The organism is Flavobacterium sp. PL11 (assembly GCF_035985025.1).
In the GTDB taxonomy this organism is placed as follows: domain Bacteria; phylum Bacteroidota; class Bacteroidia; order Flavobacteriales; family Flavobacteriaceae; genus Flavobacterium.
Genome location: NZ_JAXCIA010000027.1, coordinates 1 through 49,134, shown reverse-complemented (window position 1 = coordinate 49,134; position 49,134 = coordinate 1). Strand labels below are relative to the sequence as shown.

General features: G+C 32.7%; 36 protein-coding genes and 1 pseudogene. 25 read left to right on the top strand and 12 right to left on the bottom strand.

The features are described from left to right. Positions 1–53: 53 nt before the first annotated feature. From RCH18_RS13090 to RCH18_RS13080, 3 genes are read right to left on the bottom strand one after another with little or no spacing between them, the layout of a single operon-like run. Entirely contained in the window at positions 54–572 is a 519-nt protein-coding gene (locus RCH18_RS13090) for a hypothetical protein (protein ID WP_326937212.1), read from the bottom strand. After that, on the bottom strand, positions 559–1,620 hold the full coding sequence (locus RCH18_RS13085) for a caspase family protein (protein WP_326937211.1): 1,062 nt from the start codon (positions 1,618–1,620) through the stop codon (positions 559–561). The genes RCH18_RS13090 and RCH18_RS13085 overlap by 14 nt, the downstream gene beginning before the upstream one ends. Positions 1,621–1,623: 3 nt before the next feature. Next, entirely contained in the window at positions 1,624–3,054 is a 1,431-nt protein-coding gene (locus RCH18_RS13080; RefSeq protein ID WP_326937210.1) for a hypothetical protein, read from the bottom strand. Between the two features lie 860 nt (positions 3,055–3,914). Here RCH18_RS13080 and lon point away from each other — a divergent pair. From lon to RCH18_RS12965, 23 genes and pseudogenes are all read left to right on the top strand, one after another. Continuing rightward, the gene (lon, locus tag RCH18_RS13075; protein WP_326937209.1) at positions 3,915–6,365 is read left to right on the top strand and encodes an endopeptidase La; all 2,451 of its coding nucleotides are present in this window, start codon (positions 3,915–3,917) and stop codon (positions 6,363–6,365) included. A gap of 141 nt (positions 6,366–6,506) precedes the next feature. Next, positions 6,507–7,526 carry a type IX secretion system protein PorQ gene (gene porQ / locus RCH18_RS13070; RefSeq protein ID WP_326937208.1) on the top strand — a complete coding sequence of 340 codons (1,020 nt, stop codon included), beginning with the start codon at positions 6,507–6,509 and terminating at the stop codon, positions 7,524–7,526. A 27-nt stretch (positions 7,527–7,553) separates the two neighbouring features. After that, positions 7,554–8,246, top strand: a complete 693-nt coding sequence (gene cmk / locus RCH18_RS13065) for a (d)CMP kinase (protein ID WP_326937207.1) — start codon at positions 7,554–7,556, stop codon at positions 8,244–8,246. 71 nt (positions 8,247–8,317) lie between these two features. After that, positions 8,318–9,694 carry a nucleoside permease gene (locus RCH18_RS13060; protein ID WP_326937206.1) on the top strand — a complete coding sequence of 459 codons (1,377 nt, stop codon included), beginning with the start codon at positions 8,318–8,320 and terminating at the stop codon, positions 9,692–9,694. A 638-nt stretch (positions 9,695–10,332) separates the two neighbouring features. Next, entirely contained in the window at positions 10,333–12,111 is a 1,779-nt protein-coding gene (gene rpsA, locus RCH18_RS13055; protein WP_326937205.1) for a 30S ribosomal protein S1, read from the top strand. Between the two features lie 663 nt (positions 12,112–12,774). Beyond that, a complete protein-coding gene (locus RCH18_RS13050) occupies positions 12,775–15,846 on the top strand; it encodes a type I restriction endonuclease subunit R (protein WP_326937204.1) in 3,072 nt (1,023 codons plus the stop codon). 2 nt (positions 15,847–15,848) lie between these two features. Next, a pseudogene (locus RCH18_RS13045) lies at positions 15,849–16,214 on the top strand (virulence RhuM family protein); the annotation flags it as partial. Positions 16,215–16,608: 394 nt separating this feature from the next. After that, positions 16,609–16,932, top strand: coding sequence for a GIY-YIG nuclease family protein (locus RCH18_RS13040; protein ID WP_326937202.1), 324 nt, complete (start codon positions 16,609–16,611; stop codon positions 16,930–16,932). Positions 16,933–17,503: 571 nt separating this feature from the next. Next, positions 17,504–19,129: an HsdM family class I SAM-dependent methyltransferase gene (locus tag RCH18_RS13035; RefSeq protein WP_326937201.1), complete on the top strand. Its 1,626-nt coding sequence runs from the start codon at positions 17,504–17,506 to the stop codon at positions 19,127–19,129. Beyond that, positions 19,119–20,159 (top strand): virulence RhuM family protein, encoded by a 1,041-nt coding sequence (locus RCH18_RS13030; RefSeq protein ID WP_326937200.1) that lies wholly within the window; start codon positions 19,119–19,121, stop codon positions 20,157–20,159. Before RCH18_RS13035 ends, RCH18_RS13030 begins: the two co-directional genes overlap by 11 nt. A 41-nt stretch (positions 20,160–20,200) precedes the next feature. Further along, positions 20,201–21,505, top strand: coding sequence for a restriction endonuclease subunit S (locus RCH18_RS13025; RefSeq protein WP_326937199.1), 1,305 nt, complete (start codon positions 20,201–20,203; stop codon positions 21,503–21,505). Positions 21,506–21,543: 38 nt separating this feature from the next. After that, positions 21,544–23,091, top strand: coding sequence for a DUF1186 domain-containing protein (locus RCH18_RS13020; RefSeq protein WP_326937198.1), 1,548 nt, complete (start codon positions 21,544–21,546; stop codon positions 23,089–23,091). A 947-nt stretch (positions 23,092–24,038) separates the two neighbouring features. Next, the gene (locus RCH18_RS13015) at positions 24,039–25,145 is read left to right on the top strand and encodes a Fic family protein (protein ID WP_326937197.1); all 1,107 of its coding nucleotides are present in this window, start codon (positions 24,039–24,041) and stop codon (positions 25,143–25,145) included. Positions 25,146–25,479: 334 nt separating this feature from the next. Then, complete coding sequence (hsdR, locus tag RCH18_RS13010) at positions 25,480–27,921, top strand: EcoAI/FtnUII family type I restriction enzme subunit R (protein WP_326937196.1); 2,442 nt, start codon at positions 25,480–25,482, stop codon at positions 27,919–27,921. Positions 27,922–28,037: 116 nt separating this feature from the next. Continuing rightward, complete coding sequence (locus RCH18_RS13005; RefSeq protein ID WP_326937195.1) at positions 28,038–28,340, top strand: hypothetical protein; 303 nt, start codon at positions 28,038–28,040, stop codon at positions 28,338–28,340. Between the two features lie 7 nt (positions 28,341–28,347). Continuing rightward, positions 28,348–30,036, top strand: coding sequence for an ATP-binding protein (locus tag RCH18_RS13000; RefSeq protein ID WP_326937194.1), 1,689 nt, complete (start codon positions 28,348–28,350; stop codon positions 30,034–30,036). Between the two features lie 102 nt (positions 30,037–30,138). Further along, entirely contained in the window at positions 30,139–31,575 is a 1,437-nt protein-coding gene (locus RCH18_RS12995) for a class I SAM-dependent DNA methyltransferase (protein ID WP_326937193.1), read from the top strand. Further along, entirely contained in the window at positions 31,575–33,263 is a 1,689-nt protein-coding gene (locus tag RCH18_RS12990) for a restriction endonuclease subunit S (RefSeq protein WP_326937192.1), read from the top strand. Before RCH18_RS12995 ends, RCH18_RS12990 begins: the two co-directional genes overlap by 1 nt. Before the next feature lie 6 nt (positions 33,264–33,269). Beyond that, positions 33,270–33,986 carry a hypothetical protein gene (locus RCH18_RS12985; RefSeq protein WP_326937191.1) on the top strand — a complete coding sequence of 239 codons (717 nt, stop codon included), beginning with the start codon at positions 33,270–33,272 and terminating at the stop codon, positions 33,984–33,986. 68 nt (positions 33,987–34,054) lie between these two features. Further along, positions 34,055–34,732 (top strand): hypothetical protein, encoded by a 678-nt coding sequence (locus tag RCH18_RS12980; protein WP_326937190.1) that lies wholly within the window; start codon positions 34,055–34,057, stop codon positions 34,730–34,732. Between the two features lies 1 nt (position 34,733). Then, entirely contained in the window at positions 34,734–35,720 is a 987-nt protein-coding gene (locus tag RCH18_RS12975) for a hypothetical protein (protein WP_326937189.1), read from the top strand. A gap of 63 nt (positions 35,721–35,783) precedes the next feature. Continuing rightward, positions 35,784–38,291, top strand: coding sequence for a DUF4268 domain-containing protein (locus tag RCH18_RS12970; protein WP_326937188.1), 2,508 nt, complete (start codon positions 35,784–35,786; stop codon positions 38,289–38,291). Between the two features lie 48 nt (positions 38,292–38,339). Beyond that, positions 38,340–38,681, top strand: a complete 342-nt coding sequence (locus RCH18_RS12965; protein WP_326937187.1) for a cyclic-phosphate processing receiver domain-containing protein — start codon at positions 38,340–38,342, stop codon at positions 38,679–38,681. A 472-nt stretch (positions 38,682–39,153) separates the two neighbouring features. On the opposite strand, the gene RCH18_RS12960 is transcribed toward RCH18_RS12965, so the two are convergent. The 9 genes from RCH18_RS12960 to mnmE all read right to left on the bottom strand — a co-directional run bounded on the left by RCH18_RS12960 (position 39,154) and on the right by mnmE (position 46,611). Continuing rightward, positions 39,154–39,510, bottom strand: a complete 357-nt coding sequence (locus RCH18_RS12960) for a helix-turn-helix domain-containing protein (protein WP_326937186.1) — start codon at positions 39,508–39,510, stop codon at positions 39,154–39,156. 17 nt (positions 39,511–39,527) lie between these two features. After that, positions 39,528–39,839 carry a type II toxin-antitoxin system HigB family toxin gene (locus RCH18_RS12955; protein WP_072993544.1) on the bottom strand — a complete coding sequence of 104 codons (312 nt, stop codon included), beginning with the start codon at positions 39,837–39,839 and terminating at the stop codon, positions 39,528–39,530. A 156-nt stretch (positions 39,840–39,995) separates the two neighbouring features. Next, positions 39,996–40,877 (bottom strand): DUF6371 domain-containing protein, encoded by an 882-nt coding sequence (locus RCH18_RS12950; protein ID WP_326937185.1) that lies wholly within the window; start codon positions 40,875–40,877, stop codon positions 39,996–39,998. A 251-nt stretch (positions 40,878–41,128) separates the two neighbouring features. Further along, the gene (locus RCH18_RS12945; RefSeq protein ID WP_326937184.1) at positions 41,129–42,559 is read right to left on the bottom strand and encodes a DUF3987 domain-containing protein; all 1,431 of its coding nucleotides are present in this window, start codon (positions 42,557–42,559) and stop codon (positions 41,129–41,131) included. 13 nt (positions 42,560–42,572) lie between these two features. Next, positions 42,573–42,857, bottom strand: a complete 285-nt coding sequence (locus RCH18_RS12940; RefSeq protein ID WP_326937183.1) for a helix-turn-helix transcriptional regulator — start codon at positions 42,855–42,857, stop codon at positions 42,573–42,575. A gap of 83 nt (positions 42,858–42,940) precedes the next feature. Continuing rightward, positions 42,941–43,771, bottom strand: a complete 831-nt coding sequence (locus RCH18_RS12935) for a hypothetical protein (RefSeq protein ID WP_326937182.1) — start codon at positions 43,769–43,771, stop codon at positions 42,941–42,943. Positions 43,772–43,930: 159 nt separating this feature from the next. Further along, entirely contained in the window at positions 43,931–44,866 is a 936-nt protein-coding gene (locus RCH18_RS12930; protein ID WP_326937181.1) for a site-specific integrase, read from the bottom strand. 27 nt (positions 44,867–44,893) lie between these two features. Further along, positions 44,894–45,058 (bottom strand): hypothetical protein, encoded by a 165-nt coding sequence (locus tag RCH18_RS12925; protein WP_326937180.1) that lies wholly within the window; start codon positions 45,056–45,058, stop codon positions 44,894–44,896. 149 nt (positions 45,059–45,207) lie between these two features. After that, positions 45,208–46,611 carry a tRNA uridine-5-carboxymethylaminomethyl(34) synthesis GTPase MnmE gene (mnmE, locus tag RCH18_RS12920; RefSeq protein WP_326937179.1) on the bottom strand — a complete coding sequence of 468 codons (1,404 nt, stop codon included), beginning with the start codon at positions 46,609–46,611 and terminating at the stop codon, positions 45,208–45,210. Between the two features lie 173 nt (positions 46,612–46,784). On the opposite strand from mnmE, the gene RCH18_RS12915 reads away from it, so the two are divergent. Then, entirely contained in the window at positions 46,785–47,624 is an 840-nt protein-coding gene (locus RCH18_RS12915) for a universal stress protein (RefSeq protein WP_326937178.1), read from the top strand. A gap of 65 nt (positions 47,625–47,689) precedes the next feature. Further along, positions 47,690–48,523: a universal stress protein gene (locus tag RCH18_RS12910; protein ID WP_326937177.1), complete on the top strand. Its 834-nt coding sequence runs from the start codon at positions 47,690–47,692 to the stop codon at positions 48,521–48,523. The last annotated feature ends 611 nt before the right edge of the window (positions 48,524–49,134 follow it).

Sequence of the window (49,134 nt, the reverse complement as noted above, 5' to 3'; positions counted from 1 at the left end):
AACATAAATTCATTTTTGTCCATGTCCAAATTGTTTAGAACAAAACTACTCCCTTAGGTTGATCTAAAAAATATGGGGTTCGTCGGGCGGATACGAGTATTTTCTAAATCAAATTGATATAAAACTTCATTGTCTCCATTAATTATTGAGTAGTTGATAAGCAAGTCCACCATTATTATATTGGGACACTCATCTTTATAATATTTGGCTGCAAAGAACAGAAAATTTGGATGATAATTTCTTTGAGCTTCAGTGGTATTTTTACTATAATACTCTGCATTGCCATGATAATATTCATGTGTGGTATCAAAGTCAAGTATTGGAGCAACAGCTGGATAATAATACTCTAAAGTAATATGTTCATTTTGATTAACTATTAAAAGGTATACTTGCAGATAGTCAAGATAGCGCGCTGTTAGTTTGTAGATACCTTGTGCTAGTTTTAAGTTTATCTCGGTAGCAATACCTGAGTAAATGATTTCGAAATTTGCACCAATAACAGTCAGTAGTATTCCTTCAATGCGTTGTTTAAATGAAATATTGATATGATATGTATTTTCAGAATTCAACATAGGTCATCGTATTTATGGAATAATTTTCAATTAATTTTACTTCATTCGATACGTTATCAATTATACAGCTAAAACCACGCTGCAAATTAACATCCCATTTTTCACCACTTTTTACATTATCTATGCGAAGTGGTGTAGCATCTATTGCTAATAATGTTACATTTGAATCTCTTGTAAAAGTGATTTCGCAATTGTGTAAAGCATTAAACTTTTCAAGTTCACAAATTATAATATCATCGCCATTAGTTCCTTGCGTATAAGCGTCGCCTATTTGAATCTTTCCTTCTTTATTTGCATAGGATTCAAAATTTTTATTAATATGTTTTTTTAATGCATCAGAAGTTATTCGGCCCTCATTATTAAGGTCAGCATCACCATTCATAGAATCCATCAAAAAGGAGGTAAATGCACCTCTTTTTTTATCTACACCTACTTCATAACTAAGTTTTCCATACATTGTAGCATTGCAAATAAGGATACTGGGAGATTTTTTATCACCTATAGGCGTTTCCCAATCTGGCATAGGCGATTTAGCATCAATATTTTGATCGTACTCCCTGCAGCAATCAAGAAATATTAAAATCTCATCAAAAACGCCTTTATTTATAAACCATGATTTATAGTCAGCACTAGATATACAGTGGTTTACCCATTCAGGCCATAAGCGTAAGCACAAAGCTGTTTTTTCATAAGAAACACCTATTCCATGACCAGCAAAATAAAAATACAATCTGTTTTTTTCAGCTCTGTGTTTTTTAGCATCTTGAATTATATTATTAATGACCTTATCTATATCTCTGTTGTCAGCAATTTCGTTAGTACTTTCAGATATTAAAAGCTGTAAATTATCATCAGCTGTATTGTTTATAAGGGCATTGTCAATATTTATTTCAGTATGTTCTCCTCTAAATTTTTCTATGGTGGCAGCGCTAGCTGAAACAAGTTTTTTACTAAACAAATATCTAGCAAAACCTTTGGCATCACTTACCGCAGCGGACAGGGGTTTTTTTTCATAATGATCTATTCCTATAATAATTGCATAATTCATAATTTAAATAGATTTAAGGATAGATCGTAAGGTATCAATATCGTTATCAAAGTCACCATGTTTTAGGGATTTGGAACGCATGCTTTCATCAAAGTTTGTTGTATCAACAGATAATACTAGCTTGTTGCTATTTATAAACGAATTGAGTTGAACTAACTCTGTAAAGCCCGCATAACGTCCTTCGATTTTAAATTGTTCATGGAGACCCATAATTTTAGCATCTACTTCCTCTTCAAAGAGACCTGAAACTAAATATAATAGCGAGTGTGTGTAAATGTAGGGTAAACAATGATCTTTTTTTTCGCTGTTTTCCTCCATTGTAAACATTTTAAAATTTTTAAAAACTCCATTATCCATAGCTAATTTTCCTTTTTCCAGAAATAAATCAGTTCTACAAGCAGGCGCTAGAAAGAAGACAGTGTTGTATTTAATTGATGGAAAGTTTTTAGTAGTAGCTTCTAGTAAATTACAAATTGCGATAGATCCAGCACTATGTCCTATTAATTCTATCTCGATTTTTTTGCCAGAGGCTAAACGGTTTTCTACGTAGTTGTTGAGTTGATTTAAAAAATAGGTTCCAGCATGCTGATTGTCTCCAGTTAATCCAGAATTACTTGAAAATATTTCAGCTGATTTATCTTTCATTTGTTTCCATCCCCAATGTCCCACTTTATCCAAATAAATTTTACGGAAGGCTTCCTCCATAATTGTAGGATAAAAATCGTGATGTGTTTTATTATAATAGCGTTTAAGAACAGCAAAGGCAATTTTAGCTACTACGGTAGCAATAGTTAAAAAACCACCTCTTGTAATTACATCATTTTCTGTAGGCAAATTTGTAATTTCATCGGATCCTTCTTCGGCTATTAATTTCTTAGATTCTAATTCAAGCTTTTTATAATATTCGCTGTAAAGTTCCTCTTCATCATCAATGTCAAGTCCAGCACCGCCTCTTGCACCCATAGATTGATCTAAGTTTTCAAATGGTGCTGCTTTATGTTTTTCATCAAAAATGGTGTCGTCTTCTAAATATTCTCCGCCACCTCTTGCATCTTCAATTCCTAATCTTTTACCCACAATCTTAATAACAAACTTGGTTACTTCTTCAAATAAATCAGTACCGGCAAGTTCTTTTACCTTTTTTAAGTTTTGAGATAATGTTTCCATTGGTCCAGTTTCCCAAATAAAAGATACCACATGTCTCTTTGACTTGACATCAGCAAAATAATTTTTCATAAGTTCAGCTGCCGCTAAGCCATTTTTCTCCGTTACTAAACCACCATGAAAATAAATCACTAATTTTTCTAAATCATTTTCCTCTAGAAAACTGAATATAGCATCTACATCCATTGGGGTAGAGTGCACTTTTCCCGAATCAGCAAATGTTCCGTTTGCACCAATATTTATAAAGTATTTTTTATCAAGGTTTTCCATTTGCGTTTGTGTTTAATGGTTAGATTATATTTTTAAAGAGCTTTTTTTTAAAAATAATTTGATAAGATTAAAATCTTCAAAAATTAAAATTTTATGGTACCATTAAACATAAAGATTGCTACATGATGATTAGTCATGATAAATTGCTAGCTTAGATTTAAAAACTTAATGAAAACTAGCATTTCTTTGTTTGTAGACAATTTATTTATTTTTAACAGAATTTATAATGATAATCGGCAGTAAAAATTAATTGTAAGGTAGAGCTTTTAATTTCTTATTATCTGATTAGTAACAATCTAAGATAATAATAATCTAACTATAATTTAAAATTCCGTTCTAAAATTTTAAATTTTAATTAGCAATCTTTAAATCAGTTTTAATTTAGAACAATACATTTTTTTCAAATCTAATTTTGATGATCTTTTATAATTAGTTTGTGTCGAAAATTTTAGGTTTCATATCTAGTTCTAAAAAGCATTTTCTGGCTGTAATTATTGTTTTTATTGAAATTTCAGTACTCTTTAAAATATAGTACTTAATGATTTGGTTTGCTGGCTGATCATCGTACATGATTACTTATTAGTATGTGCCCGTGAGAGTATTATCTATTTTAGTTACCTAATATTTAAGTATAGGTTAAGCTGCATTTTTTCAATTGTAAATAGAATTAGGTTTTATTAAATGGTATTTATGTAGCATCAATTTGAAATCAAATTTTGGTTTGGCATAGTGATTGAAACTTTAAAAGATTAATAATTATGCAATTTTAAACCCACAATTTATAACAAGAAATGAGTTTGAAGCTTTAAATTTGCTTAATTAATGAAAATTTTTACTGACAAAAAGACTTAAAACACATTATGTCCAATCATAAAATACTTACCATTGACAATCTGTCACTTCAAGAATTTGATTCAGAAGCAGATTTAATTCCGCTTTTGACTCCTGAAGATGAGGAAGAAATGAATAATGAAGAATTACCTGAATTATTAGCGATATTACCGTTGCGAAATATGGTGTTATTTCCAGGAGTTGTTATTCCTATCACAGCTGGACGCGATAAATCTATAAAGCTAATTAATGATGCAAATGCTGCTGGAAAAAACATAGGTGTTGTAGCTCAAATAAATGAGGAGGAAGAAGATCCTACTAAGAAAGACATTCATACTATAGGAACTGTAGCTCGTATTTTACGTGTTTTGAAAATGCCTGACGGTAATGTTACCGTAATTCTTCAAGGTAAAAAGCGTTTTGAAATTGATTCGGTTATTGAAGATACGCCTTATATTACAGCAAAAATTAAAGAAGTTCCTGAGACGCGACCTAAGAAAAACGATACTGAATTTGTAGCAATTCTTGAATCAGTCAAAGATTTAGCCATCCAGATTATAAAGGAGAGTCCAAATATACCCAGTGAAGCCACTTTTGCTATAAAAAATATTGAAAGTCAATCGTTCCTGATCAATTTCGTCACTTCAAATATGAACTTGCCCGTTAAGGACAAACAAGATTTATTAGCGATTAGTGAATTAAAAGATAGAGCTTTAGAAACATTGCGCTATATGAATATTGAGTTGCAAAAACTTGAATTGAAAAATGACATTCAATCTAAAGTGCGTTTTGACTTAGATCAGCAGCAGCGGGAATATTTTTTGCATCAGCAAATGAAAACTATTCAAGAGGAGTTAGGTGGTGTTTCTCAAGAAGAGGAGATGGACGAAATGTTGCAGAAGTCTCTAAAAAAGAAATGGGATGAAAAAACGAAGAAGCATTTTGAAAAAGAATTATCAAAAATGCGTCGTATGAATCCACAAGCTCCTGATTTTGGAATTCAAAGAAATTATTTAGAACTGTTTTTAGAATTACCTTGGAATGAATATTCTAAAGATAATTTTGATTTAAAACGAGCTCAAAAAATTCTTGACAAAGATCATTTTGGTTTAGAAGAAGTGAAGAAGAGAATGATAGAACATTTGGCAGTTTTAAAATTGCGAAATGATATGAAATCACCAATTATTTGCCTCACAGGGCCTCCAGGAGTAGGAAAAACTTCTATAGGTCGTTCTGTAGCTGAAGCTTTGGGTAGGGAATATGTACGTATTTCTCTTGGTGGATTGCGTGATGAATCAGAAATACGTGGACATAGAAAAACGTATATAGGAGCAATGCCGGGCCGTATTATTCAAAGTTTAAAAAAAGCGGGGACGTCTAATCCTGTCTTTGTATTAGATGAAATCGATAAATTGTCTAATAGTCATAATGGAGATCCATCATCAGCTTTACTAGAAGTTTTAGACCCAGAACAAAACAATTCTTTTTATGATAATTTCTTAGAGATGGGTTATGACTTATCTAAAGTGATGTTTATAGCCACTTCTAATACTATGGCTTCTATTCAACCTGCTTTGCAAGACCGAATGGAGATCATAAGAATGTCAGGTTATACCATCGAAGAAAAAATTGAAATTGCGCGTCAACATCTGTTTCCACGCCAATTAAAGGAGCACGGAATGACTTCTAAAAACTTGACTATTGGAAAAAAACAATTAGAAAAAATTGTAGAAGGATATACTCGTGAATCAGGTGTTCGAGGTCTTGAAGCTAAAATTGCTCAAGTTATTCGTCATGCAGCTAAATCAGTTGCAATGGACGAAGAATACAATAAGAAAGTTACTGATGAAGATATTATAAAAGTACTTGGCGCACCACGATTAGGTAGAGATAAATATGAAAGTAATGATGTTGCTGGAGTAGTAACTGGACTTGCTTGGACCTCAGTAGGTGGAGATATACTTTTTATAGAATCGTTACTTTCTCCAGGAAAAGGCATCATGACTATTACTGGAAATCTAGGAATTGTGATGAAAGAATCTGCGACAATTGCTTTAGAATATATTAAAGCTAATACAAAACTGTTAGGTCTTAATGCTGAAACTCTTTCTAAATATAACATCCATTTACACGTTCCTGAAGGCGCTACTCCAAAAGATGGTCCAAGTGCAGGTATCGCGATGTTGACCTCATTAGTATCTTTATTTACTCAAAAAAGAGTAAAAAATAATTTAGCAATGACAGGAGAAATTACTTTAAGAGGAAAAGTATTGCCTGTAGGTGGAATAAAAGAGAAGATCTTAGCAGCAAAAAGAGCTAATATTAAAGAGATTATTCTGTGTCAGCAAAACCAAAGCGATATTGAAGAAATAAAACCTGAATATTTAGAAGGTTTGACTTTTCATTATGTAAAAGAAATGAGCGAAGTATTAAAATTTGCATTGACAGATCAGGATGTTAAAAACGCAAAAGAACTTTAGGTAACAGAGGTTTAAATTTTCGAATTCCAAATACCAAGACTTATTTGATAAGAATTGTAATTTGGAATTTTTTTTTGATTTATTTTAAAATTATAATTTTATCTTCGCAACTGCGTTTTCCTTACAAACTGCTCTTAAAATATGTTTAAAAAACTTATATTTTTCTCTTTTTTTTTGATTTGTACTGGTTCTCACAGTCAAATAGGAGGAAAGTACATCTATCAGTTTTTAAACTTAGTAACTTCACCAAGGCAAGCTGCTTTAGGAGGAAAAGTGATTACTATTTATGATAATGACGTTAATCAGGCACATTATAATCCAGCTACAATAAATGCAGAAATGGATAATCATTTGAGTCTTAATTACGGAAGTTATTATGGTGAAGTCACTTATGGAACCGCATCGTATGCCTATACTTATGATCGTCATATTCAAACTTTTCAGGCTGGAGTAAATTATGTTCATTACGGCAATTTTGACGGTTATGATGAAAATGGACAGGCAACCTCCTCTTTTACAGGAAGCGAAATAGCTGTAAATTTAGGTTATTCCTATAATGTTCCCTTTACTGATTTACACATTGGAGCATCTGGCAAATTGATTTCTTCAACCTTAGAATCATATCAATCTTTTGGAGGTGCTGTAGACATTGGTGCTCTTTATATCGATGAACGAAATGATGTAAATTGGGCTATATCAATTCGCAATATTGGAACTCAGTTTTCTACCTATAATGGAATAACTGAAAAATTACCATTAGAAATTATAGCTGGGGTTTCGCAAGAGCTTGAAAATGTTCCTATCAGATGGCATCTAACTTTGGAAAATTTACAACAATGGAATATAGGTTTTCCTAATCCAAATAGATTAGAATCTTCATTTGATGGAGAGCAAACGCAAGAAAAAGTTTCATTTGTTAATAATGCTTTACGCCATGTTATTATGGGTGTAGAACTTTTCCCAAAAAAAGTAATAAATTTACGCGTTGGTTATAATTTTAGAAGAGCTGAAGAATTACGAATTGTAGATCAACGTAATTTTTCTGGAATTTCATTGGGCTTCGGACTAAAAATGAATAAACTCAAATTTAATTATTCCTATTCAAGATATACATTAGCAGCAAATTCAAGCCTTTTCGGATTAACTGTAAACTTTCAATAAATTGTCCTTTAAAAATAAATTATAATCGTGAAAAAAATTACTATCGCAATTGATGGGTTTTCATCAACTGGAAAAAGCACTTTAGCAAAGCAACTTGCCAATCATTTAGGATATGTTTTTGTAGATACTGGCGCTATGTACCGCGCTGTAACATTATTTGCAATGCAACATGGATATATGTCAGCTGATTTTTTTGATAAAAAATCTTTAGTAAATAGTTTACCATTTATCAAATTAGTATTTAAATTTAATGCTGATTTGGGTTATGGCGAAATGTATTTGAACGATGTAAATGTTGAAACCGAAATTAGAAAAATAGAAGTTTCTCATTTCGTTAGTAAAGTTGCTGAAGTTTCTGAAGTTAGAAGCAAGCTGGTCGAACAGCAGCAAGAAATGGGAAAGGACAAAGGAATTGTAATGGATGGGAGAGATATAGGAACAGTTGTTTTCCCTGATGCAGAGCTTAAAATTTTTATGACCTCCAGCCCTGTAACTAGAGCACAAAGACGTTATGATGAACTAATTGCAAAAGGAGATGTTATCACCTTTGAAGAAGTAATTGAAAATGTGGTTGAACGGGATTATATTGATTCTCATCGTAAAGATTCTCCTTTAGTTATGGCTGATGATGCCATTGAAATAGATAATTCTCATTTAGATAGGGAAGAGCAATTCCAACTGGTTTTAGATTTGGTAAATGAATGTACTAAATCGTTATAATTAATTGCAAATCTCATTTTAAATAGTAGATTTACTGCCTATTATTTTTTAAAATAAAAACAAATCAACACATGGGAATTAAGAATAGATTGATCATAATGAGTTTTCTTCAGTTTTTTGTTTGGGGAGCTTGGTTGATTACAATTGCAAATTACTGGTTTGGCACCAAGAATTGGGATGGAACACAATTTGGATTAGTGTTTGGAACCATGGGAATCGCCTCTTTATTTATGCCAACGCTAACGGGAATTATGGCCGATAGATGGATAAATGCCGAAAAATTATACGGAATTCTTCACGTTCTTTATGCGGGAGTTTTATTTTATATTCCGCAAGTTAGCACGCCTGAAAACTTTATATATATTATGCTTTTGGCCATGTGTTTTTATATGCCAACAATTGCGTTAAGTAATTCTATTTCCTATACTGCACTTAAATTAAATAACAAAGATGTCATCAAAAGTTTTCCTCCTATTCGGGTTTGGGGAACAATAGGTTTTATAGTGGCGATGTGGATCACAAATCTTTCAGGAAATAAAGCTACAGAATATCAATTTTACATCGCAGGTATAGCTGCTTTGCTATTGGGAATTTATGCCTTTACCTTACCGGAATGTAAGCCACAACGATTGTCAAAAGAGAATGCTTCGCTAATGGAGACATTAGGATTGGAATCGTTTAAACTGTTTGCTGATTATAAAATGGCGTTGTTCTTTATCTTTTCCATGTTTTTAGGAGGCGCATTACAATTAACTAATGCTTATGGAGATGTTTTTTTAGATGAATTTAAGCATTTCCCTAAATATGCCGATTCATTTGTGGTGGAATACTCGACAATCATTATGTCAATATCACAAATTTCAGAGACATTATTTATACTTGCTATTCCATTTTTTTTAAAACGTTTTGGAATTAAGCAAGTGATGTTAATCAGTATGTTAGCGTGGGTGTTGCGTTTTGGATTATTTGCTTATGGCAACCCAACGACAGGATTATGGATGATTATTATGTCGTGCGTGGTATATGGAATGGCATTTGATTTCTTTAATATTTCAGGTTCATTATTTGTAGAGACTAACACAGACCCGAAAAATAGATCTTCAGCACAAGGATTATTTATGATGATGACCAATGGTTTTGGAGCCGTTTTAGGTAGTTTTACTTCAGGATGGGCCATTGATAAATACTTTACAAAGTCATTTAGCAACACCTCAGAATTAGCTGTTTTCTTAGAAACGGAAACTACAAATTCAAAAATGATTGAATTTATAACAAGTCAAGGTAATGCGATTAGTAATAATGGTATTTTTGATAAAGTAGTTTTAATGAAGGATTGGCATACGATTTGGCTTGCTTTTGCCATTTACGCCCTAATTATTGCAATTGCTTTTGCTATCTTGTTTAAGCATAAACACGATCCTAAAGCTTTAGAGAATATAAGTCATTAAACTTTTTATATAAATAAGAAGCCCGATAAATTTTTATAATTCATCGGGCTTTTTTGCTTTATGAAATAATGTTTGCAATTCCTACTCATAATCAACGATTTCACAGCTTGCAGCCTTGAAAAGTTATAAGCTTTAAAAATAAATGATACAAATAAAAACAATATTTTTTTAAACTACTTAAAGTTGTTTAGGCTCCAGTGAATCAATTATATAGAATTTCCTCAGAGCGTTACAGAATTTAAGTCGTTACTGATTTGGATAGAATCTAAAACGTATAAAAATTTATAGTAATAATTGCGCTTTACGATTCTCAAAAAAACGAATTAATGTAACTTAGCCCCGATTGAAGCGGCATCCTTTTTTATATCTCCCGGCCTTTTGAAGGCTGGAAGATGTAAAAAAGATATAGCGGAAAGCGGGACTAAAATTGTTAAAAACTACTAAAAGTTGTGCTCCTAATAATCAATCGATTATCCTGTTCATAAAGTTTTGTTGTTTGACATAAATGTGTTACTTTTGCAAACCTTTTGGTGAATAGGAGTTTCCTCTAGGGTTCAATTAATTATACAAACAACTTCTGCTGTTTTCTAACACTACAAGAAACTCAAGAGAATACAGAATACAAATTTTTAATCAGCATGTCTGAACAAGTAAAATCACAAGAAGAGTTTTTAGCAAATTTTAACTGGCACAATTTCGAAGAAGGTATTGATGCTGTTGATGAAAAAAACTTATTAGAATTTGAAGAATTAGTTTCTAAGACTTTTATCGCTACTGATCAAGAAGAAGTGGTAGATGGAACCGTTGTTAGAATCACAGATAGAGACGTAATTGTTGATATCAACGCTAAATCGGAAGGTGTTATTTCATTAAATGAATTCCGTTACAACCCAAACTTAAAAGTAGGTGATACTGTTGAAGTATTAATCGACATTCGTGAAGACAAAACGGGTCAACTAGTTTTATCTCATAGAAAAGCTCGTACTATCAAATCTTGGGATAGAGTTATTTCGGCTAACGAAACAGGAGAAATCGTTAATGGTTTTGTAAAATGCAGAACTAAAGGGGGTATGATCGTTGACGTTTTCGGAATTGAAGCGTTTTTACCAGGATCTCAAATTGATGTTAAACCAATTAGAGATTATGATGTTTACGTTAATAAAATGATGGAATTTAAAGTGGTGAAAATCAATCACGAATTCAAAAACGTTGTTGTTTCGCATAAAGCGCTTATTGAAGCGGATATCGAAATCCAGAAAAAAGAAATCATCGGTCAATTACAAAAAGGTCAAGTATTAGAAGGTGTTGTTAAAAACATTACTTCTTACGGTGTCTTTATTGACTTAGGTGGAGTTGATGGATTGATTCACATTACTGACCTTTCTTGGTCTAGAATCAACCACCCATCTGAAGTGCTGGAATTAGATCAAAAATTAAACGTTGTAATCCTTGATTTCGATGATGAGAAAACAAGAATTCAATTAGGATTGAAACAATTAAACGCTCACCCTTGGGATGCTCTTGATGCTAAATTAGCAATAGGAGACAAAGTAAAAGGTAAAGTAGTTGTAATCGCTGATTACGGTGCATTTATCGAAGTTGCTGAAGGTGTTGAAGGTTTAATTCACGTTTCTGAAATGTCTTGGTCTACACATTTACGTTCGGCTCAAGATTTCGTAAAAGTAGGAGATGTTGTTGAAGCTGTTATCTTAACTTTAGATAGAGATGACCGTAAAATGTCATTAGGTATCAAACAATTATCTCAAGATCCTTGGACTGATATCACTGCTAAATACCCAGTAGGTTCTAAACATACAGGTATCGTTAGAAACTTTACAAACTTTGGTATCTTCGTAGAACTTGAAGAAGGAATTGATGGATTAATTTATATCTCTGACCTTTCTTGGACTAAGAAAATCAAGCACCCATCTGAATTTGTGAATGTTGGTGAGAAACTTGACGTAGTTGTATTAGAATTAGATGTTGATGGACGTAAATTATCCTTAGGTCACAAACAAACTACTGCTAATCCTTGGGATCAATATGAAGAATCTTTCGCTGTAGGAACAATCCACAACGGTGAAATTTCTGAAATTGTTGATAAAGGAGCTACTGTAGAATTCGGAGAGGACATCGTTGCTTTCATTCCTACTCGTCACCTTGAAAAAGAAGACGGAAAGAAATTGAAAAAAGGAGATACTGCTGATTTCAAAGTAATTGAATTCAATAAAGAATTCAAAAGAGTTGTTGCCTCACATACTGCTATTTTCCGTGAGGAAGAAGAGAAAAATGTGAAAGCAGCTACTGAAAATACTTCATCTAACGCTTCTACAAATGCACCAGCTGCAACTTTAGGCGATAACAATGATTTATTAGCAGCATTGAAAGCTAAAATGGAAAAATCAGAGAAAAAATAATTTCTTTAATTTTCTAAACATAAAAAGCCTCACAGTAATGTGGGGCTTTTTTATTATTTATAATTCCTTTTTGTTTTTAAGTTCAATATCATTTGTTGAAAATTCACTATTTCTAACGCTAAAGCTTCCAGCCTTTAAAAGGCTGGAAGCTTTATATCACAATTCTGTTATAAGCGATGAACCGATTAAAAGCATTAACTAACTTAAATATCTGTAAATAATAAGCCCATTAGCATTTTATTCGGTTACTATTTTTAGTTGTGTAAATATGTAAGTAATTAGCAGAAAATAATGTCGCTATTTTTTATCTTCTAAGCCATATAAGTTTTCAATAAATTTTTTCTAAGTTTTGAATTTTATAAGGTTAAAAGATGGTTGATTAATATTAAATTGAGAACACATAAATAACTAAACTGCAATAGCTAACCACGACAATAATTTGTTCTCATAACTTAGTAAACATTTTTTAAGTAAAATGATTAATAATAAAGAGAAATTTGTAGCTATTGAGGAAAACCGTAATAAAGCTTTATTGATATATATTACATTTGTCCAAATGGAATCAATTTAAGTTTTTACTTACTTTAGTATTTGTATATAAATGCCTAAGTTTGGTAATCCGACTTTACTAAGTTTATATTTATCCTTTAAGAACATTCTTTAATGGCTTTCAACGAAGATTCAAGAGTTAAAATTCCCGCTGTATTGCATTTAATGTGCTTGGGTTATACCTACCTACCATTGGCTACAGCCACAAGGGATGAAAGCACTAATATTTTTACCACTATTTTTAGGGAAAGTATTTTAGCGCTTAATAATAGCTTAAATGAAACAGATATTTCTAGAATATACCTTGAACTAGCACTATCTCTAGAAAATGAAGATCTAGGAAAATCTTTTTATGAAAAAATAATAGATCAATCAGGTATTCGTTTCATCGATTTTGAAAATTTCGAAAACAACTCTTTTCATGTAGTTACTGAGCTTACCTATAAAAAAGATGATGAAGAATTTCGTCCAGACATTACGATATTGATCAATGGATTACCCCTAGTATTTATCGAAGTTAAAAAGCCAAATAACCTTGACGGAATACAAGCTGAGCACAACCGCATAGAAAGCCGTTTCAAAAATAAAAAATTCCGTCATTTCGTCAACATGACGCAGTTGATGCTTTTTTCCAATAATATGGAATATGATAAGGAATCGACTCTAATGTTGCAAGGTGCATTTTATGCCACAGCATCTTATTCTAAGCCAAGCTTTAATTTTTTTAGGGAGGAAGCAGAATTCGATCTAACTAAAATTCTTGCTGATCTGGACGATGAAACGGAGACTTTGGTTTTAAAAGACAATAATTTGGTGGGTATCAAAAATGCTCCTGAATTTATCACCAATAAAAATCCTGACACACCCACTAATCGCATCTGTACTTCTTTACTTCAAAAGCAACGTCTGCGATTTATGCTTCAATATGGTATTGCTTATGTAAAAGGATCCAAAGGTTTACAAAAGCACATTATGCGTTACCCACAGCTTTTTGCAACGAAAGCTATCGAAGCAAAATTAGAGGAAGGGGTAAAAAAAGGAATCATTTGGCATACACAAGGAAGTGGTAAAACAGCTCTGGCGTTTTATAATGTGAAATACTTAACGGATTATTATCGTAAAAAGAATGTAATTCCCAAATTCTATTTTATTGTAGATCGTATCGATTTGTTGATTCAGTCGGCAAAAGAGTTTAAAAGTCGTGGACTAACCGTTCATGAAATAAGTAGTAGAGATGCTTTCGCAAAAGATATCAAGGCAATCAGCGTCATTCATAATCATTCTGGTAAAGCGGAAATAACGGTGGTGAACATCCAGAAATTTCAGGATGATCCTGATGTTGTTCGGAATACAGACTATAATCTAAACATTCAAAGAATATATTTCTTAGACGAAGTCCATCGTAGTTATAATCCTAAGGGGAGTTTTTTGGCTAATCTTAACGAGTCTGATGCAAATGCGATCAAAATCGGGTTAACAGGAACACCACTTTTAGGCACCGATTATAACTCTAAATCACTCTTTGGTGGTTATATTCACAAGTATTATTACAATTCCTCGATTGCTGATGGTTATACGTTGCGCTTAATTCGAGAAGAAATAGAGACTAATTACCGACTGACGCTAAAAGAAGCCTTAGAAGAAATTGATATTCTAAAAGGGAATGGTGATAAAAAATTGGTTTATGCACACCCAAAGTTTGTAGAACCTATGCTAGATTACATTGTGCAGGATTTTGAGAAGGCTCGAATCACGATGAACGACAACTCGATTGGCGGAATGGTAGTTTGCGATTCATCTGAACAAGCCAAAATGCTCTATGAAATTTTTCAAGAGAAATACGCTGTAAATGCTTTTGCGACAGATCTATTAATGGCTGCCGAACCTTCAAGTGGATATGGAGCCAAAAAGAAATTAGAGAGCAAGGTCAACACTGCGGCAGTTATTTTGCACGACATAGGAACAAAAAGTGATCGTAAAGATCAGGTAGAACAGTTCAAAGATGGAAACATTGATTTACTTTTTGTTTACAACATGCTTTTGACTGGTTTTGATGCGCCACGATTGAAAAAACTATATATCGGTCGTGTGATTAAGTCACACAATTTATTACAAACCTTAACCCGTGTCAATCGTACTTACAAAGATTTTAAATATGGATATGTAGTTGATTTTGCTGATATTCAAAAGGAATTTGATAAAACCAATCAAGATTATTTCAACGAATTGCAGTCTGAGCTTGGGGATGAAATGGAGCATTATTCTAATTTATTTAAATCCAAAGAAGAAATTGAGTCTGAAATTCAAGTAATCAAAGAGGTTTTGTTTCCATTTGACATTAAGAACTCAGAACTCTTTTCACAACAAATCACTCAAATTCAAGATCGCGGGCTGATGTTACAAATTACCAAAGCCTTAAATAATGCAAAGAATCTATATAATTTGATTCGACTGTCTGGCAATTATGAGATGTTGGCCGAACTGGATTTTCATAAACTGACCGTTCTTTCTAGAGAAGCTAATAATCATTTGGCACTGATTAATACCAAAGAAGCATTAGAAAATAATGTAGACACATCTAATTTATTGAACATCGCATTAGAAGATGTCTTGTTTGCTTTTGTAAAAATAAAAGAAGGAGAAATGGTCCTAGCAGATCAACTCAAAACTACTTTACAAAAAACGAGAGAAATGCTTGGAGGCAATTTTGATCAAAAAGACCCCACGTTTATTTCGTTAAAAGAAGAGCTAGAACGCTTATTCAAAAAGAAAAATTTGAGTGAAGTATCCAAAGAAGAAATGGAAGCCAACATTAAAGCTTTGGAACAAATTTATACGCAAGCCAAAGAATTAGAGCGCAAAAATTTATTATTGCGTGCTAAGTATGATAATGATGAAAAGTATGCTCGAATGCACAAACGCTTGATGGAAAAAGATCCTTTGACGGATAGCGAAACTAAACTTTTTGAAGCATTACAAGGATTAAAAAAAGAAGTAGATCTTCAAATTTTACAGAATTCGAAAATGCTCGAAAACGAAAGTTTTGTAGATAAAATGATGATGCGATTGGTTATTGATCAATTTAAAAACAAACAAAACATACCATTGGATACTGTTGCAGCAAGGCGAATTAACGGCATTATAGTTAAGGAATACATGAATGAATTTTATGGAAGAACAGTCTAAATATGGACACAGGAGAAATACTCATTTATCAGAATCAAGAGGGAAGCATCAAGATTGATGTTCGATTGGAAGAAGAAACCGTTTGGCTTTCGCAGGCTCAAATGGCGTTGCTATTTAGCAAAGCAAAGTCAACCATCAATGAGCATATTTTAAATATTTATGTTGAAAATGAATTAGCTGAAGAAGCCAGTGTTAGAAAAATCGGAATTTCCGATTTTTCTACAAAACCAACAAATCATTACAATCTTGATGTTGTTATATCAGTCGGATACAGAGTAAAATCGCAACAAGGAACTCAATTTCGCATTTGGGCAACCCAACGTTTGAGAGAATATATTGTAAAAGGTTTTTTACTAGCAAGAGATAGGTCTAGATGTAGGGTGTTCGCCTGAGCGAAGTCGAAGGCTCTTTAATTTGGTAAACAAACGCTTCTACACAGCCTGTCTTGAGCTCGACGAAAGGCTCAGCGAGACATTGGTTCTAGGACGGTTAGTGTGGACTGTTGTCCGCCTGAGCGAAGTCGAAGGCCACGTGAGGTGATAAGGAAAACTTGGTAATAGCACGAACGCTTCGACACAACCTGTCTTGAGCTCGACGAAAGGCTCAGCGAGACAAGAAATCAGATGTAGATTTGTCCGCCTGAGCGAAGTCGAAGGCTCTTTAATTTGGTAAACAAACGCTTCAGCTTCGCTCAGCGAGACAAATGCGATTAAGTACTATTCGCTTGAGTTAAAGCAAAGCCTTGTAATTAATAAAAAAGTTATGAAACAGTATCATGTTTACATTTTAAAATGCTCAGATAGCAGCTATTACACCGGCATGACAAATAACATAAACAGAAGATTGTTAGAACATCAAAGCGGAATTAACAAAGAATGTTACACATACAAACGAAGACCAATTGAGCTAGTTTTTTGTACAGAATTTAATGAAGTGCTTCAAGCTATAGCTTTTGAAAAACAGGTAAAAGGATGGAGTAGAAAAAAGAAAGAAGCAATTATCAACGATAAATGGGAAGATTTGAAGAAATTAGCGGAATGTAAAAATGAAAGTAATTCGATTAATTATAAAAAAGAAGATGAATAGCGCTTCGACACAGCCTGTCTTGAGCGCTTCGACACAGCCTGTCTTGAGCTCGACGAAAGGCTCAGCGGGACATTAGGTTCTAGGACGGATAGTGTGGACTGTTGTCCGCCTGAGCGAAGTCGAAGGCTCTTTAATTTGATACAGAAACGCTTCGACACAGCCTGTCTTGAGCTCGACGAAAGGCTCAGCAGGACATCAGGTTCTAGGACGGATAGTGTGGACTGTTGTCCGCCTGAGCGAAGTCGAAGGTTAAGTAATATAATATAAATAAGTTTCCACTTTGCTCAGCGAGACATTGGTTCTAGGACGGTTAGTGTGGACTGTTGTCCGCCTGAGCGAAGTCGAAGGCCACGTGAGGTGATGAGGAAAACTTGTTAATAGCACAACGCTTCGACACAGCCTGTCTTGAGCGATAGCCGAAGGGCTCAGCGAGACAAGAAATCACATGTAGGTTTGTCCGCCTGAGCGAAGTCGAAGGCTCTTTAATTTGGTAAACAAACGCTTCTACACAGCCTGTCTTGAGCTCGACGAAAGGCTCAGCAAGACAATGAAATAAATAAATAAAAAAACAATGACCCAAAACGCACAATTTGAAATCCAAACCAAAAACCTAATTGACGAACTGAAAAGCGTTTGTGCCAATTACGGTTTGGGAAATGACGGAAACGAATTTAAGATTATCACCCAGGTATTTTTATATAAATTCCTGAATGATAAGTTTGTTCACGAAGTGAAACAAATAGATGCCAGTATTGCGGCGGCAGAAGACTGGGAAAAAGCTTTTAGAGCATTGAGTACTGATGAGCGTGAAATGCTAAGCCTGCAAATGAGTGAAAGCACCGCAACCATTCATCCTGATCAATTGATTTCGTCTTTGTTTGATAGACAAAACGAACCTAAGTTTGCCGATATTCTCGATAATACTTTAATTGATATTGCTAAAAACAACAGCGATATCTTCTCGGTAATTACCGACGGCGGCGAGAAAATCGTCTTGTTTGAAAACATTAGTAAATATGTAACAGAAAAAAGAGATGATTTCTGTAGAGCGATTATCAACAAACTGGTGAACTTTAGTTTTGAAAATATCTTTAATGAGAAGTTTGATTTTTACGCTACCATTTTCGAATATTTAATCTCAGATTATAACAGCAATAGTGGTGGGAAATATGCCGAATATTTCACCCCACATGCCGTTGCTAAAATCATGGCGCGCTGCCTTGTGCAAGGCGAAGTGAGCAATGTTACTTGTAATGATCCAAGTGCGGGTTCGGGAACTTTACTGATGAATCTGGCACACCAAATAGGCGAAGATAAATGCACCATTTACTCCCAAGACATTTCGCAAAAATCCTCTAACTTATTGCGACTGAATCTAATTTTGAACAACTTGGTGCATTCTATACCGAATGTGGTAAAAGGAAATACTATTTTAGATCCGTACCATAGAGAAAAAAACGGTCGCTTGATGCGATTTGATTACATTGTTTCAAATCCTCCATTTAAACTGGATTTTTCTGATTTTAGTGCTGATTTAGATACTAAAGAAAACCACGAACGCTTTTTTGCGGGAATTCCTAATGTTCCAAAAGCCAAAAAAGAAGGAATGGCGATTTACTTACTGTTTTTGCAACATATCATGTACTCTTTGACTGAAAAAGGCAAGGCGGCAATAGTTGTACCCACAGGATTTATCACGGCTCAAAGTGGTATTGATAAAAAAATTAGAGAACGCATGGTGGAAAGCAAAATGTTAGCGGGCGTAGTTAGTATGCCAAGTAATATTTTTGCCACAACAGGAACCAACGTTTCTATTTTGTTTTTAGACAAACAAAACAAAGGCGATGTCGTTTTGATTGATGCTTCTAATTTAGGAACAACAGTAAAAGACGGCAAAAACCAGAAAACCCTTTTAAGTCTTGAAGAAGAGGATAAAATCATTGATGCTTTTAATACTAAAACTGCCATTCTTGATTTCTCGGTAATAGTTTCGTATGATGATATCAAAGCCAAAAATTACTCCTTGAGTGCAGGGCAGTATTTTGAGGTAAAAATTGAATATACGGATATTACAGCTGATGAGTTTACAACTAAAATGAACACTTTTGAAAGTAATTTAGAAGGTTTGTTTGCGGAAAGTAAAACATTGGAAATAGAAATTCAAGCTAATTTGAAAGGATTGAAGTATGAGCGATAAAAACGAAAAAATGATTCGTAACAGTACAGCAGAATTTTTAATATTTACCGCCCAAAGTGGTGAAAATTCTATTGAAGCCCGTTATGAGGATGATACTATTTGGCTTTCACAAAAATTGATGTCAGCACTCTTTGATGTGGAAGAAAACACCATTACGTATCACTTGAAAGAGATTTATAAAAGTAATGAAATTGATATAAATTCAACTACTCGAAAATTTCGAGTAGTTCAACAAGAAGGAAATCGAACTGTAAAGAGAGAAATAGATTTTTACAGCCTTGATGCCATTATTTCTGTAGGTTATCGTGTTAATTCTATAAAAGCAACGCAGTTTAGACAATGGGCAACGAACGTATTGAAAGAATTTGCCATTAAAGGATATGTTTTAGATAGAAAACGAATGGAGAATGGCAGTTTTCTTAGTGAAGATTATTTTGAACGTTTACTGCAAGAAATAAGGGAAATCCGTTTAAGCGAAAGACGTTTCTATCAAAAAATTACCGATATTTATGCCACAAGTAGTGATTATACCAAAGAAGCGCCAACCACAAAAACTTTTTTTGCCAAAGTGCAAAACAAACTTCATTTTGCAATACACGGCAAAACCGCTGCCGAACTTATTGCAGACAGAGCCGATAGTAAAAAAGATAATATGGGACTTACTTCTTGGGAAAATAGTCCGAATGGAAAAATAATAAAAGCAGACGTAATAATTGCCAAGAACTACCTCAACAAAGAAGAACTGGATTCTTTAGGACGCATAGTAAATGCTTATTTAGAACTGGCAGAAGAACGTGCAAAACGAAAAATCCCAATGACTATGAACGATTGGGCCAAACGATTGGATTTGTTTTTAGAGTTTGACGAGCGCGAAATTCTAGCGCATACAGGAAATGTAAGTGCCGAAATAGCCAAACAATTTGCCGAAAGCGAATTTGAAAAATACAGAATTATTCAAGACTGCCTTTTTGAAAGCGATTTTGATAAAGAAATAAAAAAACAACTGAATACTCCAAACAATGAGAAATAGTGCAGAAAAAGAAATTCAGAATAATTTGAAAGGGTTGAAGTATGAGTAAAATTTCAAAAACAATCTTAGGAGATTTAATTGAATTTCAAAGAGGTTATGATTTACCTAAATCTGAATTTCAAGCTGGGGAAATTCCTGTTATATCTTCAAATGGAATTTTAGGTTATCACAATATTGCGAAAGTTAAAGCTCCCGGAATAACAATTGGAAGAAGTGGAACAGTTGGACTACCTCATTATATTAATGAGGATTTCTTTCCACATAATACTTCCCTTTTTATAAAAGATTTCAAAGGTAATAATCCAAAATACATTTATTATTTGATTAAAACTTTACGATTGAATGAATACGGAAGTGGATCAGGTGTCCCTACAATGAACAGAAATCATTTACATCCAATCAGAGTTTCTGCCTTTTTAGATATTGCGGACCAACAAAAAATCGCCAAAGTTCTTTCTGATTTAGATGCAAAAATCGAACTCAACAACAAAATCAATTCCGAGTTAGAAGCAATGGCAAAAACGCTTTATGATTACTGGTTTGTGCAGTTTGATTTTCCCGCGAAGCTGCCTTCGACTTCGCTCAGGCTGACAAGTAGTGATATTGACGCTGTCTCACTGAGCGAAGTCGAAGTGCCTTACAAATCATCTGGCGGTAAAATGGTTTATAATCAAGAGTTGAAGAGGGAGATTCCAGAGGGGTGGGAGGTTGGAACTTTAAATGATTTAGGAGAAATTGTCGGTGGAAGTACTCCGTCAAAAAGTATTGATGATAACTTTTGTAGCAATGGAATTCCATGGATAACTCCTAAAGATTTGTCACTAAATTCAGGTAAGAAATTTATAAGTAGAGGTGAGCTTGATGCTAGTGAAAGAGGTTTTAAATCTGCATCCTTAAAGATTTTGCCAAAAGGTTCAATTTTACTAAGTTCACGAGCACCAATTGGATATATGGTGATTTCAAGAAATGATGTAACAACTAATCAAGGTTTTAAATCATTTATTCCCAATAAAGGTTACTTAACATCATTTGTTTATTATTCCATAAAACACAATATGAGAGTTATAGAAGCAAATGCATCTGGATCTACTTTCAAAGAAATTTCAGGAGGAGTTTTAAAAGTTATACCTATATGCCTTGCAACGAAAAACATTGTTGATTTGTTTACTAAAAAAACACAAGCAATTTTCATACAACAAAATGTCATTGAAAAGCAAAACCAACAACTCACCTCACTCCGCGATTGGTTATTACCTATGCTAATGAATGGCCAAATTACAGTTAAAGAAGCGGAAGAAGCGTTGGGGATGGTTGCGGAGAATAGCGCTGACTATCAAAAAAGATAAATAACGAAGTATTTATTTAAACATAAAACATCCAAAAAATGAATAATAACACGATACACAGTCAAATAAAAATTTCATTTGATAATGATTTTATCAACCGCTATTATGACGTGACCCCTGCGCAAACAAAGATATTGAAAGAAATGGCCCAGCGTGTCCATGGTAAAATTGATAAAGTGTTTATTCGGAAATTAGAAAAATTAGCTAAAGAGAATCCTAATTTGCCTCAAATAAAGAATTTTATAACTGTAGCGTATAATAAAGTAGGTAACACAGCTAAATCAGTAGAAGTAAATACGCAGCTTTTACATGACTTTCCTGATTATTTACACGCCAGGTTAAATGCCGCGAATCATCATATTTATATAAACGATCTTGACGGTGCATTATCGTATTTAGGCGAAAATTTAGATTTAGCAACGCTATTTCCCAATCGCTCTGAATTTCATTTCTCAGAAGTACAATCGTATTATTACAGTACAGTCATTTATGCCATAGCAAAAAGAGATTTGGCTCTTGCCCAGAATAGGTTTGAAGTTTATAGCAGTATAGACGAAGAAAATCCACGCATTGCAGAACTAGCGGAACGTATTATAGATTTGAAATTTGATTTGAGTTTTGATGACCAAAACGAAATTTCAGAAAGTATAGGAAATGAACCACCTGCAACGGATAGAATTATTCCTCCAGTTTTTAATCATCCAGAAATTCATCAATTGTATCAATTGGGATTTAACGATAGTCAGGCGGTATTGGATGAAATTTTAGCACTTCCTAGAGCAACCGTTATTCAAGATTTAGAAATGGTTTTGCAAGATGGTATCGAGCGCTATCCTTATTTTTTAGAGGAGGATTGGTCTGTATTTACACATTCATTTGCGTTACATGCCCTGTTTTTACTAATGGAACTAAAGGCGACAGCGAGTATAAAACCAGTATTGGATTTTTTACAGTATGATGAAGAGTTTTTAGAATTTTATATAGGCGATTTTCTAACAGAGGATATTTGGCAGTGTGTGTATGTTTTAGGAAAAGCCCAGCCAGAACTGTTAGGAGATTTTCTGATGCAAGCCAAAAATTACTGTTTTGCAAAATCAGCTGTATCACAAGCACTTTTGCAAATTTCAATTCAAGAACCACACAGAGCGGCGGAAGTAGAGGAAATATATTTAGAAGTACTATCCTTTTTTATCAATGCAGATAAAGAAGATAACGTAATTGATCCTACATTTATCGCACTGATGATTGGAGATATTGGCGATGGTAAGTTTGAAAATTTGTATCCACTAATAAAAAAATTGTTTGATTTAGAGTGGGTAGATTATAGTTTGGAGGACGATTATGATAACTTCATTACCAATATTAAGGTAGCTATAGGTTCCAGTTATTCTATGCAAACTTTAGCTGAAATATATTCCGGAGCTAATTTTTGTGAAGAGTCAGGTATTGAAGATCATAATTATTTAGATTTGCCCTGTAATGAATCAAAAGTGATACAAATGATTCCCGAGACAACTGTCAAAGTTCAAAGAAATGATCCTTGTCCTTGCGGAAGTGGTAAAAAATTTAAAAAGTGTTGCGGTTAATACCACTTGTGTTTTAAATTTACTGCTTTGTATCTTGTCACATCGAGCCCTTCGTCTGCGCTCAAGACTTGCTTTTAGTCGAGATTATATGTGAATTGTAATAAGGGTTTCGACTGCGCTCAACGGGACAAAAAATCACAAGCTTATGATGGTATATTCAAAGATGAAATGGTATAACAGTAAAAATAAATATCAACCTTTTAAAAAATGCCCCTCTAAAAACAATAAAATAATTTTGAAATTCTACTTCTCCCTGCCCTCGATAGCAACGAAAAGCCCGCAAAGGAAATGCCCGTAAAAAACAAAACCCAAAACAGCGACTGCAAGAAGCTCGTTTTGGGTTTATGTTTTTAGGGCAATGACTGCGGACTTGTAGTGAATAGCGGGAATTGGCAGCCTGAAAAAATTGTTTGAAAGGATTAAGGTTTAAAGTGTAAGAATTAAGGTTGTATATGTCTTATTTCCAACACAGAAATTTAGTTTATTAGTATTGATGGGCTGTAACAAATTGAGGTTCAGTCGAGGGACAACATTATTTAGGCCTGCTATATTGAGCTACAGAAATTAGCAGGATCAAAAATATGGCTTATTTTTGGGTTATTTTGAGTTGAAAAATAAAATGTTATTTGTTAAGAAAAAGTGGTCTTTTATGTTTTTTGGATAGTATAAAAATCAATGATTATATAAAGCATTTTATCATTAATTTATATTCAATTCCAGATTTTAATAAAAGACAATAAATACTTTTTGGGATCAAATAAATATTGCAACTCCAAAATAGAAGGCATTGATCGTGATTTTGTGTCTGTCCGATGAATTGAAAACAAAGCATTTAGAATTATTAAAAAGTAGAATAGCGTTATTCACAAAAATAATGAGCCGATTAGAACATGTAATCGGCTCATTATTTTTTTGTATTTGAGCCGATTAAAGACAATAAACGGCTCTTGGACTACTTTTGGCAACGTAGTGAATTTCCGCATTTTCATTTTAAGATAGAGGAACATATAAACGATTTTCAAGAATTTGCCACTCAACTGGGTGAAGTAAATGGATTGTTTGTAAACGTATCTGAAACCAACAAAAAAGAAATAATACTGCAAGTTATTTTATCAGAAGCATTAAAAACTTCTGAAATTGAGGGTGAGTATTTTAGTAGAGAAGATATAATGTCCTCTTTACAAAAACAATTAGGTATTGCCGATTGTGTAACTTTATCAAAAGATAATAGAGCTAATGCTATCTCTGAGCTGATGTTGCAAGTTAGAAATGATTACCAAAATCCCTTAACGCTGCAAATGCTGAGAGAATGGCATCAAACCTTGATGAAATTTGATAAAACCGTACATGAGGGGGAATGGAGAACTAGTGAAAATCCGATGCAAATTATATCAGGTAGAGCAGGGCAAATTGAAATCCATTTTGAAGCACCACCATCAAAAGATTTACCTCAACTTTTAATAGATTTTGAAAAATGGTATCAATGTTTTCCTTACCAAGAAATTGGACAAATTGGAAGAGCCATGCTGCGTGCCGCTTTAGTACATTTGTATTTTGAAACCCTACATCCTTTTGAAGATGGAAATGGTAGAATTGGTAGAGCGTTGGCTGAAAAAGCTTTAGCCGAAACTTTAGAAAAGCCTGTTATAATTAGTATCTCAAAAAAAATTGAAGAAAATAAAAAAGAATATTACGAAACCTTAAAGCGAGCGCAAAGAACGCAAGAGGTTTCTAACTGGTTGCACTACTTTTTCAATATTTTGATCGAAGCACAAAAAGAAGTCAAAGAAACGGTTCTATATGTAATTGAAAAAGCCCTTTACTTTGATCGCTTTAAAAATCAATTGAATGAACGTCAATTAAAAGCGATTGAGAAAATGACCGAAAAAGGGAGAGATGGTTTTGAAGGGGGGATGACTGCCAAAAAATATATAGGTATAACCAAAACATCAAAAGCTACAGCAACAAGAGATTTACAACTATTGTTTGAAATCGGAGCTTTTACAAAAGATGGTGAAGGGCGAAGCGTAAAATATAAAATTAATTGGGTCTAAGAAACTAGAAATTGAAGTTTCTATTCTATCTGTTGAACTTAAAGTAAAGTATTTGGAGTTATTGGAGGCTAGAACAGCGATGTTTACTTATAGGTTAGTAAGTACCCCATTCAATAAAAAACACACCGTTTTTTTTACATTAATCTAAGTACGATACAGTGGTGAGTCTTGTTTTAAGATACTGGTATAAGTATAGTTGTGCACTTATTTCAAATTGTTATTTGAAAACAATATCTGTAAAAAATCAAAAACTTAACTTCTTTAAGGTTTCCCGTACTTCTAAACTTTTTTTTTCAATATCTTAGCAAAGTTAATTTCTTACATAATTGTAAAAATGAATAAAAAAAGCTTATCAGAACGAGACATATGTACTAAGTTTATAACACCAGCTTTAGTAGAAGCTGGTTGGGATTTACAGAAGCAAATATTGGAAGAAGTGTTTTTTACGGATGGTAAAATCTACGTGAGAGGTAAATTGACATCTCGTGGGGAGCGCAAACGTGCAGATTACATTCTGTATTACCAAGACAATCCTGTTGCAGTCATTGAAGCTAAAGACAATAAACATGCTATACGTTCTGGAATACAACAGGCTTTAGGTTATGCGACGATTCTTGACATTCCTTGTGTTTTCAGCAGTAATGGTGATGGTTTTTTATTCCATGATCGAACAGCTTCTGACTCAAGTATCGAAACAGAACTATCCTTAGACGAATTTCCTTCTCCTGAATTAATATGGGAGAAATACAAAAAATACAAAGGTATTGTAACGCCGATAGGGGAAACAATAGCTTTACAAAAATACTTTTCAGACGGTTCAGGCAGAAAACCGAGGTATTACCAACAAATTGCGATCAATCGTACGGTTGAAGCTATTGCAAATGGGCAAAACAGAATCATTTTAGTTATGGCTACGGGTACTGGGAAAACCTATACCGCATTTCAGATAATTTTCCGATTGTGGAAATCAAGAGCCAAAAAAAGAATTTTGTTCCTTGCAGATAGAACGGCTTTAATAGACCAAACTCGAAAGGGAGATTTTAAGCATTTCAAAGACAAAATGACCGTTATCAAAAAGAAAGTCATTAGTCATAGTAATGGCAAGGAAGAATTAATAAGCAATCAAAAACGAGGAATTGATACTTCGGATAAAGCGTATGAAGTATTCTTGGGCTTGTACCAAGGTCTAACCAATAACGAACCAGGGATTGAAGATGCATATAAAGATTTCTCTCCTGATTTCTTTGATTTAATTGTTATTGATGAGTGCCACAGAGGAAGCTCAAAAGAAGATAGTGCTTGGAGAGAAATTCTAACGTATTTCAACCAAGCGACTCATATTGGTTTAACCGCCACACCAAAAGAAACAAAGGAAACTAGCAACACGGAGTATTTTGGTGAAGCTGTTTACACTTATACGCTCAAACAAGGGATTGATGATGGCTTTTTAGCTCCTTACAAAGTCATTCGTGTGGCTTTGAACGTGGACACCGAAGGCTACCGTCCAGAACAGGGTAAAACAGATAAAGAAGGTAATGATATTGAAGATCGCATTTACAATCGTAAAGATTTCGATAGGACTTTAGTAATTGATGAACGAACGGACGTAATTGCCAAAAAAGTTACCGAATACCTCACAGGATTAGACCGTTTTGCAAAAACTATTATTTTTTGTTCGGATATCGATCATGCCGAAAGGATGCGAAATGCCATAGCTAGACACAATGCCGATTTGGTTGCCGATAATTACAAATACGTGATGCAAATTACAGGTGATAATGAGGAAGGAAAGCGAGAGTTAGACAACTTTATTAATCCCGAAGAAAAATATCCAGTTATTGCCACTACTTCGGAGTTAATGACTACAGGAGTTGATGCGCAAACGTGTAAAGTGATTGTGCTGGATACCAATATCAATTCGATGACCAAATTCAAGCAAATTGTAGGGCGTGGAACTCGTATCAATGAAGAGTTTAATAAATTGTATTTTACCATTTTAGATTTTAGAAATGCTACAGACAATTTTGCCGATCCCGCTTTTGATGGAGATCCTATCGTAGTAAAACCAACTACTGAAGATACCGATTTAGAAACTATAATTGATGAAGAATATATAGATCCTGATCCTATTGTAGACGAACTTACGGGTGAAGAAATTATTATTGAAAAACCTGAAGTAAGAGAACCAAGTTCTGACGGAGATTATAAAAAAAGAGTTAAACAATACGTTAACGGTGTAGATGTTTCAGTGCTAGTAAGCAGAGAGTTATATTTTGATTCGAATGGAAAACCTATTACAATCAGCTTAAAAGATTATACTAAACAAATTATCAAAGGGAAATATGCCTCTTTAGATGATTTCTTGTTGACTTGGAATGAAGCGGATAAAAAACAAGCTATTATTCAAGAATTACAAGATCAGGGCGTAATGGTAGAAGCCTTGTACGACGCTGTTGATCGAGAGTTAGATTTGTTTGATTTGATTTGTCATGTGGCTTATGAGCAACAACCTTTAACACGCAAAGAAAGAGCCAACAATGTTAAAAAACGAAATTACTTTACCAAATACGAAGAACAAGCTCGTAAGGTATTAGAAACTTTATTGGATAAATACGCTGATGAAGGCGTCGAAAATATTGAAAATATTAATGTTTTAAGAGTTCGACCTTTTGATGTTTTTGGATCACCCACAGAAATCATTAGCCGTTTTGGAGACAAAGAACAGTATCTAGAAGCCATTAGAGATTTAGAAACCGAATTGTATAGAAAAGTTTAGCTATGTGTCTAGTTTCTAATAAAATAAAATTTTGTACATGCGCTACTTCTGATATTGAAAAACTCAAACATTATTGGATACTGTATCGTTTGGATAAGAATAAAAATATTATTTGCGTGGGTCAACCAATCTTTCCTATTATATCAATGATTGACATTAATTTTAAAGTAAATAAGACTGTATTATTACATAGAATTAATGAAGTCGATGCTTTTGATGTTCCTTTATCATTACAATCTAAGGACATTTTAGAAATTGTGATTAATAATAATGCAATGGGTATCGATAGCTTTACTTACACTTTTAAATTTAGTAAAGACAAATGGAAAGCAGTTGAAAATGATGTTTTTAAGATAATGAACGATTATGAAGAAGAGCAATCAGGCAAAATAAAGTCGGCATTGAAAAGAAAAATATAGTTAAATTTTGAATTCTAACAAGATGGAAGAAGGCAGCAGCGTAGATTATAAAAGCATAAAAAAAGTATTGGATACAGCAGGAAGACTTAAATCAGATGGTTTAAGAGATCTTGCAGTAACTAGTGTTGCTTTTGCCAATGTTCACGGAGGTAAAATAGTTATCGGTATTGAGGACAAAGATAAGCTGCCACCAGTAAACCAGACCATTGACGTTACAATTGCTAATGAAACTATTAAAAGGTTAAAATCACTATGTTTTAATGTAGGTTTCCAACTTGGAGACATTGAAACACATGCTAATGGTAGTGATTTTTTCAGCATTATTATTTATCCAACTCTGAAATCTATTGCTACAACATCTAATGGTAAAATATATATTAGAATTGGTGATCAATGTCAATCTGCAAGAAGTGAAGATATTGTTCGTTTAGCGAGCGAAAAAGATGCTTTTCAATGGGAACTTCAACCTCGAAATATTTCTTATTCTGAAATTCCAGAAATTAATATGCGATGGTTTGCAGATGAAATTAGAAAATCTGACAGAGTAAAATCAAACATAAAAGACTTATCAGACATCGAAATAATTGAACATTACAATCTTATAGACAAAGGTAAACTAACTAATTTAGGTGTTTTATGGTTAGGTACCGCTTCACAACGAAGTAGATTAGTTTATCCGTTGACAGTTCAATACATTGTTTACGATGATCTTGAAAAGAAGGTTAGAAAGGAAGATTGGCAGGATTATTCAAAAAACCCAAAAGAATTACTATTGGAAATTGAGAAAGAATCAATTGAGTTAACTTATTATGATGAATTTCCGCAAGGGCTTTTTAGAAATAAGATCAGACACTATGATGCCCGCTTAGTTCGAGAATTACTTATAAATGCTATTGCACACAAAAGCTATACAATTTCTGGTGATATTTTTATTAAAGTATATCAAGATAGATTAGAAATAACAAATCCTGGAGGGTTACCTTTAGGAATCACCAAAGACAATATTCTACATACTACTTATCGAAGAAATCCACACATGATTAGGATTTTGCATGATCTGAAATTAATGGAAGGGGAAGGAACGGGTTACAATTTAATCTATGAAATAACAAGTCGTGATGCCAAAGCTTTTCCAATACCTATTTCCGATTATAATTCAACTTCTGTAACTCAATATTCAAAAATACTGGACGAAGAAGCGGTTTTACTTTTAGATTTTATTGCCAAAAATTATCAGTTATCACAAAAAGAGTTTATAGCTCTTGGTGTTATCACTCGTCATAAAAAAATATTAGCAACACAACTAACCAAAGAATTACAATTAACAGACGAAGATCGTTTACGTTCTTATATTTCAAAACTTTCTAATCAATCCATCATCATAAGTAGAGGAGAAAAGAAAGGAACTGAATACTTGGTTAATCCAAAATTGATTGCGAGTTCCAAAATCAATATTAAGCCTACGCTGAAAACAATTGAATTACCTAGGCTTAAAGCATTGATAGAAGAAATATTGAAAATTGAACCTAATTTATCTATAAAAACAATCCATACTAAAATTGGAGACATTGATATTGCTGATGTTAGAAAATGTGTATATAAAATGGTAAAAGATGAAATCCTTGAAACCGAAGGAGCTAAAACAGATAGAAAATACACAATGGCAAAAAAAAAAAGAATTAAAAAAGAAATGTAAAAAGAAACCGTTTAAATAGTTGATTTCAAAGAACATTATTCTTTTTCACCATTCATAAAATTACATTTAAAATAAAAAGAATACCAAATAAATAAAACATAAATGAGCAACATTTCAGGAATATTAAAATCCATCCAAACAATAATGTGGCAAGACACTGGACTAAACGGTGATGCCCAACGCATAGAACAACTCGGTTGGATGCTCTTTCTTAAAATATTTTCAGACAAAGACAAAGAACTCGAATTACTAGACGACAATTATATTTCGCCTATTCCTGACGTATTTCATTGGGAAAACAAAAAAGGCAATTGGGCAGGCGATGATGAAGGCATGACAGGCGATGAATTGCTAGAGTTTGTAGATCGCCAACTCTTTCCTGCTTTGCGCAACATCGATGTGAGTACAGGCAACCGTCGTGCGTTAATTGTACGTGAAGTTTTTGAAGGGAATAACAATTACATGAAAAGTGGAATCAACATTCGTAAGGTGTTGAATAAACTGAACGAAATAGATTTTAATATTGCCAAAGACCGTCACGCTTTTGGCGAATTGTACGAAGCCATTCTTAAAGGCTTGCAAAGTGCTGGTAAAAGTGGCGAATTCTACACTCCAAGAGCCATTACGAGTTTTATTACCGAAATGATCGACCCACAACTGGGCGAAAAAATACTGGATCCGGCTTGTGGAACGGGTGGGTATTTAACCTGTGCGATTGAACATTTAAAAAAGCAAGCCAACAGCGTAGAAGAACGCAAAAGCATAGCCGAAAACGTAATGGGTTGGGAATACAAACCTTTGCCGTATTTGTTAGCCACGACCAATTTGATTTTGCACGATATGGAAGTGCCTAACATTCGTTTTGGGGATGCGCTAGACCAACCACTTTCTAATTTTACCGAAAAGCACCGTGTCAACGCTATCTTGGCAAACCCACCTTTTGGAGGTATCGTAGCGAATAACAACGAAACCAACTTTCCGCAGAACTTTAGAACCAAAGAAAGTGCCGATTTGTTCCTGATTATGATGATTCATTTATTGAAACAAGGCGGTCGTGCAGGAATCGTTTTGCCTGATGGTTCGCTTACAGGCGATGGTGTAAAACAACGAGTACGCCAGAAACTATTAGAAGATTGTAATTTACATACCATTATACGTTTACCAAACTCTGTTTTTCAACCCTATGCAACAGTGGCCACCAACTTATTGTTTTTTACCAAAGGAACTCCGACCAAAGAAGTTTGGTATTACGAACACCGTTTGCCCGAAGGAGCAAAAGCCTACAATAAAACCAAACCCATCCAAGCGAAGGAATTCAACCCAATTAAAAAATGGTGGAACAACCGTGAGGAAAGCGATATTGCTTGGAAAGTAGATATAAAAACCATCATAGATCGCAATTATGATTTGGACATAAAAAACCCAACCAAAGCCGAAGAAGCGCATGAATACAACAGCACCGAATTGATGGAAATGCTGCATACTTCTTTTGACAAAAGTAATGCCTTATTGAACCAATTAAAACAAGCGGTGAAATAATGGCAAAAGGAAATAGAACGATTAATATTTATGAAAATGACGTTTGGAAAAATGTCTTTTTTGATAGTGTTGGCACTTATGTAAACGTTATAAATCAAGAATTATCTTCAAATTATAAACTTGAACCTTTATCTAATTACATCAAAATTGGCGGTGGTTACGCTTTTAAAACCGTCGAATATAAAAAAAGTGGTGTTCCAATAATTAGAATTTCTGATTTCAACAATGAAAAAATCGATATTTCTAATTGTATTTATTACAATGAACATGAATCATTATCAAAATATGAATTAAATGAAGAGGATATAATTATTTGCTTAACAGGAGGGACTATTGCTAAATTAGGAATTGTTCAATCTGGTCTAGGAAAATTGTACATGAACCAACGTGTAGGTAGATTTGACATTTTAGATGATTCTAAATTTGAAAAGGAATACGTTTATTGGATAGCAAGAAGTGTACAAAGTATCATTAAAAATCTAGCTTGGGGTGCAGCCATTCCAAATGTTAGTCCTAAACAAATTGAAAAAATACAATTTTCATTCCCCCCAATTGAAGTTCAAAAACAAATTATTGAGTTTCTAAATGATTTAAAAAACAACACACTACAAGATAAGACTTACTTTAATATAAGTATTGAAAATCATATTAAAGAATTACAAAATAATAATGTTTCACGAAAAGAAATTAATTCCGAACTAACCCACCAACTCGACCTCGTAAAGCAACTCCGTCAATCCTTTTTGCGTGAAGCGATGCAAGGGAAACTTTTGGCTAAAGCCGAAAACACAAACATTACTATTCCTCCAGCTAAAGCAGGAGGCTATTTACTAGATGATAACGCAACGTTTTCCGAAAACGAAATAAATAGGAATGGGTTTCAACCCATTCCAAATGATAGCAATCCAATTGGCTTTAGCCAAACAGGACAGCAACTTCTTGAAAAAATAAAAGCGGAGAAAGCCCAACTTATTGCTGAGAAAAACCCTTCGTCTGCGCTCAGGGTAAAAAAAGAAAAACCATTAGCACCAATTACAGCAGAAGAAATTCCTTTTGAAATTCCTGAACATTGGGTTTGGTGTAGGTTGGGAGAGACATTAGATTTATTAACTGATTACCATGCTAATGGAGGTTATGAGAAACTAAAAGAGAATATTGAACTTCTTGATAAGGAAGACTTTGCGATAATGCTAAGAACTACAAATTTTCATCCAAATAAATATTTAGCATATAAATATATAACCGAAAAAGCATATAATTTTCTTGGCAAGTCAAAAGTATTAGCAGGTGATTTAATTATGAATAAAATTGGTGATCCAGGTGCTGTTTTTTTTGTAGATGAAAGAGGTAAACCAATGTCATTAGCAATGAACTTGTTTTTATTGCGATTAAATAAGAGCATTTCTAACTTTTATATTTATTCATACCTAGACATGCAAAAAGTATATGTTAAATCCTTCGCTAAAGGAAGTACAAGTATGACAATTACAAAAGATGCTGTTAAAGAATTATTAATACCACTTCCACCGCTTCACGAGCAAGAACAAATTGTAACCAAGTTGGAGGAATTAATGGGGTTTTGTGATGGCTTAGAGCAAAGTATAAAGCAAAGTCAAGAGTATAATGAAATGTTGTTGCAGGAGGTTTTGAGAGAGGCGTTGCAACCTGAAGAAGCTATAGTCTACTAGATAAATATGGAAAAAATCATACTACAAAATTACGATAATTTGCTAAAAAGTAAATTAAGTCATTTACAGAGTCATCCCAATTATTTACCGCACATTGGTGAAAATTTTGAAGAGGCAATACAACGGATCATGATAGTTGCCGAAAGTCATTATGTTGATGGTCTTATAACTGCTGATAATTGGTATAATAATCCCGAGGAAATATACACAAGGCTAATTAAATCAATTGGTTGGTTTAACACGCGTAGCGTGTTAAAAACTTATTTCAAACAAAGAAATTTAAGAAAAATTGATCCTGCGCTTACAATTTTTTCAAATTTGGAAAAAGCCCATAAAAGCGCTTTTAAAGATATTAATCTCTTTGATGAATGTGTCTATATCAACTACTTTCAACGTCCTGCAGAAAAACAAGGCGATTCAATCCACATTGATAAACGAGATAGTGCAATTGCACTAGACAATTTATTAGTGTTAATTGATGTGTTGAAAATAGATAAAATCATTTTCGTAAGCAGTAAAGCATATAAAGATTTTATTGCTAATACTACAGAAACACAATTAAAAGCACTTCCTTATATTGGATCAGTTCCGCATCCATCCGCAAGTTCATGGTGGAATAGGAAGTCAAAAAAATATGGTACGAAAGAAATTCCAACTGCAACTGGAAGAGAGAAATTTGAAAGGATTGTTAGAATTAAAAAAACGGGTGAAAATAAAATTTAGGATCAGCAATTACTTTAAAATTCAATAACTTAAATCAATTTGTAAAATATAAATTATAATTAAATAAAATGAAAAACGCTTACTTATTAAGTGCCTTCCTACTAATTCTATCTTCCTGTGGTAAGGAAGAAAAAGAAACAATATTAAAAGAAAAAGTTGAAATTAGGAAAGTGGAAAATAAAAAAGAGAAAAAGTCTTATGTATCGGAAAAATGGAAGCAAACTAAAGAAGTTTTTAGTGAAAGCGATTCCACAGTAAAGGTTAGGAAGAATAAATATTATGCTGATTTAAACGCAAAATATCCTGACTATAAATTAGCCGAAAAGTGGTTTTCATCGAAACCGCATCAGTTAATGAATAAAAAGGGAGATTTTTATAAAATGATCAAGAGTGAAGTAGACAATAATAATACAATTGAACATAAGGATTTATCTCATAAAAGTATTTTTGATACTTTTAAATATCTTTATATTACAGAAGAAGAGTATTTAATTTATGATTTAAAAATTGAAAATACCAAATGTGATTATGTAGGTGTTCGACGAATTAAAAAAGGATTTAGAAAAGAACCTGTCCATGATTTAACTTTTGATAAAAATGGAGATTTAGGGAAAGAAATTTATCTGGGAGAAGTGAAGCAATGCTTGTTTACAAAAAACGGTCATTTGTTTTTTGAATTTGAAAAAGACAGTAAAGGGCAAAATATAAGAAATACGATAGATTTAGGAATAGAAAGAAATTTTTAAGATGAAATATACAGCCCTAATTTTGACTACTGTTTTACTATTCGGATGTAATAGTAAAAAAGAGGATGCTATAGATACGATAGGTAGCTCTTTTGTTACAAATATTGTAGATAAAGACATCCCTCTTTCAAATAGCACTTATTCTAATGAAGCGATTGAGATTTTAGAAAAACATAGGACTAAATTGAAGTCTTTTTTGCCACAAATACTAGCTAGTGAAGTGAATATTTATAAAAACACCTTAATTGAAATCGAAAAGATACCAGCATTGACATATACGTTGGCAGAATCTAATTTATTAAATGATAAAGTTCGAAAAGAAGCAGGAGTTACATTGATAAACAAGGAAATAGAGCTCAATCAAACTTATTTCGAATTATTTAATGAGCTATCAATTCTAAATTTAAAGTATAATTCTTTGAAAAAGGATGAGTTTGAAGATTTCTATGACGCAGGTCCAATAGTATTATCAGATGAAATAATGATCAAAATTGATGAATTAGTAAAAGATGAGGATACTAGAGTTGAATTAGAAAAGGCAAATAATAGAAAAGAAATGGTTTTTTCGGCTATTTTGATTATACCAGGTACAAGTGCTTGCAAGGGTATTTTGGGAGGTCTTACTCAAGCAGCAAAAGCGTTTAAAACAGGTAAAGAGTTAAGTTCAAAGAGTTCTTATTTAGCAAAAGGAAGTTATCAGTTAATGAATAAAGAAGTCGCTAATTTTATATCAAAATCTTTTAAGAATGATGGTATTAGGTCTAAAGTTTCAAAACTTGGATACGTTGGTCCTGTAACTTCCGCAACACGTCTAGTAACCAATAACACAGCAAATTATATCTCAGCAGAAGAATCTACAATTGTTTTTAAAGTAATCGAAAATAAGATTAATGGCCGAATTGGTGATTTTTCAGATGGTATTCTTGCTGTTCATATGCAAAGGGTCAGGGATTTGATTAAAAAAAATGCAGAGAAAGTTAAAGCTTAAATTATGTAAATAATTGTTTTCATCTATACAATTATAGTAAAATACAAAACCATCGATCAAATTATGAAAGCCAACGAATTACAAATAACTAACTTTTTACAAGCACCCAACGTACAATTTGTAATCCCTGTATATCAGCGTAATTACGACTGGAAAAATGCAGAATGCAACGAATTACTACATGATATTATTGCGGTAGAAACAGAGAAAAGAGGAACACATTTTATAGGGAGTATAGTATATATTCATGAAGGTATTCACCTTATCGACGAAGTAAAAGAATTGGTTATTATAGATGGGCAACAGCGATTGACAACCATCAATATTTTATATGTGGCCTTGTACCGTTTTGCAAAGGAAAATGATAAAACACAAGAATCGGAACGCCTGTATAATATGTTCTTGACCAATCAGTATGTTCAAAACGAATCTAGCAAATTGAAGCTAAAACAAACCGATACCAATTCATTGGCTTTTAAAGCCATTATGGTAGGTACAGAAAAAGAGTTTAATGGCTTTTCGAATGTAATCGAGAATTATAACTTTTTTAGAAGCAGTATAAATGAGGCTAATTTCGATTTAATTTTAAAAGGATTGAATCGATTGATGTTTGTCCAAATATCATTAGAAAGAGACAAAGATGATCCGCAGCGTATTTTTGAAAGTTTGAATTCCACAGGTTTGGATTTGTCGCAATCAGATTTGATTCGTAATTTCATATTAATGGATTTACTGCCTAGAGAACAAAACAGAATTTTTGAAACCGTATGGAGTCCTATCGAAGAAAATGCCAAAGATTTAGTGAAACAAAGTTCCCTGGTTTCTGATTTCATTAGAGATTACTTAACGTTGCGCAACAAGAAAATACCAAATAAAAATAAAGTGTATTTTGAGTTCAAGAGTCTTTATAGCAATAAGAAAGAGGAGGCTTATTATCAGGAATTAGAAAACATAAAATCCTTATCAGCTCATTATAAAAAATTAGCCAATCCATCGACAGTAAAAGATGCGAGCATCCGCAAAGAATTAGAATACATCAATCGTTTGGAGATCAACGTTGCTTATCCTTTCTTACTGCAGATTTTTGAAGATTCCGAAAACGGTTTACTTGATAAAGTAGAATTAATCAAGATTCTAAAGCTGATTCAATCCTATACTTGGAGAAGGTTCATTGTAGGTTTACCAACTAATGCTTTGAACAAAATCTTTATGAGTTTGTACGCCGAAGTAGATACAGAGGAATATTATGATTCTATTGCAAAAGCGTTACTCAAAAAGAAAGGAAGTGCCAAATTCCCTTCTAATGAAGATATAAAAACAGCTTTAAAGGACAAAGATTTGTACAATACCCAACCTAAAAACAGAAATTACTTGTTTGAGTTGTTGGAGAACTACAATAATAAAGAACAGGTCAATACCAGTAATGAAGCCATTACTATAGAACATATTTTCCCAAGAAATCCAGCTGATAAATGGAGCACGGACTTATCTTCAGAAGAGTTTTTTCTATTCAAAGAAAAACATCTTAATACAATAGGAAACTTAACCTTATCAGGAAACAATGGTGCGCTGAGTAACAAATCATTTCTAGATAAAAAGGAAATGAATAAAGAGGGTAACGAACAAGGTTACAGTTTTAGCCACTTATGGTTGAACTCCTATCTAAAGAAAATCGACCATTGGAACATAGAAAAATTTGAAGAGCGTCAAGTTATCATCTACGAACGATTTTTAAAAATTTGGGAGTATCCGAACGTTATCATTACTGAAAATGACGATACCGAAGAGCAAAATATATTTGATGCCGAAAGTCCAAGAAATAAAAAACTAGAATATTATATTTTTGAAAATAATAAAATAGAAGAAGATACAGTAGCTCAAATGTATTTCAGTGTAGTTCGTGCTTTATATGAAAAGAATTCACAATTATTGGTTAGTAGTCCAGATGTTTTCAAAATCACAAGAAACACCTACGATTTTAGAGCTTCGCAGGAAGTAGCTAACGGTTGGTTTATGGAGTCTAATATTGATAGTAATAGTAAATTTGGTGCTTTAAAAAGACTACTGACCTTATATGAAATGGAAGAGGAGTTAAGTATTAAATTTTCAACAAATACTGAGCTTGAAGCAGAGCCAAGTCGCTTTGATGTTAGGAAAAAATATTGGACTCAATTATTACCGTTACTAGATAACACTACATTGTTTAATAATGTAGGCGCTTCAAAAGAGCAATGGATTTCCTCTGGAGCAGGAACTGCAGGTTTGTCATTTACACTTGTTATAACGAAAATGTATGTTAGGATTGAATTAACCATTCTTACTTCAAGCAAAGAAACAAACAAGATGTTTTTCAATAAGCTTTTAAGGAATAAGGAAGCAATTGAAAAGGCATTTGGACAGAAGCTAGAATGGGAAGAACTACCTGAAAATAAAATGAGTAGGATAAAAATAGAGCGACAGGGTGTAAATTTATTTAGAAAGACTGATTGGATAGTAATGAATGAATTTTTAATTAGTGCGCTACCTCAATTTGAAAACGCGTTTAGTCCGTTTTTAAAGAATATTAAATAGGAGAGTAGCTAAGAATATTTAATTAAAGACTTTAATTTTTAAAGGAATATGGCCTATAAATTATTTTTAGATGATATAAGAACCGTTGATATGGTTTATGAAAACTGGACAGATCAAGATTTTGTGATCGTTCGGACCTTCAATGATTTCAAGAAAGTAATTTTGTCCAAAGGAATTCCTGAATATATTAGCTTTGATAATGATTTAGGTTTAGATGATGAAGGTGTTATTGCTCCCGACGGATATGCGGCAGCCAAATGGCTAGTTTATAAGTCAGGACTTGATCTTGTTAATCTGAAATTTTATGTTCACTCGGCTAATCCTGTGGCCTCTCAGCAAATTCAAAGTTTATTAGATAATTATATCAAAAATTTAAAAAGTGATAATTAATTTCTTAATTACTAGATCAGTATTTAGTTTAAGATAGTTGCGTAAACACATCCTCTAAATCACAATTATGTAAACCTTCATTTTTCAATATCTGTCCAAAATAATCCCGAAGCCTCGGGAGAAAAGTCCGCAAAGGAAGATCCACTAAAAAGCAAATCCCAAAACAGCAAATCCCGATCCGCCGGGAAAGCTCGTTTTGAGATTTTATTTTTAGGGGAATGACTGTGGACTTTCTGTGAATAGCGGGAATTGGTAGCCAAATAATTTGTCAATTAGTCAAACTGAAAACTGCGGATGAAAACCGAAATCTACTTCCCAATACAATATGTAATTTCTCTTTACTACAGAGGGATTAGAATCTATGAGGTGTACAAAAGGAGTACCGTTTTAGTAAAACGGGAGTAGTTAATGTTAATAAAAATAACGTATAGTTATTTTTATAACTTACATTTGAATTACAGTTAAGCTGTTTTTACGCACTATGTAAAAAGACTTCTGCTGGAATTCCAAAAAAGTTTTTAAGCTTTTGAGCCATCTTTAAGGTAATTTCACGCTTGCCAGATAATATTGCTGATACGTGTCCTTTACTTCCAATGATAGGTTCTAAATCTTTGTTTTTAATACCCATTTCTTCCATTTTTATTTTGATAACTTCTAAGGCATCCAGTTCAGGCATAGGATAATTTTTATCTTCAAAATCTTTTATCAAAATAAGTAAAACACCTAGTTCATCGTCTTCGGGAGTATCGGGTTCTGCGTGAAATATTTGCATTACACGCTTTACGGCTATTTTATGTTCGGCTTCAGTTTTTATTACTTTCCAGTTCATTTTTCTAATTTTAAGTATTATAGTTTTTCGTCAAATTCAATGGTCTCAACATCAATTTTATCATATTCTTTGTGTGTTCCAAACCAAATAGAATAACAAGTTTTCCGTCTAAAATTGAACGAAACAACTAATCTAAAATCATTTCCTTTTATATTAAAAACGACTCTTTGATTGTTTACCAAACTTGCATTTCCGTATACTTCCTTGAGTTCATTAAAATTGTCAAAATCTCTTTTAGAAACGTCATTATACCACATTAACAATTGATTTTTTGCAATCGGGTATTTTTGAGTGTAGTAAATTATGGTGTTTCTACTGATTATATTCATTTGTCAAAGGTATTAATAAGTTTGCAATTCGCAAACTATTTTAAGATCCATTAATTTTTTTTATTCAAGCAGTTATTAAGTAGCAATATATTACCAATCGAAACTGTTTATTTTAATGATTTTTGTATTATTTTTTTAATCCAAACCGGGGCTAAACTAATCATAGCCGTTTTCTCTTTCTAGATTTGTTCCATTACGTTCTAACAAATCTGAAATTTCTACATCAAAACCTTTCTTTTTAAAGTATTCACATTTCGAATTCCATATGCTAAATGGACTTCCGTTCAGTCCGTTTATACCTAAATCGGGGTATAAAGTAATTCTTCGATTTCGCAATACTTCCATTTTAAAGTGATTTAAACCATTTAAACTGCCAGCTGCTAGCAAAGTGTATTTTTTAAATATTAAGCTCATAATACATGCTGTTTTTTCAGATTCAACTATAGCAATAATGGTATCGCAATTATTAATTAAATGTTCTCCAAAAAAGCATTGATTTAGATTGAAACTGCTTATTTCTTGTGATTTTATTTTTATCGAATGGATCCAGTTTATATACTTCGTCCTTTTTCCGGATGTATTGTAAATAATTACTTTTCCACCTCTAATCTTATAGTTTGCATCAACCTGCCAAAAAATGGTGCCGAAATTCCAGAAATTGGCTGTTCCAATTTTGTAATTATAAGCCATTTGTTCTACCTCGTTAAACTCAAATTTTGATTTTAAAAATTGGATAAAATTATTTTCGTTGTAATAGGTTAACGTGTTTAATAAGTCTTTTCGACTATGATATGAAAATTGATTTTTTTGAGTAGTATTAGGATCTTTTACTATTGAATGATTATAATCTTGATTTGTATCCTTAAAGTAAGATTTTGGAGGATAATGATAGCCGCAATTTATCTCTCGGTCGCATCTTCCTACCAGAGGAGAAACATACTCGGCTGTTTCGATGTCGATATATAGCACCATCCGCTTTTTATTACAATTTGGACATTGGTGTTTAGTTGCTTTTTGGTGTAATGAATATTTATACATAGTTTATTGTATTGCACTTTCTGCACTTTCTACACTTTCCAATGATAGCAGGACTTCAAGTATGTTATTTGACTGTATTTTGGCTTTATTATGATTGCACTTTCAAAATTATGAAGCAAATCTAAATTGCACTTTGTTCACTAATTTTGCATAAACCTTTATTTTTAATAAACTGATTATCAGTATTTTAAATATAAAAGTGAAGAAAGTGAAGAAAGTGAAGAAAGTGAAGAAAGTGAAGAAAGTGCAGTCTATATAACTTTCTCATAACTTCCGTGCGCCACTCTTTTAAACAGTTTTAAGTCTTTTAGATAAGTTTTGAATTGTCTTTCAGAAATTCGAGGCTTTCTATCAATTAACTTACACGCTATTTTAATTCCTTCTGCAGTTGTAAATGTTTTAGGCAGTTCATTTAAAATACTTTTTTGTCCTTCGGTGAGTGTTTCGAAATAGTTCTTTCTCATAATTTCAGTTCTAACCTGTACAGCGTTATGATAGAAATAGTCAAATAACTTAATAGCACTCCTTACGGACTGAATTGATACTGTAATAATTGATTTATTTGCTACAGTTGATTGTATTAATTCAAGAATTAAAGCAAAACGCAAAACATACTGTTGTAGCTTTATTTCTATTGATCGCTCATAATCAAAGAAAAATTTATCAGGTCTATTATTTTGCCAGCGGAATAGAAATTCTTTTGCTTCTGTTTCTAGTGGAATTACGATTGATTCATTAGGGTCTTCGTTGCCTAATTCAAGCAAATTATGAATTAATGCAGTATAATTATCAATCAGAACTTTGTTCACAGTTTCAATATTCCACCTAAGTATTTTTTCTTCATTAGGATAAACAAAAAGTAATCTATCCATGAAGCCATTGGTTGATCTGCCATCTTTTCCAAAATCCTTTAAAACGGATATTTGAGTACTTCCAATAACACTTAAGCAAGGGTCTGAAAGTCTTTGGCTTTTGCCTGAAGCTCTATCTGTAGTAATTGGAGTTCCGCTCCATAAACTCAAATAAGTCTCTGCTTCACCAGAACTGTTGTAGCGATTGAAGTTTTTTAACCAGCCATTGAGCTCATCCACAAAAACGCACAACGACCTTTTGTTGTTCGAATGATGAAGGATTAAGGCTTCAGGCGTAAAATCACTCAGTAAATATCGTTTCAGTATAGGTTTCTTTTCCTTGAATTTAGTTTCAGAACTCTCCGAAATACCTTTTTCATATTCAATTAATTGATTTTCATATTCTGTGAATAGTTGATTTTCTTTTATTTGAATAGGATTGTAACAAAATTTTAAGGCTTGGGTTTTGGCATCACCTGGTTGACCAACTATCACCATAAATAAGTTTACTTTTTCTTCCCAACCATTTTTTTTTACTTCAATTTTATATGATTTACCAATTGAAGTTGCGGCAGCCGAAAGTATGCCGGAGCCTAAATAATCTATGGGGAATACTTGCTTATTGTGAATCTCAATTATGATCTCTTGTATGGCTTTAGGATAAATATCTATTGGGAATAAGTTTCCTTTGATTTCCTTGTGTTTCAAAAAATCAATTTCAAGGGCAACAATGTCAATGCATCCCAAGTTTTCTATATCTTTGTTTTGCAGATCAAAGATTTTGCCCTTTCTACTTTCTGAAGTGGAAGGGGCATTGTTTTTTATATCCATCACAACTCAAAATTTATTTTTTTGAGTTTACATAAGTGATAGCCTCTTTTTCAATCTGAGAAATTGATTTAGACTTGTTTTGAAGTAAAAACGAATCAATTTCTGATTTTTCGAAAAATAGAGTTCTATTATTTACCTTTGAGTAGGGAAGGATGTTTTTGTGTACCAATTTGTACACATAAGATTTTGAGAATCCTGTGTAATTTACAACATCATCTACCGTGAAGATTTGTTTGTTATTTCCAATTATCAATTTTTCTAATTGGGTTAATTTTTGAATGATAAGATTGCTTTCCATAAAGACGTTTGTTTAATATTATGGCAGCAAATGTCAGTAAAGTAAAACCATGTTAAGTTAACATGTTTGATGTATTAACCTATTTATAGTTTTTCGAAAATAACTTTAATTACTTCATAGTCTTTACACAACATTTTACTTTTGGAAACTGAAGATCTCACAGATTTTGAATTTATTTTACCGTTATTGTTTTCAATATTTCCAGCAAGTTGTATGAATGATAGAGGTATTTTAGTTCTTAAAAATTGACTTATGCAATCAATGAAAAATTTAAATTGTATGTTATCCATATTTAAGTAAATCACAGAATTGTGTGCTTTCCAATCTGATTTCAAAACCTCAATAAATTGTTCCAAAGTAGTTTTATTTTCATCAATGAAATCAAATTTATTTAGCTCTCGGTATAGCTTTTTTAGAAATTTATTATCTGTAACAATTAGGTAATTTAAACGATTTGTATTTATAGATAGTTTATCAACTTTTTCTTGTATGCTATACGATAATTCTAAAATATGTTTTTGTTGATTATCTAATGCTAATATAATTTCTTCTAAATAATCAAATTTCATCGTGTTTCCGTTTCTATTAGCATTTTCAATGTAATTTTCTAAACGCATTCGTATATTCATTAATGGGTGAAATATATTTTCGAATAATTTATCAGATAAAACCAAAAGTTTAGTTAAGAGGGTCTCTCTTGGATATTCTTTTGTTTCTAACATATAAGCAATAAATGAGTCAAGATCATTCTTACAATTAAAATTTATCCGGTCTACATTGACTGGAACAAAATCCTTTAAATTACCACTTTCATTAAATGAGAAATATTCACTTTTATTTATAGTAATTTTACTTCTTGCAAAGAACAGCTCAAGCACATCCAGTGGGAAATGTGCAATTTTGTAATGTTGCATGAGATCATTACAGATAAAACAAAACTGATATTCGTTTAATTTTTTTACTTTTTTTCTTTACGAATGATTTTTTATCTTGGCTATATAAATTGTTTTTAATACCATTTAAAACATTATAATGTTTGTCTTTAATTTGGAAATAGGAATATATCATGCTTATTAAAATTTTACTATAGGTATTAGATTTGATGCTTCTCTCATTTTTTCGTCTACAATTTTCGCATAAATTGCAGTCGTACGGATTTCACGATGACCTAATCTCTTTGAAACGGTGTAAATGTCTGCTCCATTTTCAAGTAATAAAACGGCGTTCGTATGCCTGGCACTGTGAAAAGTTATGTGTTTTGATATTCCTGCACGATTGCACCACCGTACAATCTCGTTATTGTATACAGCACTGTATTTCAGTCCAACAAAGACTCTGTCTGAAGGAGATTCTCTCTCGCCCAATAGTTCACGAGCTTGCTGTGAAATGTAGAGATATTCAACACCATCTGTTTTTTCTTGGCGGAAATTTATTCTACTCGTATTTTCTTCATCTCTAACCTCTGACCATACCATGGTATTTATATCTGACCAGCGCAGGCCAACAAGTGAAGAAAAAATATAAGCACGTTTCAGAACTGCATATTTACAATCAGTTTGTGCTAATTTTTGCAACTCTTGAAATGTTAAGTATTCTCTTTGACTTTCTGCCTGCTCAAAAGATTTTACTTTTGACGCATAATTAAAGGAAATATAACCTTCATCAAAAGCGGCTCGGAGAGCAGCTTTAAATTTATTGAAATAGGAGTATTTAGAATTTAAAGATAAAGAGGTGTTACTTTTTGTTTTTGCTTCTTTTTCAAAATAGAGTCTCACCTTTTTCGTAAAGTTTTCGTCAACTTCATCAAAAGTTAGGTTACTAGAAATACATTTTTTTAAGTGTAGAAATGAAGCTGTCCAATTTCCATAGTTTTTTGGGCTATCAATTTTTTCTTCTGTCTTTTCATAAAAGAAATCTATAAATAGACGTTTGCTTTTTGTAGTATTCTTAATATCGAATTTACCTTGAAAATATTCTGCTTTCCTAATAGCTAGAATTTGTTCAGTCAAAGTATCGATTTCTTTATTCTCCCTTTTTTATTTAGCAGTTTTTGGATCTTGAGTGGGATAAAGTTTTAAATATTCAAAATCTCTTAAATGTATTCGTTTGCCATTTGCATCGGTAGTTGAGCCTTTATAAAATTCAAGATATAAACTGAACTTACCATTCATTAACTTCTTTTTCTTTAATGTTATATTCATTAGGTGTACATTTTTACACCTTTTTTTTGTTAAGGTGTACATTAGGTGCAACAAATAAATGAATTAAACTTAACAGAAGAAACTTAAAATACGGTTAAATCAATGGTAGTCAAGCTAAAGAAAGTTAATGACACTTAAAGAAAGCGCATTTACTTTCCAATACAGAAATTAGCAAATATATTCCCAAGCAATTCGTCATTGCTCACTTGCCCGGTAATAGTCCCAAACTGATACAATGCTTCTTTAATATCAAGCGCCATAAGATCGCTAGAAAGATTGGTCTCTAAACCAAATTTCACTTTTTGAATTTCATCTAAAGCTTTTAGTAACGAATCATAATGTCTAGTATTCGTTACAATTGTTTCGTTATTGCGTAAAGCGCCAGTGTTGACAAATGATAGCAATTTATTTTTTAATTCGTCTACACCAATATTCTCTTTGGCAGAAATCAATAAAATATTTGGGATTTGAGATTGAAGGTTTTGGACTTGCTCCTCTGAGTATAAATCCTTTTTATTACCGATAATTAGTAATGGCTTCAACGGAAATTGATTTTTGATTTTCTCTATTTCTAGCTGTACTTGTTTTACATTTCCAGAGTCTAATGTACCTCCTTTTGGTGTAAGCGGACTCAGATAAACTACCACTTGTGCTTGTTCAATTTTCTCAAATGTTTTTCGAATACCAATGCTTTCCACCACATCCTGCGTTTCACGAATTCCAGCGGTATCGATAAATCGAAAACCAATGCCACCAATCACCAATTCATCTTCAATCGTATCACGGGTTGTTCCTGCAATTTCAGAGACTATCGCGCGTTCCTCGTTTAACAAAGCATTCAATAAAGTTGATTTCCCTACGTTTGGTTCGCCTACAATAGCCACTGGTATGCCGTTTTTAATTACATTTCCCACAGCAAAAGAGTCGAGTAAGCGCTTCAATACAAACTCGATTCGGTTTAATAGCTCATGGAATTGGGTTCGATCTGCAAATTCTACATCTTCCTCTGCAAAATCCAATTCAAGTTCGATCAACGATGCAAAATTTAATAATTCTTCGCGCAGTTTCGCAATTTCGTTAGAGAAACCACCACGCATTTGTTGCATGGCTATTTGGTGGGACGCTTCATTATCTGACGAAATTAAGTCGGCAACGGCTTCTGCTTGCGATAAATCTAGTTTACCATTAAGGAACGCTCTCAACGTAAATTCTCCTGGATCAGCCATGCGACAACCTTTTCTTAAAAGCAATTGAATGATTTGTTGCTGTATATAAGTTGAACCGTGACAGGATATTTCTATAGTATTTTCGCCAGTATAAGAATTTGGACCTTTAAAAAGAGAAACCAGTACTTCGTCTAAAGTTTTGGAACCATCCATAATATGACCCAAGTGCAAGGTGTGCGTTTTCTGGGTAGTCAACTCTTTATTTTTGATGGATTTAAAAACAGAATTTCCTATAGTGATCGCTTCTTGCCCTGAAATACGTATTATAGCAATTGCTCCCGCTCCTGATGGCGTAGCAAGTGCAACTATGGAATCGTTTAGAATCATAACTATTTTATTTTATGCAAAAGTAACTAAAATAGCGCTCTTAATAGGAGTAATATTAGGGAGTATTTGCTTAATCTAGAAGGAGAAAACCAATCAAAGTGATATATATCATACGATTTAATTTAAAATTTTGTAAGTTTATATAAATAATTGATCGTTAATAAATTATAAATATGTCAAAAAAAATATTGTTTCCAACTGATTTTTCAGATGCTTCAAAAAACGCGTTTATTTATGCTTTGAAATTGGCAGATCATATTCAGGCCGAAATTGTAACCGTGCACGTTTATAAATTACCTCAAGCTAAATTTGTAAATGCTGCTGAATACCTGCATGAAGTATACGATGTTACACAGTTGAGTCATTTTGAAAATTATAGAGATGAGGTGCCCACATTTAGAGCTATTGCCCAATCTAATAATTTGACTCATGTAAAAATTAGTCATGTCTTGATTTCTGGCGAAACTGTTCCTGAAATAAAAAAGCTCACTGAAAATGATGCCTATGAGCTTGTAATTATGGGTACAAAAGGCGGTAGCACTCTTAAAGAAACATTTTTTGGCACCATTGCCACACAAGTAATGAATGAGATAAAGACATTAGTGCTAGTTATACCTGAAAATTGTCAATATGTACCCATCCAGAAAATTGTATTTATGACTAAATACAAGGTACAAGATACGGCATCGTTTGGAAGAATTTTGGTTCTATCACAAGTTTATAAAGCACATTTAAATTGTTTAAGTATTCTTTCAACAGAAGATATTATTAAAAATGATGAAATAGAAAATTGGAAGTTGATGGCATCGGATAGTAATGTCACGTTTCATTCTATTAATGGAAATGATAAAGAAAAAATTATTCTAGATTTTATTGATGCTCATACAATCAATATGGTTGCACTACATGTTTATCACAAAAATTTCTTTCAAAAATTATTCGATGTTAGTCTGTCAAAAAAATTAGCATTGCATATCAACGTTCCTATTCTAGCTATTCAGGATCAAAATTAAACCTCTAAATATAATCTTTACCGATTTTCTATTTTTATTGTACAACCACTTAAATTTTAAAAACCATGAAAAGGATATTATTTCCAACCGATTTTTCTGACACGGCAACTAACGCCTTTATACACGCACTAGAATTTGCAAATAAAGTAAATGGTGAGCTTATATTGCTGCATACCTTTAATTTGCCTATTTATGACAACCAGTTTTTTCCTGAAAACTACGCAATTATTTATGAGTCTATGGAATTAGCTCAGTTTGAAATGTTCAAAAGGGAAATCCCAAAACTTCGGGCCATAGCGGAAGAGCGCAAATTAGACAAAATTAGATTGTCGCACAGGCTTATGGATGGTGATTTATTACCCAATATAAAAAAGTCAATTAAAGTTGATAAAATTGATTTTGTTGTTATGGGCACTGCGGGAAGCACTGGCTGGGAAGCATTTTTCTTGGGTACAAATACGGGTATGGTTATCACGGGAATTGATGTTCCCATGCTGTGCGTTCCACAAGAAGCAAAATTTGAAAAAATTGAAATAATTGGCTTCACCACACGCTTTAGACCTAAAGATAAAAAAGCACTCAAACTGGTTTTGAAAATTGCTAAAAAATCAAATGCTAAAGTAAAATGTTTATATGTAAAAACTATAAAATCTGACGTTGAGTTAACCACCATTGCATCATGGGAAACTGAATTTGCCGCTGAACCTATAGATTTTTATATTGTTGAAGATGAAAATGTGGAGTCGGTGATCTTAGATTTTATAATGTATAAAGAAGTAGATATTTTGACAATGCTTACTTATAAAAGAGGCTTTTTTGAAGGATTGTTTAGTCCAAGTTTGACAAAAAAAATTGCTATCAATAATGAGATCCCAATTCTAGCAATTCCAATAGAATAGAGGATTATTATTATTATTAAGAATAGAAGTAAGGTTTGAAATTTGGATTTTAGGATGATAGTATAAATAATATTCCGTTTCGTTGCTAAATTTTTTTAATAAAGATATGAGTATAAAGTAGCTGACGGAATATTTTTAGAATGAGATTATTAACTATAATTGCTAATCTATTATAAATTTAGAATATCTATTTGATTGAGAAATTGATTACTTACTGTATGTGATTTTTCATTAATAGGATAAAGATTTTAAATACGCGCATTTTTTTTACAATCGAAATTAGTTTCTGCACGCCCAATTATATAGAGAACAGCAGATATATTTAATTATAAAGCCAATTTTTTTTATGAAATTAAAAATCTCATCATCTAAATAAATATAAATTTTTAACAATACGTTATTTTTATTCTTTGGTAGAACAAATATTTAGGATCATATAATTAATTTTTAAAAAATTTAACTGGTAATCACATTACGTTTAGGAAGATTTTAATTTTTTATTTTTTGTGTTTTCAGATCAATAGCGTCCTAAACGATTAAAAAGGGAAGGAGTTTTTATCCCTCAAAAAATTACCTTTGAGGTTCTCCATAAAACGCCCCTTCCCTATGTC

Bases quoted from the DNA above. Each gene is read 5' to 3' on its own strand.
- RCH18_RS13090 (WP_326937212.1), bottom strand. From the start codon at position 572: ATGTTGAATTCTGAAAATACATATCATATCAATATTTCATTTAAACAA.
- RCH18_RS13085 (WP_326937211.1), bottom strand. From the start codon at position 1,620: ATGAATTATGCAATTATTATAGGAATAGATCATTATGAAAAAAAACCC.
- RCH18_RS13080 (WP_326937210.1), bottom strand. From the start codon at position 3,054: ATGGAAAACCTTGATAAAAAATACTTTATAAATATTGGTGCAAACGGA.
- lon (WP_326937209.1), top strand. From the start codon at position 3,915: ATGTCCAATCATAAAATACTTACCATTGACAATCTGTCACTTCAAGAA.
- porQ (WP_326937208.1), top strand. From the start codon at position 6,507: ATGTTTAAAAAACTTATATTTTTCTCTTTTTTTTTGATTTGTACTGGT.
- RCH18_RS13060 (WP_326937206.1), top strand. From the start codon at position 8,318: ATGGGAATTAAGAATAGATTGATCATAATGAGTTTTCTTCAGTTTTTT.
- rpsA (WP_326937205.1), top strand. From the start codon at position 10,333: ATGTCTGAACAAGTAAAATCACAAGAAGAGTTTTTAGCAAATTTTAAC.
- RCH18_RS13050 (WP_326937204.1), top strand. From the start codon at position 12,775: ATGGCTTTCAACGAAGATTCAAGAGTTAAAATTCCCGCTGTATTGCAT.
- RCH18_RS13040 (WP_326937202.1), top strand. From the start codon at position 16,609: ATGAAACAGTATCATGTTTACATTTTAAAATGCTCAGATAGCAGCTAT.
- RCH18_RS13035 (WP_326937201.1), top strand. From the start codon at position 17,504: ATGACCCAAAACGCACAATTTGAAATCCAAACCAAAAACCTAATTGAC.
- RCH18_RS13030 (WP_326937200.1), top strand. From the start codon at position 19,119: ATGAGCGATAAAAACGAAAAAATGATTCGTAACAGTACAGCAGAATTT.
- RCH18_RS13025 (WP_326937199.1), top strand. From the start codon at position 20,201: ATGAGTAAAATTTCAAAAACAATCTTAGGAGATTTAATTGAATTTCAA.
- RCH18_RS13020 (WP_326937198.1), top strand. From the start codon at position 21,544: ATGAATAATAACACGATACACAGTCAAATAAAAATTTCATTTGATAAT.
- hsdR (WP_326937196.1), top strand. From the start codon at position 25,480: ATGAATAAAAAAAGCTTATCAGAACGAGACATATGTACTAAGTTTATA.
- RCH18_RS12995 (WP_326937193.1), top strand. From the start codon at position 30,139: ATGAGCAACATTTCAGGAATATTAAAATCCATCCAAACAATAATGTGG.
- RCH18_RS12990 (WP_326937192.1), top strand. From the start codon at position 31,575: ATGGCAAAAGGAAATAGAACGATTAATATTTATGAAAATGACGTTTGG.
- RCH18_RS12985 (WP_326937191.1), top strand. From the start codon at position 33,270: ATGGAAAAAATCATACTACAAAATTACGATAATTTGCTAAAAAGTAAA.
- RCH18_RS12980 (WP_326937190.1), top strand. From the start codon at position 34,055: ATGAAAAACGCTTACTTATTAAGTGCCTTCCTACTAATTCTATCTTCC.
- RCH18_RS12975 (WP_326937189.1), top strand. From the start codon at position 34,734: ATGAAATATACAGCCCTAATTTTGACTACTGTTTTACTATTCGGATGT.
- RCH18_RS12970 (WP_326937188.1), top strand. From the start codon at position 35,784: ATGAAAGCCAACGAATTACAAATAACTAACTTTTTACAAGCACCCAAC.
- RCH18_RS12965 (WP_326937187.1), top strand. From the start codon at position 38,340: ATGGCCTATAAATTATTTTTAGATGATATAAGAACCGTTGATATGGTT.
- RCH18_RS12960 (WP_326937186.1), bottom strand. From the start codon at position 39,510: ATGAACTGGAAAGTAATAAAAACTGAAGCCGAACATAAAATAGCCGTA.
- RCH18_RS12955 (WP_072993544.1), bottom strand. From the start codon at position 39,839: ATGAATATAATCAGTAGAAACACCATAATTTACTACACTCAAAAATAC.
- RCH18_RS12950 (WP_326937185.1), bottom strand. From the start codon at position 40,877: ATGTATAAATATTCATTACACCAAAAAGCAACTAAACACCAATGTCCA.
- RCH18_RS12945 (WP_326937184.1), bottom strand. From the start codon at position 42,559: ATGGATATAAAAAACAATGCCCCTTCCACTTCAGAAAGTAGAAAGGGC.
- RCH18_RS12940 (WP_326937183.1), bottom strand. From the start codon at position 42,857: ATGGAAAGCAATCTTATCATTCAAAAATTAACCCAATTAGAAAAATTG.
- RCH18_RS12935 (WP_326937182.1), bottom strand. From the start codon at position 43,771: ATGCAACATTACAAAATTGCACATTTCCCACTGGATGTGCTTGAGCTG.
- RCH18_RS12925 (WP_326937180.1), bottom strand. From the start codon at position 45,058: ATGAATATAACATTAAAGAAAAAGAAGTTAATGAATGGTAAGTTCAGT.
- mnmE (WP_326937179.1), bottom strand. From the start codon at position 46,611: ATGATTCTAAACGATTCCATAGTTGCACTTGCTACGCCATCAGGAGCG.
- RCH18_RS12915 (WP_326937178.1), top strand. From the start codon at position 46,785: ATGTCAAAAAAAATATTGTTTCCAACTGATTTTTCAGATGCTTCAAAA.
- RCH18_RS12910 (WP_326937177.1), top strand. From the start codon at position 47,690: ATGAAAAGGATATTATTTCCAACCGATTTTTCTGACACGGCAACTAAC.